At 34.9% G+C, this 57671-nt stretch carries 56 protein-coding genes and 1 tRNA gene (1 of these 57 running past the window's edge); 46 read left to right on the forward strand and 11 right to left on the reverse strand.

Annotated elements, in window-relative coordinates:
• Window positions 1-210: 210 nt before the first annotated feature.
• From AAEO59_RS11950 to AAEO59_RS11965, 4 genes are all read right to left on the reverse strand, one after another.
• Window positions 211-284 (reverse strand) — tRNA-His (locus AAEO59_RS11950).
• 77 nt (window positions 285-361) lie between these two features.
• Entirely contained in the window at window positions 362-1078 is a 717-nt protein-coding gene (gene bshB1 / locus AAEO59_RS11955) for a bacillithiol biosynthesis deacetylase BshB1 (protein ID WP_341700978.1), read from the reverse strand.
• A gap of 33 nt (window positions 1079-1111) precedes the next feature.
• Entirely contained in the window at window positions 1112-2176 is a 1065-nt protein-coding gene (locus AAEO59_RS11960) for a chorismate-binding protein (RefSeq protein WP_341700979.1), read from the reverse strand.
• A 39-nt stretch (window positions 2177-2215) separates the two neighbouring features.
• Complete coding sequence (locus tag AAEO59_RS11965) at window positions 2216-2650, reverse strand: PaaI family thioesterase (protein ID WP_341700980.1); 435 nt, start codon at window positions 2648-2650, stop codon at window positions 2216-2218.
• 139 nt (window positions 2651-2789) lie between these two features.
• Here AAEO59_RS11965 and AAEO59_RS11970 point away from each other — a divergent pair, with 139 nt between their 5' ends.
• Window positions 2790-4301, forward strand: coding sequence for a hypothetical protein (locus tag AAEO59_RS11970; RefSeq protein ID WP_341700981.1), 1512 nt, complete (start codon window positions 2790-2792; stop codon window positions 4299-4301).
• Between the two features lie 38 nt (window positions 4302-4339).
• Here the strand turns inward: AAEO59_RS11970 and AAEO59_RS11975 are convergent, their stop codons facing one another.
• Window positions 4340-5029, reverse strand: coding sequence for a DUF1826 domain-containing protein (locus AAEO59_RS11975; protein WP_341700982.1), 690 nt, complete (start codon window positions 5027-5029; stop codon window positions 4340-4342).
• A gap of 206 nt (window positions 5030-5235) precedes the next feature.
• Between AAEO59_RS11975 and purL the strand changes: the two genes are divergently transcribed.
• From purL to AAEO59_RS12005, 6 genes are all read left to right on the forward strand, one after another.
• Complete coding sequence (gene purL / locus AAEO59_RS11980; protein WP_341700983.1) at window positions 5236-8889, forward strand: phosphoribosylformylglycinamidine synthase; 3654 nt, start codon at window positions 5236-5238, stop codon at window positions 8887-8889.
• 107 nt (window positions 8890-8996) lie between these two features.
• On the forward strand, window positions 8997-9407 hold the full coding sequence (locus AAEO59_RS11985) for a DUF2059 domain-containing protein (RefSeq protein ID WP_341700984.1): 411 nt from the start codon (window positions 8997-8999) through the stop codon (window positions 9405-9407).
• 79 nt (window positions 9408-9486) lie between these two features.
• Window positions 9487-9912 carry an HIT family protein gene (locus AAEO59_RS11990; RefSeq protein WP_341700985.1) on the forward strand — a complete coding sequence of 142 codons (426 nt, stop codon included), beginning with the start codon at window positions 9487-9489 and terminating at the stop codon, window positions 9910-9912.
• 284 nt (window positions 9913-10196) lie between these two features.
• Window positions 10197-10583 carry a GNAT family N-acetyltransferase gene (locus AAEO59_RS11995; protein ID WP_341700986.1) on the forward strand — a complete coding sequence of 129 codons (387 nt, stop codon included), beginning with the start codon at window positions 10197-10199 and terminating at the stop codon, window positions 10581-10583.
• Window positions 10584-10642: 59 nt separating this feature from the next.
• Window positions 10643-12058: an aminotransferase-like domain-containing protein gene (locus AAEO59_RS12000; protein WP_341700987.1), complete on the forward strand. Its 1416-nt coding sequence runs from the start codon at window positions 10643-10645 to the stop codon at window positions 12056-12058.
• A gap of 2 nt (window positions 12059-12060) precedes the next feature.
• Window positions 12061-12858, forward strand: coding sequence for a PhzF family phenazine biosynthesis protein (locus AAEO59_RS12005; protein ID WP_341700988.1), 798 nt, complete (start codon window positions 12061-12063; stop codon window positions 12856-12858).
• Window positions 12859-12928: 70 nt separating this feature from the next.
• Here the strand turns inward: AAEO59_RS12005 and AAEO59_RS12010 are convergent, their stop codons facing one another.
• The 4 genes from AAEO59_RS12010 to AAEO59_RS12025 form a co-directional block, all read right to left on the reverse strand.
• Window positions 12929-13117: a hypothetical protein gene (locus tag AAEO59_RS12010; RefSeq protein WP_341700989.1), complete on the reverse strand. Its 189-nt coding sequence runs from the start codon at window positions 13115-13117 to the stop codon at window positions 12929-12931.
• Between the two features lie 135 nt (window positions 13118-13252).
• Entirely contained in the window at window positions 13253-13798 is a 546-nt protein-coding gene (locus tag AAEO59_RS12015; RefSeq protein WP_341700990.1) for a hypothetical protein, read from the reverse strand.
• Window positions 13799-13801: 3 nt separating this feature from the next.
• Window positions 13802-14281, reverse strand: coding sequence for an RNA polymerase sigma factor (locus AAEO59_RS12020; protein WP_341700991.1), 480 nt, complete (start codon window positions 14279-14281; stop codon window positions 13802-13804).
• 38 nt (window positions 14282-14319) lie between these two features.
• Entirely contained in the window at window positions 14320-14508 is a 189-nt protein-coding gene (locus AAEO59_RS12025) for a hypothetical protein (RefSeq protein ID WP_341700992.1), read from the reverse strand.
• 138 nt (window positions 14509-14646) lie between these two features.
• On the opposite strand from AAEO59_RS12025, the gene AAEO59_RS12030 reads away from it, so the two are divergent.
• Genes AAEO59_RS12030 through AAEO59_RS12040 form a run of 3 tightly spaced genes read left to right on the forward strand, consistent with a single transcriptional unit; the run spans window position 14647 to window position 16425 of the window.
• On the forward strand, window positions 14647-14985 hold the full coding sequence (locus tag AAEO59_RS12030) for an ArsR/SmtB family transcription factor (RefSeq protein WP_341700993.1): 339 nt from the start codon (window positions 14647-14649) through the stop codon (window positions 14983-14985).
• Window positions 14963-15466 (forward strand): SRPBCC family protein, encoded by a 504-nt coding sequence (locus AAEO59_RS12035; RefSeq protein WP_341700994.1) that lies wholly within the window; start codon window positions 14963-14965, stop codon window positions 15464-15466. Before AAEO59_RS12030 ends, AAEO59_RS12035 begins: the two co-directional genes overlap by 23 nt.
• Entirely contained in the window at window positions 15463-16425 is a 963-nt protein-coding gene (locus tag AAEO59_RS12040) for a DUF6807 family protein (RefSeq protein WP_341700995.1), read from the forward strand. The genes AAEO59_RS12035 and AAEO59_RS12040 overlap by 4 nt, the downstream gene beginning before the upstream one ends.
• A gap of 125 nt (window positions 16426-16550) precedes the next feature.
• Here the strand turns inward: AAEO59_RS12040 and AAEO59_RS12045 are convergent, their stop codons facing one another.
• On the reverse strand, window positions 16551-18083 hold the full coding sequence (locus AAEO59_RS12045; RefSeq protein WP_341700996.1) for a SulP family inorganic anion transporter: 1533 nt from the start codon (window positions 18081-18083) through the stop codon (window positions 16551-16553).
• A 184-nt stretch (window positions 18084-18267) separates the two neighbouring features.
• On the opposite strand from AAEO59_RS12045, the gene AAEO59_RS12050 reads away from it, so the two are divergent.
• The 20 genes from AAEO59_RS12050 to AAEO59_RS12145 all read left to right on the forward strand — a co-directional run bounded on the left by AAEO59_RS12050 (window position 18268) and on the right by AAEO59_RS12145 (window position 41379).
• Complete coding sequence (locus tag AAEO59_RS12050; protein ID WP_341700997.1) at window positions 18268-18720, forward strand: DinB family protein; 453 nt, start codon at window positions 18268-18270, stop codon at window positions 18718-18720.
• 393 nt (window positions 18721-19113) lie between these two features.
• On the forward strand, window positions 19114-19860 hold the full coding sequence (locus AAEO59_RS12055) for an SDR family NAD(P)-dependent oxidoreductase (protein ID WP_066328829.1): 747 nt from the start codon (window positions 19114-19116) through the stop codon (window positions 19858-19860).
• 85 nt (window positions 19861-19945) lie between these two features.
• On the forward strand, window positions 19946-20437 hold the full coding sequence (locus AAEO59_RS12060; RefSeq protein WP_066328828.1) for a hypothetical protein: 492 nt from the start codon (window positions 19946-19948) through the stop codon (window positions 20435-20437).
• The gene (locus AAEO59_RS12065; protein ID WP_066328827.1) at window positions 20438-21247 is read left to right on the forward strand and encodes a helix-turn-helix domain-containing protein; all 810 of its coding nucleotides are present in this window, start codon (window positions 20438-20440) and stop codon (window positions 21245-21247) included. It begins immediately after the preceding gene.
• A 517-nt stretch (window positions 21248-21764) separates the two neighbouring features.
• Window positions 21765-23006 (forward strand): ribulose-bisphosphate carboxylase large subunit family protein, encoded by a 1242-nt coding sequence (locus AAEO59_RS12070; protein ID WP_341700998.1) that lies wholly within the window; start codon window positions 21765-21767, stop codon window positions 23004-23006.
• Window positions 23006-24394, forward strand: coding sequence for a four-carbon acid sugar kinase family protein (locus AAEO59_RS12075; RefSeq protein ID WP_341700999.1), 1389 nt, complete (start codon window positions 23006-23008; stop codon window positions 24392-24394). Before AAEO59_RS12070 ends, AAEO59_RS12075 begins: the two co-directional genes overlap by 1 nt.
• Window positions 24395-24457: 63 nt before the next feature.
• A complete protein-coding gene (locus AAEO59_RS12080; protein WP_341701000.1) occupies window positions 24458-25123 on the forward strand; it encodes an aspartate/glutamate racemase family protein in 666 nt (221 codons plus the stop codon).
• Window positions 25124-25131: 8 nt separating this feature from the next.
• The gene (locus AAEO59_RS12085; protein WP_341701001.1) at window positions 25132-26421 is read left to right on the forward strand and encodes a bile acid:sodium symporter family protein; all 1290 of its coding nucleotides are present in this window, start codon (window positions 25132-25134) and stop codon (window positions 26419-26421) included.
• Between the two features lie 187 nt (window positions 26422-26608).
• Window positions 26609-28006: a Gfo/Idh/MocA family protein gene (locus tag AAEO59_RS12090; RefSeq protein ID WP_341701002.1), complete on the forward strand. Its 1398-nt coding sequence runs from the start codon at window positions 26609-26611 to the stop codon at window positions 28004-28006.
• A gap of 192 nt (window positions 28007-28198) precedes the next feature.
• Window positions 28199-28534 (forward strand): cupin domain-containing protein, encoded by a 336-nt coding sequence (locus AAEO59_RS12095; RefSeq protein WP_341701003.1) that lies wholly within the window; start codon window positions 28199-28201, stop codon window positions 28532-28534.
• Window positions 28535-28569: 35 nt separating this feature from the next.
• Window positions 28570-29241 carry a 3-keto-disaccharide hydrolase gene (locus tag AAEO59_RS12100; protein WP_341701004.1) on the forward strand — a complete coding sequence of 224 codons (672 nt, stop codon included), beginning with the start codon at window positions 28570-28572 and terminating at the stop codon, window positions 29239-29241.
• Window positions 29242-29379: 138 nt separating this feature from the next.
• On the forward strand, window positions 29380-30183 hold the full coding sequence (locus tag AAEO59_RS12105; protein WP_341701005.1) for an O-methyltransferase: 804 nt from the start codon (window positions 29380-29382) through the stop codon (window positions 30181-30183).
• Window positions 30184-30305: 122 nt separating this feature from the next.
• On the forward strand, window positions 30306-30992 hold the full coding sequence (locus tag AAEO59_RS12110; RefSeq protein ID WP_341701006.1) for an ABC transporter ATP-binding protein: 687 nt from the start codon (window positions 30306-30308) through the stop codon (window positions 30990-30992).
• 103 nt (window positions 30993-31095) lie between these two features.
• Window positions 31096-31665 carry a cob(I)yrinic acid a,c-diamide adenosyltransferase gene (locus AAEO59_RS12115; protein ID WP_341701007.1) on the forward strand — a complete coding sequence of 190 codons (570 nt, stop codon included), beginning with the start codon at window positions 31096-31098 and terminating at the stop codon, window positions 31663-31665.
• Window positions 31666-31824: 159 nt separating this feature from the next.
• Window positions 31825-32046, forward strand: a complete 222-nt coding sequence (locus AAEO59_RS12120; RefSeq protein WP_007138072.1) for a DUF2795 domain-containing protein — start codon at window positions 31825-31827, stop codon at window positions 32044-32046.
• Between the two features lie 80 nt (window positions 32047-32126).
• The gene (gene secA / locus AAEO59_RS12125) at window positions 32127-35474 is read left to right on the forward strand and encodes a preprotein translocase subunit SecA (protein WP_341701008.1); all 3348 of its coding nucleotides are present in this window, start codon (window positions 32127-32129) and stop codon (window positions 35472-35474) included.
• A 363-nt stretch (window positions 35475-35837) separates the two neighbouring features.
• Window positions 35838-36593, forward strand: a complete 756-nt coding sequence (locus tag AAEO59_RS12130; RefSeq protein WP_341701009.1) for a hypothetical protein — start codon at window positions 35838-35840, stop codon at window positions 36591-36593.
• A gap of 458 nt (window positions 36594-37051) precedes the next feature.
• Complete coding sequence (locus tag AAEO59_RS12135; RefSeq protein ID WP_341701010.1) at window positions 37052-37432, forward strand: hypothetical protein; 381 nt, start codon at window positions 37052-37054, stop codon at window positions 37430-37432.
• Window positions 37433-37523: 91 nt separating this feature from the next.
• Window positions 37524-39692, forward strand: a complete 2169-nt coding sequence (locus tag AAEO59_RS12140) for a TonB-dependent receptor (RefSeq protein ID WP_341701011.1) — start codon at window positions 37524-37526, stop codon at window positions 39690-39692.
• A gap of 85 nt (window positions 39693-39777) precedes the next feature.
• Complete coding sequence (locus AAEO59_RS12145) at window positions 39778-41379, forward strand: PepSY-associated TM helix domain-containing protein (RefSeq protein ID WP_341701012.1); 1602 nt, start codon at window positions 39778-39780, stop codon at window positions 41377-41379.
• Window positions 41380-41591: 212 nt separating this feature from the next.
• Here AAEO59_RS12145 and AAEO59_RS12150 read toward each other — a convergent pair whose 3' ends face one another.
• Window positions 41592-42257, reverse strand: a complete 666-nt coding sequence (locus AAEO59_RS12150; protein WP_341701013.1) for a TrmH family RNA methyltransferase — start codon at window positions 42255-42257, stop codon at window positions 41592-41594.
• A 192-nt stretch (window positions 42258-42449) separates the two neighbouring features.
• On the opposite strand from AAEO59_RS12150, the gene AAEO59_RS12155 reads away from it, so the two are divergent.
• The 16 genes from AAEO59_RS12155 to AAEO59_RS12230 form a co-directional block, all read left to right on the forward strand.
• Window positions 42450-43145 (forward strand): SIR2 family NAD-dependent protein deacylase, encoded by a 696-nt coding sequence (locus tag AAEO59_RS12155; protein WP_341701014.1) that lies wholly within the window; start codon window positions 42450-42452, stop codon window positions 43143-43145.
• 157 nt (window positions 43146-43302) lie between these two features.
• Complete coding sequence (gene purB / locus AAEO59_RS12160) at window positions 43303-44649, forward strand: adenylosuccinate lyase (protein WP_341701015.1); 1347 nt, start codon at window positions 43303-43305, stop codon at window positions 44647-44649.
• 148 nt (window positions 44650-44797) lie between these two features.
• Window positions 44798-47038, forward strand: a complete 2241-nt coding sequence (locus tag AAEO59_RS12165; RefSeq protein WP_341701016.1) for a cation:proton antiporter — start codon at window positions 44798-44800, stop codon at window positions 47036-47038.
• A 270-nt stretch (window positions 47039-47308) separates the two neighbouring features.
• Window positions 47309-48208 (forward strand): J domain-containing protein, encoded by a 900-nt coding sequence (locus AAEO59_RS12170; protein ID WP_341701017.1) that lies wholly within the window; start codon window positions 47309-47311, stop codon window positions 48206-48208.
• Window positions 48205-48498, forward strand: a complete 294-nt coding sequence (locus AAEO59_RS12175; RefSeq protein ID WP_341701018.1) for a chaperone modulator CbpM — start codon at window positions 48205-48207, stop codon at window positions 48496-48498. The genes AAEO59_RS12170 and AAEO59_RS12175 overlap by 4 nt, the downstream gene beginning before the upstream one ends.
• Window positions 48499-48679: 181 nt before the next feature.
• Entirely contained in the window at window positions 48680-49135 is a 456-nt protein-coding gene (locus tag AAEO59_RS12180) for a MarR family winged helix-turn-helix transcriptional regulator (protein WP_341701019.1), read from the forward strand.
• Window positions 49136-49145: 10 nt separating this feature from the next.
• Window positions 49146-49778, forward strand: a complete 633-nt coding sequence (locus AAEO59_RS12185) for an NAD(P)H-dependent oxidoreductase (protein WP_341701020.1) — start codon at window positions 49146-49148, stop codon at window positions 49776-49778.
• Between the two features lie 26 nt (window positions 49779-49804).
• Window positions 49805-50371, forward strand: a complete 567-nt coding sequence (locus AAEO59_RS12190; protein WP_341701021.1) for a YceI family protein — start codon at window positions 49805-49807, stop codon at window positions 50369-50371.
• A gap of 179 nt (window positions 50372-50550) precedes the next feature.
• Window positions 50551-51117, forward strand: a complete 567-nt coding sequence (locus AAEO59_RS12195) for a YceI family protein (protein ID WP_341701022.1) — start codon at window positions 50551-50553, stop codon at window positions 51115-51117.
• A 262-nt stretch (window positions 51118-51379) separates the two neighbouring features.
• Window positions 51380-52780, forward strand: a complete 1401-nt coding sequence (locus AAEO59_RS12200; RefSeq protein WP_341701023.1) for an anthranilate synthase component I family protein — start codon at window positions 51380-51382, stop codon at window positions 52778-52780.
• A gap of 72 nt (window positions 52781-52852) precedes the next feature.
• Window positions 52853-53419, forward strand: a complete 567-nt coding sequence (locus tag AAEO59_RS12205) for an anthranilate synthase component II (RefSeq protein ID WP_341701024.1) — start codon at window positions 52853-52855, stop codon at window positions 53417-53419.
• 90 nt (window positions 53420-53509) lie between these two features.
• Window positions 53510-54502: an anthranilate phosphoribosyltransferase gene (gene trpD / locus AAEO59_RS12210; protein WP_341701025.1), complete on the forward strand. Its 993-nt coding sequence runs from the start codon at window positions 53510-53512 to the stop codon at window positions 54500-54502.
• Between the two features lie 67 nt (window positions 54503-54569).
• The gene (gene trpC / locus AAEO59_RS12215; RefSeq protein ID WP_341701026.1) at window positions 54570-55361 is read left to right on the forward strand and encodes an indole-3-glycerol phosphate synthase TrpC; all 792 of its coding nucleotides are present in this window, start codon (window positions 54570-54572) and stop codon (window positions 55359-55361) included.
• An 81-nt stretch (window positions 55362-55442) separates the two neighbouring features.
• Window positions 55443-56063 (forward strand): phosphoribosylanthranilate isomerase, encoded by a 621-nt coding sequence (locus AAEO59_RS12220; protein ID WP_341701027.1) that lies wholly within the window; start codon window positions 55443-55445, stop codon window positions 56061-56063.
• A gap of 2 nt (window positions 56064-56065) precedes the next feature.
• Window positions 56066-57247: a tryptophan synthase subunit beta gene (trpB, locus tag AAEO59_RS12225; protein ID WP_341701028.1), complete on the forward strand. Its 1182-nt coding sequence runs from the start codon at window positions 56066-56068 to the stop codon at window positions 57245-57247.
• A gap of 138 nt (window positions 57248-57385) precedes the next feature.
• Window positions 57386-57671, forward strand: the 5' portion of a protein-coding gene (locus AAEO59_RS12230; RefSeq protein ID WP_341701029.1) for a gamma-glutamylcyclotransferase family protein. Its footprint extends 35 nt past the window's final position; the window shows 286 of its 321 coding nt (coding positions 1-286); the start codon lies at window positions 57386-57388; its stop codon lies off the right edge, out of view.

Genomic DNA, 57671 nt, shown 5'->3' on the forward strand with positions numbered 1-57671 from the left:
ATTCTACTAAAAAATCAGGCAGCATAAATTTTAAAAGTTCTATAGAAGTCATCAATAATTCTTATAAAGACAAAGTTCTTCTTTTTTTTTAAATATTTGCCCCCAGGTTTTGAGATTGATCCTTGATCCATAATCCCTAATCCAAACCAATCTTTACCAAAATTCAAAATACAAAAAAAGCCTCTTCTTTCGAAGAGGCTTTTACTTTTGGGTGGCTGATGGGGCTCGAACCCACGACCCTCGGCACCACAAACCGATGCTCTGACCAACTGAGCTACAACCACCATTTGTTGTTTGCGGTTGCAAAGATACAACAGAAATCGAGTTCTCCAAACATTTTTTTGATAAAAATATAAATATTTTACACCAAACCAGCTAAGCTATTGACTGCCAAACATCTTTCTACTGTAAATCCTTCAGCATAATCTAAACCAACCAACCTACCTAGGTCTCTAGAACGATAATTTAGGCTCTCAAAAAAGTTTTTAGAAGTAATTGGCGATTCCGGTTCGTTAGAATTTGGATCATAAAATTGCGAACGATAGGCTAAAATAGCCTCAATTTTCTTTTCAGTAAAACCTGTGATATCAACCACAAAATCCGGTTCTATGTTCTTCCATTGGATATAATGATACACCAACTTTGGACGCCAGGCTTTTTGAAGCTGTCCGTCTAGCTCTGTTTCAATTTTCATCAAACCAGACAAAAAACAAGCATCGGAAACTAATTTACTTCCTTTACCATGATCAATATGACGATCATCAATTGCATTACATAAAACAATATCCGGCTGGTATTTACGAATCATTTTTATCACTTCCAGTTGGTGCTTCTCATCATTGACAAAAAAACCATCTCGCATGTTTAAATTTTCTCTAACTGAAATTCCTAAAATCTCTGCAGCAGCATTGGCTTCCTGATCTCTGATTTCCGCCGAACCACGAGTTCCTAATTCACCTCTTGTCAAATCAACAATTCCTACTTTATTTCCTAAGGAAATTTCTTTCAAGATAGTACCTGCACAACCTAATTCCACATCATCAGGATGCGCTCCAAACGCCAATATATCTAGTTTCATTTATTCTTTTTTCTATTCTCTTCTTACATTTCTTCAAAGTACACTTTTAATCGTCATGGATTTATTTACACTTTCATTCCATTCTTTTTCAGGAATACTTTCTTTGGTAATACCACATCCCATATACAAATGCGCTTTTTTATCCTTTATTTGCATGCAGCGTAAATTAACATACAAATCTGATTTTTGTTTTTTCTCAGCAAAATCTTTTTTATTCAATTCTCCTAAAAAGCCTGTGTAATATTCTCTTTCATAATCTTCATTTTGTAAAATAAAATCTTTAGCATCTTGCTTAGGTAAACCACAAACTGCCGGGGTTGGATGTAACACAGAAACTACTTGATTTAATTTTGATTCTTTATTGATCACCCCTTCTATATCGGTTTTAATATGCAGTACGTTACCCGCTTGAACGGTATACGGACTTGAAATAGCAAGTTCAGTAGTTAAACCTTTTAAATTTTCTAAAATAAAATCGGTAACCAATTGCTGTTCTTCTACTTCTTTAGATTCCCAAATTACATCCGTCTTTCCTTCAAAATTTTGTGTTCCGGCCAAGGCCATTGTACAAAACTTTTTCTTGCTGGCTTTCAACAAACGCTCTGGTGTAGCTCCCATCCATAAACCAATTTTTGGGTGGTACCAGCAATAACAAAAAACAGTTGGGAAATGATGAATTAATCTTGTGAAAACTGTAACCAAATCAAAATCAAGAATTTCTACAATTTCTTTACGAGATAAAACCACCTTTAAAAAATCCCCCCTCTTAATAGCCTGGATAGCTTTTTCAATCATATTTTCAAATGCAACTTTCTGTTCCAGATTCTCTTCTTTCTTAGAAAAAGCAGCTACATTATTCATTCCTGAAGCAGTAATTTCTGCTTCCCAAATTACCGATTGATTTTTGGGAATCAAAATCATCTGATTACCATCAAATGGAGCAAAAACAAAACCAGTTTCGTCCAAGGTTTCGGCAAAATACAAATGATCGTTTTTTTGAAAAAAACCTCTTAGTTCCGTTTTATAAGGCTTACTATAAATAACAAAAGGCAAATTCTGAGCTTCCTGTTGTTTTACTTTTATAAAAAAATCAATCATACACAATTGTATTATAAAGTTTTATTATCCAAATAAAGTTTAGCTTTTTCTTTTTCTTTTAGGCAAAACCATATTTGTCAATTTACAAAGTGAAATCAAATTATCTCTTTCATCAACAACTCGAATTTCCCATAGATGAATACTCGCTCCCTGATGAATTATTTTGGCAGTAGCAGTAACCACTCCTTCTCTTTTAGATTTTAAATGATTAGCCGAAATCTCAATTCCTCTTACCTCACTTACTTCCGGATTTACATATATAAACGAAGCGGCACTCCCTACACTTTCGGCTAATGCCACCGTAGCACCACCATGTAAAAGCCCCATTGGTTGATGAACACTTGGATTTACAGGCATTTTAGCAACTAGAAAACCTTCACCTGCATCAATATATTCAATATTTAAGGTTTCCATTAAAGTATTTTTCGAAATACGATTACAGTATTCCAATATCTTTTCTTTATCAAAAGTCATAATTCTATTTTAATCGTTTGTAAAAATAAAGAAAAGAATAGATACTTTGAGCTAAATCTAGCGCCATATTCTACTAAACTTTTAAAAATTCAACCTCAACAAATAAGATTTTTTCTATTTTTACAAAAAAACAGAATCAATGCGTCCTTTTTCGCTACTATATATCATTACAATTTTAACAACAATCTGTTCCTGTCGTTCCGATTTTTCGACCGTTCCCAGTTCAGGAAAATTAGGTTTTTCAAGTGATACTATTTTTTTAGATACCGTTTTTTCTACGATTAGTTCTAGCACTTATATATTAAAGGTATACAATCACAGCAAAGAAGACATTAGCATCCCTACTATAAAATTAAGCCAAGGATTAAATTCTAAATACCGCATGACAGTTGACGGCATGCAGGGCGAAAACAATAAAATTTTCAATAATGTGGTTTTGTTAGCCAAAGACAGCCTTTATGTTTTTATAGAAACCACTCCCAACATTAGCGATGCTAATCCCGATAATTTTTTATACGAAGACAACATTGAATTTGACAGCGGAAATAATTTACAAAAAGTAACGCTTCTCACACTGGTAAAAGATGCTGTTTTTCTTTATCCTAAACGCTTAGAGAATGGCGAAACCGAAACTGTAACTTTTGACGATACTGAATTCAAAGGGTTTTATCTGGACGAAAATGACGCAGTAAATGGAAATGAACTTCATTTTACCAACCAAAAACCTTATGTAATCTATGGCTATGCTACTGTTCCCGAAGGAAAAAAAGTAATTTTTGATGCTGGAGCCAGAGTTTATTTCCACAACAATTCCGGATTAATTGTTCCTCAATCTTCTACATTAGAATGCAACGGAACTGCTTCAACAACTTCTAAACAGGAAAATGAAATCATTTTTGAAGGTGATCGTCAGGAAGCTCCTTATGCCAATATCCCCGGACAATGGGCAACAATCTGGCTACGTGATGGAAGTACAAACAACAACATTAACCATCTAACGATAAAAAACGCTACTATCGGACTTAAAATTGACGGTCACAGTCAAAGCACTTGTACTATAAAAAACAGTCAGATTTACAACAGCTCTAATTATGGGATTCTGGCTCAAAATGCAAAAATAGCAGGCGAAAATATCGTTATAAATTCAGCCGGAAAAGCGGCTTTAGCCTGTACATACGGAGGAAATTATCTATTCACTCACTGTACTTTTAATAACTATTGGAACGGAGTCTCACAAACGACTTTAAGTATCAGCAATTACAAAACAGCTGCCAATCCTGAAATCATGGCTTTAACTCAGGCTACTTTTAACAACTGTATTATTTACGGTGCTTATTCGAATGAACTTAATTTAGACAAGAATGCATCAGCACTTTTTGAATACCAATTCAATAATTGTTTATTAAAACACGAAACAAACAGCAGCAATCCTTTGTATAATTTTGATGATAACACCCATTATAAAAACATCATCACCAACCAAAACCCTCATTTTTTGGACATTGCAAAAAACAAACTCAATATTAACAATACTTCTGCCGCTTTCGCAAAAGGAAATCCGGCTTATTTAATTCCGCTGGACATTAATGGAAAAACCAGAACACTTCCACCAGATTTAGGTGCTTACCAAAGTATGCCTTTTCCTGAATAAAATTTAATGTCCGGTTCTGAAATTACGATACAAGAATCCTAACAAATTAATAAAAGTCTATACTCCCCTTCATTTTCCCTTGGAGCTCTATGAATACAAGGCAATACTTTTTGCTGAGGATGATCAACCGCTAGTCGCCATAAATTTCCTAAACCTAAGTTAATGGGTTTAGATTCTGCTTTTGCCTGATAATGCAAATCAAAATAATTTTCTTTTAAAAAATCTTCGAATTCTAGCTCTGGACCGTCGTGTAATTCTTTTAGTCTTTCCCTGACTTCAAGAATCAGAATTTTTTGTTCCGCCTGATCATTCGAAATAATATCACTTGCGGCACCAAAATAAGTGCACAAAAAAGTATCTGTCGCAACCGGAGAACGATCGACGTGATAAGAATACACATCGGTTGAAATAAAATCAAATTCATCATCACGTTCATAACATTTCAATAAATTTAAGGATGGAGAAGCACCAAAATCAGTCAATAATTGCAAATCATTCAGAATAATTTCTCTGGCCAAGTTCCCTTTTTCAGACAATTGCAGATTCAATAAATCATCTGAAAAAACCTCTGTTATATTCTCTCCCAATTGCAATTGATTTACAATTTCTTTAAAATCACCCTCTAAATTTCGAAACCAGCACAAAGCATTAGTCACACCTTTAAATTCAGTATTCATAAGTTCTGAAAAAGAAGACACCACTCCTATTTGATTGCTGGTTGAAAACATAACAACGTAATTTTAAAATCTTTGAAAATCATTTTTAATGACTACAAAATTACTGATTTGTATAAGTTTTAAGAATTTTTCAAAAACAAAAAAAACGTAAAAAACAGCCTCCTTATTACCGCTTTAAAAAGTCATTTTTACACTTGTTCGTACTGTTTTTTTAACCTAAATTTGCAGCGTTAATTTAACAAACTTATACTTTTACGATGATTCATTTCTTTGAAAACCAAAGCAACGCAATTTTTGCTGTACAAACTCAAGGCGAAATTTCGGCTCAAGATATTTCTAAACTAAACTGGCTTTTTGCCAATGCAACTAAAATAGAGAAATCCGTATTGACGGATTTTTTTGTTGGTCCGCGTGCAACAATGATTACGCCTTGGAGTACCAATGCTGTGGAAATCACTCAAAATATGGGAATTTCAGGAATCATTCGTATCGAAGAATTCTACAAAGCATCTGAAGATTTCACTGATTTCGACCCAATGCTTTCTCAAAAATACACCGAATTAAATCAGGATATTTTTACCATCAATATTCAACCGGAACCAATTTTGGAAATTGACGATATTGACGGATACAACAAACAGGAAGGTTTAGCTTTAAGCTCGGAAGAAGTAGAATACTTAGATAATTTGGCTACCAAATTAGGAAGAAAACTAACGGATTCTGAAATATTTGCTTTCTCTCAGGCCAATTCAGAACACTGTCGTCACAAGATTTTCAACGGAACTTTCGTAATTGACGGTGAAGAAAAAGAAACTTCTCTTTTCAAATTAATCAAAAAAACATCTCAGGAAAACCCTAACGATATCGTTTCGGCTTACAAAGATAACGTAGCTTTTTTAAAAGGACCTAAAGTAACGCAGTTTGCACCAAAAAGTGCTGACAAAGCCGATTTCTACGAAACCAAAGAATTTGATTCGGTTATTTCATTAAAAGCAGAAACACACAACTTCCCTACAACTGTGGAGCCTTTCAACGGTGCTGCAACAGGTTCAGGTGGAGAAATTCGTGACCGTTTGGCCGGTGGTCAAGGTTCACTTCCATTAGCTGGAACTGCAGTTTATATGACTTCTTACTCTAGATTAGAACAAAATCGTCAATGGGAAAATGCTGTTGAAGAAAGAAAATGGTTGTACCAAACGCCAATGGATATCTTAATCAAGGCTTCGAATGGAGCGTCTGATTTTGGAAATAAATTTGGACAACCGCTAATTACTGGTTCAGTTTTGACATTCGAACACGAAGAAAACAACCGTAAAATTGGTTACGATAAAGTAATCATGCAGGCTGGTGGAATTGGTTACGGAAAATTAGATCAGGCTATCAAACACAAACCACAGGAAGGAGATAAAATCGTTATTCTAGGTGGAGAAAACTACCGTATTGGTATGGGTGGTGCTGCTGTTTCATCAGCAGATACGGGAGCTTTTGGTTCAGGAATTGAATTGAATGCTATCCAACGTTCGAATCCAGAAATGCAAAAACGTGCTGCTAATGCCATCCGTGGATTGGTAGAAAGCGACAACAACCCAATTGTTTCTATTCACGATCACGGTGCGGGTGGACACCTGAACTGTCTTTCGGAATTAGTAGAAGAAACAGGAGGTTTGATCGACTTAGACAAATTACCTGTAGGTGACCCTACCCTTTCGGCTAAGGAAATTATTGGTAACGAATCTCAAGAAAGAATGGGATTGGTTATTGGTCAAAAAGACATTGACACTTTACAAAGAATTGCCGAAAGAGAGCGTGCTCCTATGTATCAGGTAGGTGATGTTACTAACGATCATCGTTTTACTTTCGAATCAAAAACTACTGGGGCTAAACCAATGGATTACGCTTTGGAAGATTTCTTCGGAAGTTCTCCAAAAACAGTTATGACTGATAACAGTGTAGCTTATAACTATAATGAATTAGCTTACGATAAAAACAACATCGCTACTTATTTAGAAGGAGTTCTACAATTAGAAGCAGTTGCTTGTAAAGATTGGTTAACGAATAAAGTAGACCGTTGTGTAAGCGGAAGAGTAGCCAAACAACAATGTGCCGGACCATTACAATTGCCATTAAACAACGTTGGGGTGATGGCTTTGGATTACAATGGAAAAGAAGGTATTGCTACTTCTATCGGACACTCTCCTGTTGCTGCTTTAGTAGATGCAGCTGCGGGTAGCCGTACTGCCATTGCAGAGTCATTATCAAACATCATTTGGGCTCCAATTAAAGACGGAATCAAAGGGGTTTCTCTATCGGCTAACTGGATGTGGGCTTGTAAAAACGAAGGTGAAGATGCCCGTTTATACGAAGCGGTTCAGGCTTGTTCTGACTTTGCTATCGAATTAGGAATCAATATCCCAACAGGAAAAGATTCACTTTCGATGAAACAAAAATACCCTAATGACGAAGTAATTGCTCCTGGTACCGTTATTATTTCAGCTGCAGGAAACTGTACAAATATCACTAAAGTGGTGGAACCGGTTTTACAAAAGAATGCAGGTTCTATTTATTATATCAACCTTTCTCAGGATGACTTTAAATTAGGAGGTTCTTCTTTTGCTCAAATATTAAATAAGATTGGTACCGAAGTTCCAACGATTAAAGATGCTGAATTCTTCAAAAAAGCATTCAACACTGTTCAGGAATTGATTAATGACCGTCAAATTGTAGCCGGTCACGATATTGGAAGTGGTGGTTTAATTACTACTTTGTTAGAAATGTGTTTTGCTGATGTAAACTTAGGAGCTAAAATTGATTTCTCTGTTTTTGAAGAAAAAGACATTATTAAATATTTATTTGCAGAAAATATTGGTCTGGTTTTCCAAGCTAAGGAAGATACTGTTTTAGAAAGCAAATTAAACGCTAACGGAGTTTCATTCTACAAACTAGGAACTGTTACTAATGAAGCTACTTTAGACTTTGGTCCTTGCCAATTAGACATTGCTAAATACAGAGATGTTTGGTTTAAAACTTCTTATTTATTAGACCAAAAACAATCTAAAAACGGAACTGCGAAAGAGCGTTTTGACAACTATAAAAATCAGCCGTTACAGTTTACTTTCCCTGCTCATTTCACAGGTAAAAAAGCAGAAATCCCTGCAGGTGCAAGACCAAAAGCAGCTATTATACGTGAAAAAGGATCTAACTCTGAGCGTGAAGTAGCTAACGCGATGTACATGGCCGGATTTGATGTAAAAGACGTTCACATGACCGACTTAATCTCAGGGCGTGAAACTTTGGAAGATATTCAATTTATCGGAGCTGTTGGAGGTTTCTCTAACTCTGACGTTTTAGGTTCTGCTAAAGGTTGGGCTGGAGCATTCTTATACAACGAAAAAGCAAAAACGGCTTTAGAAAACTTCTTCAAACGTGAAGATACTTTATCAGTAGGTATTTGTAATGGTTGCCAATTGTTCATGGAATTAGAATTGATCAATCCAGAACATGAAGTACACGGAAAAATGCAACACAACAACTCTCACAAACACGAGAGTAACTTTACTTCTGTAACTATCCAGGAAAATAACTCGGTAATGTTGTCTTCATTAGCAGGATCGACTTTAGGAGTTTGGATTTCACATGGAGAAGGAAAATTTAACTTACCTTATGCTGAAGACCAATACCAAATCGTTGGTAAATACGGTTATGACAGCTACCCGGCTAATCCAAATGGTTCTTCTTACAACACAGCCATGATGTGTGATAAAACAGGTCGTCACCTAGTAATGATGCCTCACATTGAGCGTTCTTACTTCCCTTGGAACTGGGCTAATTATCCAAACAACGGAAGAAAAGATGAAGTATCACCTTGGCAGGAAGCTTTTGTTAATGCCAGAAAATGGCTAGAAAACAAATAATCATTTTAAATTATATATCAAAAAGCGTTCTCGAAAGAGAGCGCTTTTTTTGTAAAACTAATCTTTATTTTATTTATCTTTCGATTCTAATTATAACCAAATTTTTTATGAAAAAATCAATACTAATCTTAAGTCTAGTATTATTCTCTTTTACTGTAAATGCTCAAGATTCAGCTAAAACAGAAAAAATCAAACAATTACTTGAATTAAGCGGTTCCGGAAAAATGGGGATTCAGGTAATGGACCAAATGATGAACAGTTTTAAAAGTTCTTATAGCACCGTCAAACAGGAATTTTGGGAAGAATTCAGAAAAGAAATTAACCCAAGTGATATTGAAAACATAATTTTGCCTATTTATGAAACATATTATACAGAAGATGACATTGATCAAATGATAGCTTTTTATAAATCTCCAATTGGTAAAAAAAATGATTCAGACAATGCCGTTGGTTATGAAAGAATCTATGACTGCGGGACAGAACTGGGGAAAAGAAATAGCCACAAAAGTTTTAGCTAGGTTAAAAGAAAAAGGCTATTTGGATAAATAAAATACAATCGATAGCTTTGCTTCAAACAACAAACCAAACTATTAATCTATGCCAACACCAGTTTCAGAATGCTCATATTGTCAAAAAAACGAAGCATTAGACAATTTAATGATCAAAATCACTGATCTAAAAGTATCCGAATTATTTCTTTTTAAAGAACAGTCCTATACAGGGCGATTAAATGTAGTCTACAAAGATCACGGAGTTGAATTTCATGAGCTTACTGATGAACAACGCAATGCTTTCATGGAGGATGTGGCTATCACAGCCAAAGCGATTGCTAAAGTTTTTAATCCGGACAAAATTAACTATGGTGCTTTTTCAGATAAATTATCGCATCTACATTTTCATATTGTTCCTAAATATGCTGATGGTTATGGATTTGGAAGCGTCTTTGAAATGTTTCCTAACAGAGTAAAGCTCACAGATGCTGAATACGAAGCCTTAATTGAAAAAGTAAAAGCTGCTTTATAAAATCCTGCAACTGATACTCAAAACAGAATCCTCTTTTTTAGATTAATTTAAGAAGAGGATTTTTTGTTGATCAACTTAGTTAAAAAAGAACACAGATTATATTAATTTCAGCAGATCAACACTGATCAATACTAAAAAACCCGTTTTTATCTGTTCAATCAGTGTCATCTGTGTACCGTATTTCAGTCCGCTTAAACGGGAATCTGTAACCACAAACAAACTTATTTCTGTATCTGTAATTGATTTTTAACAATTGATAGCTTTACATTCAAAATATGTAGAGTATGGAATTAAATTTAAAACAACAGCAGCTTCTAAACTTTAGAGCGGTAACTATTTCTGATCTTAATGCGGTTACAAGCCTTTACCAACAGCATAATACTGCTATTTCAAATACTAATTTTAAATTCAATCATCACTTTGGTCTGCCCCTGTATGTAGCCGAATGGAATAATGAAATTGTTGGTTATTCGTATGTAGTTTTAGTAAATCCAAATGACTATTGCTTGAAAACAAATATTGCCACTGCCTATTCAAATGAACCTATAAATAAAAATTTGATGCTGAAAACAGAATATTTCTTTAAAAAAGAATGGCAACATGTTTCCAGTAAAAACCTAACTATCGCAATTGATCAATTGGTAAAATGGTTAAACAATTCTATTTCCTAATTCCAAAATGGTCACAGATGAAATATTTACTACTTTTATAGGACACAAATAATTACGTAATGCAAAAAGAAATTTTATACCTGAAAATTGCAAAAATCCTAGAAGAGCAAATCGCTGCCGGAACATTAAAAACGGGAGAAAAACTTCCTTCAATTCGTACGGTACAAAAAATTTACAATGTAAGTATCAATACAGTCAAACAAGCTTTCTTAGAACTGGAAAGTAAATCTTTGATAACTTCCAAACCTAAATCCGGCTATTATGTCAATCAATCATTCAACACTAAATTAGGCCTTCCAACAATAAATAAACTTCATCTATCTGATAAAGAAAAAACTCCTGAAGACTTAATTAGTAAAGTTTTTAATACTCTTACAAACAAAGATTTTACTCAACTTTCGCTAGGTGTTGTTGACAAAAGTATGCTGCCTATTACAAAACTAAACAAGGGGGTTGTAAAAGTATTACGCAATCTGGAAGACAGCGGAACCAGTTACGAAACCGCTCAGGGAAACATTAATTTAAGAAGAAATGTTGCCAAATGGTCTTTTACATGGGACGGACATTTAACAGAAGACGCTATTGTAACCACCTCGGGAGCTTTAAATGCGCTTTTTTATGCCTTAATAACTGTAACCAAACCCGGTGATACTGTAGCTATTGAAAGCCCAGTTTATTTTGGGATTTTGCAAATGATTAAATCATTAGGTTTAAATATTATCGAACTCCCAACCCATCCAGTAACAGGAGTGGCTATTGAAGATTTGAAAAAAGTGCTCCCAAAAATAAAGGCCTGTTGTTTTGTGACTAATTTCAATAACCCAATAGGAAGCTGTATACCGGAAGAAAATAAAAAAGAAATAGTTCGTTTACTTACAGCACATAACATTCCTTTGGTAGAAGATGATTTATATGGTGATATTTTCTTTGGCACCAAGCGACCAAAACCCTGCAAAGCATTCGACGAGGAGGGTATTGTAATGTGGTGCGGTTCATTTTCAAAAACATTAGCTCCGGGATATCGTGTGGGCTGGGTTGCTCCAGGTATATTCAAAGATAAATTAATTAGACACAAATTATTTCATACTATGTCTAGTCCTCCATTACATCAGGAAGTAATTGCTGATTTTATGGAGCATGGCCGATATGACCATCATTTAAGGACTTTACGAAACACCTTATATTCCAACTATTTAAACTTTCAGCGTACAATAGAAAACTATTTCCCTGAAAACACTAAAATTTCAAAACCCCAAGGAGGCTTTGTGCTTTGGCTGGAACTCGACCCTAAAATTGATACTGCAATTCTTTACGATATTGCAATCCAACAAAATATAAGCTTTGCACCGGGAAGAATGTTTACACAACACGATCAGTATAACAACTGTATGCGATTAAATTTTGCCGTAAAATGGGACGAAAAAGTTGAAAACAGTTTGAAAAAATTAGGAACCTTAATCAAACAACAATTATAAAAATGAAAATCTATCAAATTGACGCATTTACTAAAGAAGTTTTCTCAGGAAATCCAGCAGCCGTTTGTCCGCTAGAAGAATGGATAAGTAGTTCGATTATGCAAAAAATTGCCGCCGAAAATAATCTGGCAGAAACGGCCTTTTATGTCAAAAACGGTGATATGTACGAGATACGATGGTTTACCCCAACCGTTGAAGTCGATCTTTGCGGTCACGCTACACTAGCAGCTGCTTACGTATTATTTAATTTTGAAAATCATACCGATAATTTGATTCAATTTTATTCTGAAAGAAGTGGTAATTTAACCGTTACCAAAGAAGGAGATTTATTATCCTTGAATTTTCCAGCAGATGAATTTGAAGCAATACCATTAACGCCTCAAATAACAGAAGGATTGAATATAAAACCTATTCAGGCTTTTAAAGGGAAAACCGACTATATGTTTCTTTTTGAAAAAGAAGAAGAAATACTAAACCTGACTCCAAATTTTGAACAACTTTCAAAACTAGCCGCAAGAGGAATTATAGTTACCGCCAAAGGCGAAACCTCTGATTTTGTTTCCCGATTTTTTGGACCACGATCTGGCATTAACGAGGATCCGGTAACAGGATCAGCCCATACTACTTTGATTCCTTTTTGGGCAAACGAATTGAATAAAACAAAATTGTCGGCAATTCAACTTTCAGAACGAAAAGGGTACTTGGATTGTGAGCTTCTGAGAGACAGAGTTCGTATTAGCGGATATGCCATATGCTATATGATGGGAACAATTTTTACTGCAAAAGAAAAGCCACTTTAAATAATTAAAATGGCTTTCTAACAAAAATTCATCAAACCCTAAAATGACAAATCCTATATTTTTAATTTTATTAATCTAAATCTACTAGTGCATAATCCATAAAAATAGCTGGCTCTCTTTCGTTTTGCCAATAATCAGCAAGAATACTTAACACTACATCTTTTAAACCTGTAAATGAACTATCTGTTTGATTCTCTTCATCTTTAATTACTTCAATAAGTAATTGATTTACTTTTTTGATTTTTTCTGAATTTGTCATCTTGATGTGGTTTTAAACAATTAATTATTCAGTTTTTTAATATTGGTAAAAGTATATCAATTATATATTCACGACAATACCCACTTTTAGTGATTTTTTTTTAGCCTTTTAACAAAATCCTAAGAATTGTCTTATTCACACTTTAAAATTATCTATTAATTCCTTAATTTGCTTCAATCTTTTTGTCCAAACTATAAACAAAAAATAAAGTTGCCCCATACAAAATATAACAGTTAAAGATAAGTAAAAATATTTTATTATCGTAAAATGAATATTGTATGTAAAAAAAAACAACAAGCCTCCAACAAAAACTAATCTTGCTATAATACTAAAAAAAGCATAGCTTTTCATTTTCCTATAAAGTTTGCTTAGACTAGTTACAATATCAGTTCCATCTGTCAAATATTTATTATAAAAATAACCGTAAAAACTATGTAAAATGGGAACTAACAGTGAGAGTACCACAACAAGATTAACCCAAATAGGTTTTGATTCTCCATCAAACATAGAAAAATACACTACTAAAAAAAATCCCCAAGCCGTAACCTCAAATATAATTTGTCGTCTAATGGATTTCAAAACAGGATGTCTATTTTCCTGTAACAGCAACAATAGAGATTCATCGGTTTTTAAAATGGGCCGTACAGTATTCCAATCGGATTTTAAATCGTCTATTTCCATGATTTATTTCATTAAGGTTTTAATTTTGGCTTTAATTCGATTGAGTTTTACTCCAACATAATTCTCATTAATACCGGTAATTTCAGCAATTTGCTGATAAGATAGCTCTTCAAAATACAAACTAATCAGCGCTTTTTCGCTATCGTCAAGCAGTTTCAAAACAGCAAACAATCGTTCCTGCCTTAACAGAAGTTCATCATTTGGATGTTCTTCGGCAAAATCAGGCAATTGATTCGAATAATTTATTGGCACCGTTTTTTTTCTAAATGAAGCCAATGCCGTATTTAAAGCGACCCTATAAACCCAAGTACTTAAACTTGAATCACCTTTAAATTGAGGATAAGATTTCCAAAGTTGAAATACAATTTCCTGAAATAAATCTTCCCGATCTTCAAGGCTATCCCGGTACAATCGACACAATTTATGTATCATGGGATTGTACTGGGAAAGTGTTAGCAAAAAATCTTTTTCAATAGATTTCATCTAGATTTATTTCGTTTTCAAATACATACTAATGTAATTTAATTATTTTCAATTTTCAATTCTTTCTTTATCAAAAGAATTTCTTTTACAATTTGCTCATTTTGCAGTTTCAAGCTATCAATTGTCTGCTGTAATTTTTCATCCCTGATTTTTGATCTTCCTTCTGGCGAAGACTCTTTTCCACAGCTCACAACAACAAAAAGTAGACTAATAAGTATTGTTTTCATAACTAATATATTTTAAAACATTAGTTGTTTGAATTAAAAAAAACTTACACCCAATGAAAAAATATTTTAAAAAGAGATTGCGCAACCAACCAATTGCATTATATTTGCAACTGATTGATTTCGTTTTTTTTATTCAAAATGAGAAGAGATATTTTTCAGGCTATTGCCGACCCTACCCGACGCGCCATTATAGGTCTTATTGCTGTTCAGGCAATGACGCCTAATGCCATTGCAGAACATTTTAACACGAGCAGACAGGCCATTTCTAAACATTTACGCATACTTTCGGAATGTGAACTGCTACAACAAGAACAAAAAGGCAGAGAAATCTATTATCAATTAGAATTAAACAAAATGAAAGAAATTGACCAATGGCTGGCACAATTCAAAGCCATTTGGGAAAACCGTTTCAACGAATTAGATAGTATATTAGCAACCCTCAAAAACAAAACAAATGAAAACGAATCTACAGTTTGACTTTATTGTCAATAAAGGAAATAATACCGTAAACGTAACAAGAGAATTTGCCGCTAAGCTTCCTTTAGTTTGGGATGCCTGGACTAAACCTGAAATATTAGATTTATGGTGGGCGCCAAAACCTTATAAAACCCAAACCAAGTCGATGGATTTTAGAGAAGGAGGTTCCTGGTTTTACGGCATGGTCGCTCCTGACGGATTGATACACTGGTGTAGAAATGATTATCAAAAAATAGACGTTTTAAAAAGTTTCTCTGGATTAGACTCTTTTTGTGACGAAAATGGTGCAATCAATACTGATTTTCCGCGTACGGTTTGGAACAACACTTTTACCGAAAACGGAGAAACCACAACCGTAACTATCGATGCGCAATATGAAAAATTAGCCGATTTAGAACAAATTATCGCAATGGGATTCCAGGAAGGATTCACTATGGCATTAGGTAATTTGGATGAGTATTTAAATGAAGTAACTAAATGAGTTTTTCGAAAAAGAATAATCTAATTGCAGCTATTTTTCTTGTCAGCCAAATTAGTATAAGCCAGATAAAATTAAAAATAGAAAAAAATCAAACTTATTTTACCGAAGGAAAAGATAGCATATTGACCTATCAGGCTGCTGAAAAATCCTTAAATGGAAAATATAATCGTTCTAATTATATCCATCCATTATACAATTTGGACGGCAGTATTTTAAGCGAAGATTTCCCTGCTGACCATTTGCATCATCGGGGAATATTCTGGGCTTGGCATCAATTGTATATTGGCAATAAAAGAATTGGTGATGGCTGGGAAATAGAAAATTTTAAATGCGAAGTTAGTTCTGTAAAAGAGAAAAGACAAAAAGACTTTAGCAAAGCAATACAATCAACTGTTCTTTGGAAGTCGCCTTTATGGAAGGATAAAAAAGGTGTCGAAAAAGCCTTTGTTAAAGAAACTACGGTAATCAGAGTCTATCCAAAACAACACAATTACCGTCTGATAGATATTGAAATTAGTATATTAGCTTTAGAACCCAATATGAAAATTGGCGGCTCAGAAGACGAGAAAGGTTATGGCGGTTTTTCACCAAGAATCAAATTGAGTGAAGATATTATTTTCACCAATCCTAAAGGCAAAATCAGCCCTACTAATCTGGCAATTCCTGCCAGTGAATGGATGGATGTTTCAGGTTCAATAGGAAAAAACAACACATCTGCAGGACTAACTGTTTTGTGTAATCCGCAAAATCCCGGTTTTCCAAACCCTTGGATTTTAAGGGCTAAAAAAAGTATGCAAAATGCAGTCTACCCTTTTCCCGGTTCAAAAGCAATTCCGTTATCCAACAAAAAACCAACTGTTTTGCGTTATCGATTAGTTGTTCATGATGGCAATGCGAATGCTGTTCCTATTGCTGAAATTTATAAGAACTACACTAAAAAAAAAATAGCCACAGATTAAAAGATTTTCAAAGATTACTTTACTAAAATCTGTGTGAATCTGCGAAATCAGTGGCAAAAAAATAAAAAAAGCCATCACAAATATCTTTATCGTGATGGCTCTTCTATATAATTCAAACCTAAATATTAGTTCGAAACCACTTTATAAGTAGGATCTTCAATAATATTAACTACAATAATTCCTTTGGCATTTTGTAATAACTGACGACAATCTTCACTCAAATGACGTAAATATACTTTCTTACCTAGCTTAGCATAACGCTCCGTTATTTTATTGACCGCATCAATGGCACTCATATCGGCAATTTTACTTTCTGCGAAATCAATAATCACCTCTTCCGGATCATTCAAAACATCAAATTTTTCTGCAAAAGCAGTGGTTGAAGCAAAAAACAATGGACCATATATTTCGTAATGCTTCACTCCTTTTTCATCCACATATTTTTTGGCACGAATGCGTTTAGCACTTTCCCAAGCAAAAACCAAAGCTGAAATAATCACCCCAATCAAAACCGCTAAAGCCAAATTATGCAAGAAAATCGTAATCAAAGCCACCACAATACCCACAAAAATATCCTGTTTAGGCATCTTGTTGATGATTCGAAAACTACTCCATTCAAAAGTTCCTATAGACACCATAAACATCACACCTATTAAAGCCGCCATAGGCAATTTTTCAATAACCGGAGCACCAAACAGCACAATACAAAGAATTGTCAACGCAGCTACAATTCCTGACAAACGGGCTCTGGAACCGGCAGATAAATTCACTAAAGTTTGTGCAATCATAGGACAACCTCCCATCCCAAAGAAAAAACCATTCAAAATATTAGCACTTCCCTGAGCCAGGCATTCCCTGTTGCTATTTCCCTTAGTTGCTGTAATCTCGTCAACTAAATTTAGCGTCAGCAAACCTTCAGTTAATCCCACACAAGCCATAATCAATCCATAAGGAAGAATCAATTGCAAAGTTTCCAAGTTCAAAGGAATATTCGGAATATGAAAAGGCGGAAATCCACCACTTACCGAAGCAATATCAGCCACCGTTTTGGTTTCGATTCCAAACCCAAAAACCAAAGCAAAAACAACCATAATAGCTACTAACGAGGCCGGAACCGCTTTAGAAATTTTAGGAAATACCAAAACAATTGCGATAGTTAATAGTACCAATCCAATCATAATATACAACGGAGTTCCTGTTAGCCATACACTTTCGCCATTAACTATGGTTTTAAACTGTTCTAGTTGCGACATAAAAATCACTATCGCCAATCCGTTCACGAAACCATACATTACCGGTTGTGGCACTAAACAGATGAACTTCCCTAGTTTAAAAACGCCTATTAAAATCTGGATAACTCCCGCCAAAGCCACAGCTGCAAAAACATAATCCAATCCGTGTGATTTCATCAACGCAATCAACACAATTACTGTAGCTCCTGCCCCACCCGAAATCAAACCTGGTCTACCGCCAAAAACAGCCGTTACTAATCCCATAATAAAAGCGGCATACAAACCTACCAACGGCGGAAATCCGGCCAAAATAGCAAAAGAAAGCGACTCCGGAATCATCGTCATCGCCACAGTTAATCCGGCTAAAATTTCGGTTTTGTAATTTACTTTTTGTGAAAAATCAAACAGATTAAAATATTGCTTCATGTTTTATTTTTGAATTTGTACTAGGATTTTGCTTTTTTTGAAAGAAACGCAAAGGTACTTTTTTAAAACCATAAGGAAAACTCTAATTTTCAAAGACTAATTAACTTTAGCACTTTCTCAATTTTTGCAATAATTTAAAAAATAGATTATTTTTAAAACCTATTTCCAAAAAACAATTTACACAATGGAGACTACCAATTTCTTTGAAGATGCATTCGAATACACCTACCATTTCAATCAAAAACTCATTGAGCTGATCGAAAATAAAAAACAAAGCATACCTGAAAAATCCATTCAGCTACTCAACCATTTGATTAATGCACAGCAAATTTGGAATGAACGAATTCTGGAAGAAGGCATCGCTGTAGAGGTTTGGGAAATAAGACCTTTGGAAAATTTGAAAAATATAAACCTCAGCAACTACAACAGAAGCATCAGTATTTTAAAAACGATTGATTTAAACAAAAAAATAACCTATAAAAATTCCACCGGAAGCTCATTTTCTAATTCGGTTCAGGAAATCCTTTTTCATATCATCAATCATGCTACTTATCACAGAGCGCAAATTGCAACGGATTTAAAAGCAAACAACATCGAACCTCTCAATTCAGATTATATTTTTTATAAAAGAAAATAAGCCCCCTTGACGAACAACATCTTTTTTTGGGGCGTGCGTTCGTCCCAATCAAAAAATCGGGAGAGCTCCACTGCCATTCCTCACGCAATCCCTGCTCTACTACTCTTTTTCTCTTGTATTTGAGATTGCTATTGTTATTCCCATAAAAATCAATACCAGCGCAAAACACTCCATAAACAAAAAAGCCCTTTTGCTAATTTGTAATGATTTTTCTATATATTTGAAAAGCCACTGAAAGAAGGCACTTCTTTTAGCGGGCATAACGTTAGCTGTGATTTTACCGAACGACGACACCAAACGAACTTTACAGACAAAAATATTGAACCTCACAGACAAATTTATTATTTAACACCGACTTACCTTTGCTGTATAAATCATTAAAAATAAAAGAAAATGAAAAAAACAGTAATTATCACAGGCGGAACAACAGGTATTGGAAAAGCAACAGCTTTACATTTTGCAAAAAATGGTTACAATGTAGTAATAACTAGTAGAAATGCTGACAAAGAAGCATCTGTAATTGCAGACTTTAAACAAAATGGTGCAGACATTACATTTCTACCTTTAGACGTAACAAACGAAGAACAAGTAAAATCAGTTATTGAAACGACAGTTAAAAAATTTGGTAAATTAGATTCTATTGTAAACAACTCGGGAATTTCATTAGGAAATGCAGTATTAGCAGAAACAGAATCTAACGACTTAAAACAAATGCTTGAAACAAATGTAATGGGCGTTTATTATGGAATGAAATATGCAATCATAGAAATGCTGAAAACAGGTGGCGGAACAATTGTAAATTTAGCTTCCATAGCAGGATTAAATGGTTTGTATGCAACCGCACAATACAATGCATCAAAACACGCAGTTGTAGGTTTAACAAAAGGCGCATCTATTGATTATGCACAACAAGGAATTCGAGTTAATGCAGTTGCACCAGGAGCAATTAAAACAGATATTTTGAAAAACGCTATTGCTTCAGGAACATATGATGTTTCAAGCATTGAAGCAATTCATCCAATGAATAGATTAGGTGAAGTTGAAGATATTGCAAAAGCAATTTACTTTTTAGCATCTGACGAAAATACATTTATGACAGGAACTATTTTAAACATAGATGGCGGTTATAATGCAAAATAATCATATTAAAAATAAATAGAATATTTTTACAAAGATTTATCAGTAAACTGATAAATCTTTGTTTATTAATTAAAAAAATGAAATTATGATAAAAAATACTTTTGATTGGTACAACGGAGAAATTTTTGAAGGCAAATTTATATTAGGTTTTGGGCTATTTCTAATTGCAATTGCATTTCTGTTTTATTTATACGGAAATTTACCATCTGCCAAAGTGTTGCTTTTTCCTTTATTGGTTATTGGAATCTTTTTTACAGCAATTGGTGTAGGTAGCATTTATTCTAACAGCAAAAAAGTGGCACAAGTCGAACTAAAATTCAATGAAAATCAAGAACAATTCATACAAACAGAAATTAAACGAGTTGAAGATTTTCAATATCTTTATCCAATGTCAATTGGAATTAGTTTGTTTTGTTTTGCTGTTGCACTTGGATTGTTATATTTTGTAAAAAATATTCATTGGCAAGCAATTGCCATTGCTTTGATTTTATTTGGTTCTGCTTTTGCTATAATTGACTACTTTTCAAAAGAAAGAGCGACAATTTATTATGAAAAATTAACACATTTCAAATCCTAAATGTTACAAGATAGAACACAAATAAATATACTTTTCTCTTGCACAGGAGAACCAAAAAAAGATTTTGAGCCGTTTGTTCAAGACTTTGCTTTGTCATTTATCTTAACAGGAAAAATGATAATAAATAACGGAACAGAAACTACCGAATACAATGCTGGCGAGATTGGTTTTATATCAAAAAATCAATTAGTAAAAACGCAAAAACTGCCCCAAGACAATAAACCATTTATGGGAATTAGTATTTTTTTACCTAAAGAAACACTTTATAATTTCTCTAAAGAACATAACATTTTACCAAAAGGACAGTATACAGGCAAACCAAATTTTATATTTCCTCACGACCCATTTCTAAAAGGTTTTTTTGACTCTATTGTTCCTTATTTTGAAAATCCAGATGCGTTAACCGAAAATTTGGCAACTATAAAAACCAACGAAATCATAGAGCTTTTGATTAAAAAAACACAAATGCAAAATCTTCTATTCAATTTTCAAGATGATTTTAAAATTGATTTAGAAGCTTATATGAATAGAAATTTTACGCACAATATTCCGTTAGAACAATTTGCAAAACTAACAGGAAGAAGTATTTCAACATTCAAAAGAGATTTTCAGGAAATATTTAAAGAAACACCAAGTAAGTGGCTAATTAAAAAGCGACTTGACTTGGCACATTTTTTAATTACTAAACAAAACAAAAAACCAGTAGAAGTTTATTATGACGTTGGCTTTGTAAGTTTTGCTCATTTTTCTCGGACATTTAAAACAGAATTTAAAATAAACCCATCCGAAATAGAAAAAAACCACAGCTAATCGAGTAGACGGCTCTGCCAGTAACTGACAGAGTGCGCCTCTCAAATATTTATATTCACAAAAACCAACGAAAACAATAAAAACTTGAGTACCCCTCTGTGCGTACCCCACTGGCTCTCGTTCAATGTCGTTAAGTTAAGAAAGACACTCCCTGTTTTGTCATTCCGAAGAATGAGGAATCACACAAGCTGTTCACTTTATGTGATTGCTTCGCCTGTTCGCTTACGCTCGGGTTCTCCCTCTGGTCGAAATGACACAAAATAGGCTTAACTTAATGACATTGGGCTCTCGTTTGTAATGACTGACTGTTTACAACAATAGACAAATCGTAGCCTTTGTAACGCGGTTCACTCAAACAACTCCTCCACGAGTTGTTTTTTTATTTTCTTTACTTTCTATTATTTTCGAAAATTATTTATTATTTTCGAAAAACAACTAATTCATTTGTAATTGTAATTTTAAGTCTTAATTTTACAAGAATACTTAAACGATAACACAAAGTAGCTCAATAAAAGAAATGGAAAGAATTTTTGCAGAATATTACATTGAAACCCCTTATGAAGTAGAACAGGCTGCGGCTGTATTAGCAGGCGAACAATCATCAGGAACATTTGTTTCGGTTCCGGGAGAAACTGCCGAACTCAAACAGCGTTTTGCAGCCCGTGTAGAACATATTGAAAAACTGGATTTGGTTGACGAACCTTCGATTCCGGGAAACACAATTCCGGGTAAAAAATACCAAAGAGCCAAAGTTCAGGTAAGCTGGTCTATTGAAAATTTCGGCTACAATCTTCCGGTTTTAATCAGTACTTTACAAGGAAATCTATACGAAATCAGTCAGTTCACTGGTTTAAAACTAATGGATTTTGAAGTGCCGGATTCGTTTAAAAATCATTTCAAAGGACCTCGTTTTGGTATTCAGGGCTCTAAAGCTTCTTGTGGTGTGGATGATCGACCTATGATCGGGACTATTATTAAGCCAAGTGTAGGGATGAGTCCCGAAGAAACAGCGGCTTTAGTCAAAACTTTAATCGAAGCAGGTATCGATTTTATCAAGGATGATGAATTGATGGGATCGACCGCAAACTCTCTTTTTGAAGACCGTGTAAACGTTATCATGAAAGTAATTAATGAGCACGCACACAAAACAGGAAAGAAAGTCATGTATGCTTTTAACATCACTGACGAAATTGATGCGATGCAACGCAAATACGAACACATTCAAAAAAACGAAGGGACTTGCGCTATGATTAGTATCAACAGCACAGGATTAAGTGGTACAAAAAAAATATGTGATCAAGGGGATTTGGTTATTCACGGACACCGCAACGGTTGGGGAATGTTAAACCGTCATCCGTTATTAGGAATTGAATTTCCGGCTTATCAAAAAATATGGCGTTTGGCAGGTGTTGACCAAATGCACGTAAACGGCATCCAGAATAAATTTTGGGAATCAGACGATTCAGTTGTAAAATCGATACAATCCTGTTTAAAACCTTTTGTTTGCGGTAACAATCCTTTACCGGTAGTTTCTTCAGGACAATGGGGGGGTCAGGCACCGGAAACGTATCGAAGAACCCAAACCACCGATTTATTATATATGGCAGGCGGCGGAATTTTAGCTCATCCTATGGGAGCAACTGCGGGTGTTAACGCCTTACAACAGGCTTGGAAAGCATCCGTTGACGGATTATCGGTTGAAGAAGCCGCATTGCAATATCCTGAATTTGCAGCATCAGTTAAGAAATTTTCAAAATAATGAAGAAAGAGCACGAAATATTATTAGCCTATTACGGTGATGATTTCACAGGTTCTACTGATGCCCTAGAGTTTCTGACTTTAGCAGGTGTAAAAACCGTTCTTTTTCTACGTCCGCCCCTACACAAGGATTTAGCGCTATTTCCGGGTGTTCAGGCTATTGGTCTGGCCGGAAAAAGCCGTTCGATGTCGCCAACGGAAATGGAAGAAGAATTATATCCTGCTTTCGAAACCTTAAGAGATTTTAATGCAGAGCAAGTGCATTATAAAGTTTGTTCCACTTTCGATTCAGCTCCACATGTTGGAAATATTGGTAAAGCCATCGAAATAGGCAGCGAAGTTTTCAATCAAAAAAGCACCTACATCTCCCCTGCTGCTCCGCATTTAGGAAGATTTTGTGCATTTGGAAATTTATTTGCCAAAATGGGAACGGTAGGCACAGGAGACATTTTCCGCATCGACCGTCATCCATCTATGAGTACGCATCCGGTTACTCCTGCTCATGAAGCCGATTTAAGATTACATCTAGCCCAACAGACCCAAAAATCAATTGATTTAGTAAATATTACTACTATCGAAAAAGGTGCCGAAGCTGTTTTAGAAGAACTACAAAATAAAAAAGATGCCGAAATTGTTTTTTTTGACGGTCTCAATACCGGGCATCTAAAAACTATTGGAACCGTTTTTCAGCAAAAAGGAAAAGAAAAAACACTCTTTACTGTAGGTTCTTCCGGAATTGAAATGGCTTTAGGTTTAGCCTGGAAAGAAGATCAATTAATCCAAAAAGAATTTCAATTTGAGCATCCGGGAGAAGCCAGCCCACTTTTAGTTATTTCCGGAAGTTGCTCACCGGTAACAGCCGGACAGATTGAGTATACCTTAAAAAATGGTTACGAAGGTATCGCTTTAGAAAGTAAAGTCATGCATCATGACCATCAGGAACAAAGTATTACTGAAGTTGCCCAACAAATTATTACCCATTTGGAAAACGGAAACAACACCATTTTACATACCAGCATTGGAACAAATGATAAAAGAATTGCTGCAACTGAAGCTTATTTAAAACAAAGTGGGCTGACTCCTAAAGAAATTCAAAAACAAAGCAGTAAAATCTACGGACGTGTTTTAGGACAAATCATCAAAACGGTTTTAAAATCTGCAAAGATTAAAAGAATCCTTTTTGCCGGAGGTGATACTTCGAGTTATGCTGCTTCTGAACTGGGGATTTTTGCACTGGAAATGATTGCGCCATTGGCACCCGGAGCACCACTTTGCAAAGCCATTTCAGAAGACAATACCGTAAACGGAATAGAACTCAATTTCAAAGGTGGCCAGGTAGGCACCCCGGATTATTTTATCAAAGTTCAAAAGGGTGAAAAACTCACCTAATAACACCTTTTTTATTACCACAAAACCAACCTATTAAATTAAAAAAATTAAATTTAGACATAAATGAAACCAAAAACATTAGGATTCGTCCACACCTCAGCAACTTTAGTACCTCTTTTCCAACAATTGACATCAGAACATTTAAATGGTGTGGAAACTTTCAATATAGTTGACGACAGCCTTATCAAAGATGTAATTAAAAAAGGAAAATTAATGCCCAATACGGCTGCAAGAGTTGTTAATCACGTAAAAGCAGCCGAAGAAGCCGGAGCCGATGTCATTTTAGTAACCTGTTCCTCAATAGGAGTTGCAATTGAAACAGCAGCTACTTTGAGCTCTGTTCCTGTAATACGAGTAGACCAGGCAATGGCGGACGAAGCCGTACAAATTAGCAATAAAATTGGCGTAATTGCTACCCTACCTACAACATTAGAACCTACAAGTGATTTGGTTAGACGAAGAGCGTTAGCAGCAGGAAAAGAAGTAAACATTACATCTAAATTATGCGAAGGTGCCTTTGAAGCTTTGATGAGCGGTGATGCTGCCAAACATGATGAAATGGTTGCCAAAGCTTTAAAAGAATTAATGCAGGAAGTAGGTGTAATCGTTTTGGCACAGGCTTCAATGGCACGTGTTGTTGACGGTTTATCAGATACTGAAAAAGTTGTACCAATCCTTGCCAGTCCGGCAATTGCCATGAAAAAATTAGCTGAAGTTTACTTCCAATAAAGAATACTATGCGTAAATTTTTTCTATTGGCTGCTCCTGTTTTATTAGTTATTTCAGGAATAGCCTGGCTTTCTCAAATTGATGTAATTTGGAAAGTAGGACTTATTATTTCCTCAGCCAGCCTTTCCATTGGTATTGGTCATAACAAACAATTAAGTGGTTACCAATATACCTTATGGATTGTTACTGCCGTTTGTGCCGCATTAATTTACCCACAAAGTTTTTTACATATTGGCAACATCGATTTACGAAATAAATGGCTCATTTTGATTATAATCCAATTGGTCATGTTTGGTATGGGAACCCAAATGAGCATTGAAGATTTTACAGGAATTCGAAAATCAGGGAAAGGCGTTTTAATTGGATTACTAGGCCATTTTACTATTATGCCAATTACTGGTTTTATTTTGGCAAAAACATTTGATTTTGAACCTGAAATAGCTGCAGGAATCATTTTAATAGGTTCTTGTAGTAGTGGTTTAGCATCCAATGTGATGGCTTACATTGCCAAAGGAAATCTGGTTTTGTCAGTAACGGTAACCGCTATTTCTACATTAGCAGCACCAGTTATGACTCCTTTCCTGATGAAAATTTTCGCTGGCACCATGGTCGAAGTACATTTTTTCAATATGATGATGGAAATTATAAAGATTGTTTTGGTTCCATTGGCAGCAGCCATGATACATGATATCCTTAAAAACTATGGTCCTACAGCTCGGAAAAGAATCGATATTTTGACTATTCTATCTATCATTTGGTTAGCCACATTGCACTTTTTCAATGACAGTTTTAATTATGAAACCGATAGCACTGTGGCTCATGTGATTGAAATTAGTTGTTTTATAGCCGGAGCTTTTATAGTTGGAAAACTTTACCACTTAGCTTATAAAGCTTATCCTAAAATTGACAGTTTGATGCCGTATTTTTCAATGTCGGGAATTATCTACTTTACATTGGTAACTACCGCAGCTGGTAGAGACAATTTATTGCAAATAGGATTTTTACTTTTCATAGTAGCTATTCTTCACAATGGAGCGGGTTATTTCTTTGGTTATTACCTAAGTCGCATCTGTGGTTTGGACAAAAATAGCAGTCGTACCATTGCCTTCGAAGTAGGCTTACAAAACGGAGGAATGGCATCAGGATTAGCAGGAGCTATGGGAAAACTGGCTACTGTTGGTTTAGCTTCAGCGGTATTTAGCCCGTGGATGAATGTTTCCGGTTCTTTATTAGCCAATTATTGGCGAAAAAAAGCAGAGGTCGAGGAAAAAACAGAAACAAGTTTGCAAAACATCTAAAATTTTTCATTTCTACCGTATAAAAAATCATCTGGTATCATTCAATGCTATCAGATGATTTTTTTTATTCCTAAAAGAAAATTAAATCTGCTTAAAACCATAATAATAAATTGTTTATATTTAAAATCCTTTACAAAAAACCACCTATTAAACCTATTGATCAACCTTAATTTAAAAACCAAAATTTATGGAAGTTACACGAAGAAAATTTTTAACATCTATAAGCATGCTTGCAGCTTATACAGCATTTCCACTTAGTTCTTTTGATTTTGACACCACCAAAAAACTCCGAATTGTTCTTGTAGGTACAGGAATAAGAGGGATTGGTTTTTGGGGCAAGAGATTAGTTCAGGAATATTCGGATATTCTTGAATTTGTAGGCCTTTGTGATATCAATCCGGGAAGATTGGCTTATGCAAAAAAACATATAGGAACTAACTGCCCAACATTTTTGAATTATGATGAAATGTTAACCAAAACTAAGCCTGATTTAATCATTGTCACTACCAAAGACGCGACTCATCATGAATTTATCATTAAAGGATTGAATGCGGGTTATGACGTACTAACCGAGAAACCGCTTACTACTGACGAAAATAAATGCAAAGACATTCTTGATGCAGAAAAAAAATCTGGTAAAAAACTAATTGTTGGTTTTAATTACAGATGGAGTCCTTATAGTACTAAAATCAAAGAACTTTTGGCCAATAACACTATTGGTAAAATTACTTCGGTTGATTTCCATTGGTACCTAAACACCTATCATGGTGCAGATTATTTTAGAAGATGGCACGGTCAAAAAGAAAATGGAGGTTCATTATGGGTTCACAAATCCACACACCATTTTGATCTTATAAACTGGTGGTTAGATTCTGATCCCGTAGAAGTATTTGCCTTAGGTGATTTAGAACATTATGGTAAAAACGGTCCTTTTAGAGGTCCTAATTGCAGAGACTGCGAATTTAAATCTAAATGCAAGTATTACTTTGACATCACCAAAAACCAACACATGATGGATTTGTATGTAGCTAACGAAAAGTACGACGGTTACTTAAGAGACAATTGTCTTTTTAGAGAAGAAATAGATATCTATGATAAAATGTCGGCTCAAATAAAGTATGCCAATAATACTATCGTAAACTACTCGCTTACAACCTATTCTCCTTTTGAAGGCTGGAGATTAGCTTTCAACGGAACAGAGGGTCGAATTGAAGCCTCCTTAGATATTCCCTATGATAAAATCAAAAAAGTAAATCAGGCTGCAATGCACGATAAAGAAATGGACCAATCGGCTATTGAAGAAGCCGACTATGAAACCATCATTGTGCATAAACTTTGGAAGGATTTTGACAAAGTAACTATCCCTACAGAAAAAGGCGGTCATGGTGGTGGCGACCAACGTTTGCATGATAAAATTTTCAAAACAGCCGGTACCCCTGACCCATACGACCGCTCAGCAGGAAGTAGAGATGGCGCTATGTCTGTACTAATTGGTATTGCTGCTCGAAATAGTATCGAAACCGGCAAAGTTGTTAAAATTACCGACTTAACCGATTTAAAACCAATGCCAAACAGAGAAAGCTAAATACTCCACTATTAAAAAAATACGCAACTATCAGTCTTTTAGTAATTGTTTTTTCAATACTACAAAGACTGATTTTTTTTTACCCTCTGGAAAATTAAATATTCCCAAACTTTAATTCCTTATTTTTTTAAATGGTGGACTGGGATTTAAAAAATTAATTTAAGTACTTTGAGACAGCAAAATTAATTTATTATGGAAGTAACAAAAAGCAGCGAAGGATTTGAAGCTTTAAAATCAGATTCTTCATTAATGCGAAAAGTAGTTCATCTGGACCACTTAATGATGACTATTTTTGAATTTCGAAATGGTCCAATGGAAACTCCAGATCCGCCACACAAACATGTTCATGAACAAATCACCTATGTAGCTTCGGGTTCGTTGAAATTATTTGTGGAGGATCGAGAATATCTTTTAAACGAAGGTGATATTTATAAAATTGAATCTAATTTGAATCACAGTATTCAAACCCTTACCGAATATGTAAAACTGGTAGATAGTTTCACTCCTTTGCGTGAGGAATTTATTTAGAACCAAAGTTTTTTTACCAATCAAGAATTAACCTTATGAATACTATTTATCGTCTATTACTTGTTGTTCTATTTCTGTTTACTCAAAATAATCACGCCCAAAAACGCATTGCTCTTTTTAACCAAAAAGATCTTAAAGGTTGGTATGCTTTTGGCCAAGAAGCCGGAAAACACAACAATGCCGCCGATCTTTTTTCGGTAGCAAACAAAATGATTCGTATGTACGGACCAAAAGCGGGCTACTTAATGTCAGAACAGTCTTTTCGCAATTTTGAACTTACAGTAGAATACCGATGGAATACCGACGCTAATTTTGTTAAAAAAAACAACAGCAAAAATAGTGGTGTAATGTACCTTGTTCCGTCTGAAACTCCCGATGTTTTATGGCCAAAGGGCATTCAGTTTCAAATAAAAGAAGGTGCTACCGGGGATTTCGTATTGCTTCAGGAAGTAACTTTAAACATCAACGGTACTAAAACAACAGCTGGAAAAAGTGTGGTTAGCAAACGTTTTGCAGATGCCGAAAAAACTATTGGAGAATGGAATAAACTAATCATTACTTCTAAGGATGGTGTAATCACTCAAAAACTAAATGGCGTATTAGTAAATCAAGGCTCCGAATCTTCGGTTACCGAAGGCAGAGTTTTATTGCAATATGAAGGTTTTCCAATTGATTTTAGAAAAGTGTGCATTAAAAAAAATAAATAATTCACTTTAGACCAAAAGTCTCTAATTTAAATTCTTTTATTTTTGCCACAGATTTAAAAGATTAGCACGGATTAATCTATGTGAATCTTTTAAATCTATGGCTTTTTTTTATGCCAAAAGTAAAACGCTCTAAAACCTATGTTTTTCCAAATTAAAGCTTACTTAAAATTCCTTTGGTATTCCAAAAACGAACATGCGGTTCACTCCCCTTTTGTATTCAATTTGATTACCAAATGTTTTTATGATAAAAAACCAAAACCCGAATACGCTATTTTACAGCAATACCGCAAGGCACTTTTAGAAAATAAAAACACGATTGAAGTCAGTGATTTTGGTGCCGGTTCCAGAGTTTTTAAATCAAATAAAAGAGTCGTTGCCCAAATTGCCGAAACCGCAGGTATTTCAAGAAAAAGAGCCCAATTATTATTTCGAATTGCTAATTATTTCCAACCGTCAACCATTTTAGAATTGGGAACTTCACTAGGATTAGCCACTTCTGCCCTAGCCTTAGGAAATCCTGATGCTCGAATTACCACTTTAGAAGGTTGCCCAAATACTATGGCAATTGCAAAAAATCAACTGGCAAAACTGTCATCCCGAGCGGAGTCGAGGGACAATTTCAATAATGTAGAATGGGTCACAACTGTATTTAATGAGTACTTTCAAAGCTGCAATCTAAAATCTGAAATCTACAACCTAATTTATTTTGACGGCAATCATTCCAAACAAGCTACTTTAGACTATTTCGAACTTTTATTACCCACAATAACTAATGATTCCGTTTGGATTTTTGACGATATCCATTGGTCAGCCGGAATGGAATCAGCTTGGGAAACAATCAAAAAACACCCAAAAGTAAGCGTCACAATCGATACTTTTCAATGGGGATTAGTTTTCTTTCGTCGAGAACAACCTAAAGAACATTTTATAATTAGAGTCTAAATTTATTCATTAGTTTTTTCCAGCTTTAAATCATAAGATTTTCACAATAATACCTACAAATTTGTCAAGGATTGTTTAGCTTTGGTTTTGGAAAATAAATTCTAAATCGAAACTTTAGCACTATGAGCAAACCATTAATTAAAATAACGAATATCAAACGGGATTTTGAACTGGGAAATGAAATTGTTTATGTTTTAAAAGGCATCAATTTAGAAATCAACAAAGGGGAATATGTTGCTTTAATGGGACCCTCCGGTTCGGGAAAATCGACTCTGATGAATCTTTTGGGTTGTTTAGACACCCCAACTTCAGGCACCTATATCTTAAACGGTAAAGATGTAAGTCAAATGGAAGATGACGAACTGGCTGAAATTCGCAACAAAGAAATTGGTTTTGTATTCCAAACTTTCAATTTGTTACCACGAACTACAGCGCTTGACAATGTGGCTTTGCCAATGATTTATGCCGGATATTCCAAACCGGAACGCAATAAACGAGCTATTGAAGTACTAAAACAAGTAAATTTAGCCGACCGAATGGATCACCAGCCCAACCAACTTTCAGGAGGACAACGCCAGCGTGTGGCTGTTGCCAGAGCCTTGGTTAACAAACCTTCGATTATTCTTGCCGACGAACCTACGGGGAACTTAGACAGTAAAACCTCTATTGAAATCATGAATCTTTTTAATGAAATTCATGCGAACGGAAATACGGTTATTTTAGTTACTCACGAAGAAGAAATTGCCGCTTATGCACACAGAGTCATTCGTTTAAGAGATGGAATGATTGAAAGTGACACTACAAAATAATTTTAGATTTCTGAATTTAGATTTTAGATTATTTTCTAAATCTTAATTTTTAGATTACAACATTTAATCTAAAATCAGAACTCTAAAATCTAAAATTTTTAAAATGAAAATATATACTAAAACCGGAGATAAAGGAACCACAGCTCTTTTTGGCGGAACCAGAGTCCCAAAAGATCACATCCGCATTGAGAGCTACGGAACGGTGGACGAATTGAATTCTTATATCGGACTCATTCGGGATCAGGAAATCGATTCGCATTATAAAGAAATCCTAATCGAAATTCAGGATCGTCTTTTTACTGTTGGTGCTATTTTAGCAACTCCGGAAGACAAGACCGTTTTAAAAAACGGCAAATCCCGATTGCAAAATTTAGGAATTATAACCAGCGACATCGAATTATTAGAAAATGAAATCGATGCTATGGAAACACAACTTCCTCAAATGACACATTTTGTTTTGCCAGGCGGACATACTACTGTGTCACATTGTCATATTGCCCGTTGTATTTGCCGTCGTGCCGAACGATTAACAGTACATTTGAGTCATAATGAAGCTGTAGCCGAAATAGTTATTAGCTATTTAAACCGACTTTCTGACTATCTTTTTGTGTTGGCACGAAAGTTGTCCCTCGATTTAAACGCCGAGGAAGTAAAATGGATTCCAAGGAAATAGTATGCAGTTTGCAGTGATCAGTTTACAGGAAAACTGAATACTGAACACCGAATTCTGATTACTGAAAAACACGTTCTTAAATTTATTTAAAATAAATGGTTTTTTACTTGTCTTTTTCAGTAAAAAATTTATTTTTGCACAAAACTAAATCGACAAAAGATGTATTGGACATTAGAATTAGCATCCTATCTTAGTGATGCACCGTGGCCTGCTAACAAAGACGAACTTATTGATTACGCTATACGTGCAGGAGCTCCATTAGAGGTAGTAGAAAACCTACAGTCTATTGAAGATGAAGGCGAAATATACGAGTCAATGGAAGAAATTTGGCCAGATTATCCAACAGACGAAGATTACCTTTGGAACGAGGATGAATACTAAAAAAACTAAGAAAAAGTCTCAAAAGAGACTTTTTTTTTGTTCAACATAGAGATAGAATTAATTAGAAATACAAAACTATTATGAGTTTTATAAACAGCATTATTAAAGCCTTTGTAGGAGATAAATCCGAAAAAGATGTTAAAGCTTTACAACCTTATATCAATAAAATAAAGACTTTCGAAACTAGTCTTACTGCTTTGTCTAATGACGAACTTAGAGGAAGAACAATCTACTTTAAAGACGCCATTAAACAAGCCCGCGCTGCTGCCGATGCTAAAATTGCCAATTTACAGGCTGAAGTAGAAGGTATCGAAGACATTGACAAAAAAGAAGATCTTTATACCGAAATTGACAATCTTGAAAAAGAAGCTTATACAATTTCTGAAAAGACTTTAATGGATATTCTTCCGGAAGCCTTTGCTGTGGTAAAAGAAACAGCAAGACGTTTCAAAGAGAACGCTGAAATAACAGTTACTGCTACTCCAAAAGACCGTGAATTTTCGGCTACTAAAAGCTATGTAAAAATTGATGGCGACAATGCCATTTGGTTGAACAAATGGAATGCTGCCGGTAAAGACATTACCTGGGACATGATTCACTATGACGTACAGTTAATTGGTGGTATGGTGTTGCATCAAGGTAAAATTGCCGAAATGCAAACTGGAGAAGGAAAAACATTAGTAGCTACTCTTCCATTGTATTTGAATGCCTTAACCGGAAACGGAGTTCACTTAGTAACCGTGAATGACTATTTGGCAAAACGTGATAGTACTTGGAAAGCACCTTTATTTGAATTCCACGGCTTAACAGTTGACTGTATCGACAATCACCAACCGAATTCAGAAGGTAGAAAAAAAGCATACGATGCTGATATTACTTATGGTACTAATAACGAATTTGGTTTTGACTACCTAAGAGACAATATGGCGCATTCGCCATCGGATTTGGTTCAAAGAAAACACAATTATGCCATTGTCGATGAGGTGGATTCGGTATTAATTGATGATGCCCGTACTCCTTTGATTATCTCTGGTCCGGTACCACAAGGAGACCGTCATGAGTTTATGGAATTGAAACCAAAAATCGAAACATTGGTTGGTTTACAACGTCAATTAGCTACAGGATTCTTAACCGAAGCCAAACGATTAATCAAAGAAGGAAATACCAAAGACGGTGGTTTCATGTTGTTGAGAGCTTACAGAAGTTTGCCTAAAAACAAAGCATTGATTAAGTTTTTAAGTGAAGAAGGAATCAAACAATTACTTCAAAAAACAGAAAACCAATACATGCAGGACAACAACCGCGAAATGCCTAAGGTTGACGAAGCTTTGTATTTTGTTATCGAAGAAAAAAACAATCAGGTAGAATTGACTGATAACGGAATCAAATTCCTTTCAGGAGACACTGATGCTGATTTCTTCGTTTTACCGGATATTGGAACTGAAATTGCCAATATCGAAAAACAAAAATTAGAAAAAGATGCTGAGGCTGAAGCCAAAGAAAGATTATTTCAGGATTTCAGCGTAAAAAGCGAGCGTATTCATACCTTAACGCAACTCTTAAAAGCTTATACCCTATTTGAAAAAGACGTTGAATATGTAATCATGGATAACAAAATCCTGATTGTAGACGAGCAAACAGGTCGTATCATGGATGGTCGTCGTTATTCTGACGGATTACACCAGGCGATTGAGGCTAAAGAAAACGTAAAAATCGAAGCGGCTACTCAAACATTTGCAACAGTAACTTTGCAAAACTACTTCAGAATGTACAACAAACTGGGCGGAATGACCGGTACTGCTGTTACTGAAGCGGGTGAGCTATGGGAAATCTACAAATTAGACGTTGTTGAAATCCCAACAAACCGTCCGATTGCCAGAAAAGACAAAGAAGATTTTATCTACAAAACAACACGTGAAAAATTCAACGCTGTTATCGAAGACGTAACCGAATTATCTAAAGCAGGTCGTCCGGTATTGATTGGTACAACTTCAGTTGAAATCTCTGAATTATTAAGCCGTATGTTGAAAATGCGTGGTGTAACTCACAACGTATTGAATGCTAAAATGCACAAACAAGAGGCCCAAATTGTAGAAGAAGCAGGAAAACCAGGAGTAGTGACTATCGCTACTAACATGGCTGGTCGTGGTACCGATATTAAATTATCAGCCGAGGTTAAAGCCGCAGGAGGTTTAGCTATCATTGGTACTGAACGTCACGATTCGCGTCGTGTTGACCGTCAGTTGCGTGGTCGTGCCGGTCGTCAGGGAGATCCGGGAAGTTCTCAATTCTATGTTTCTTTGGAAGACAACTTAATGCGTTTGTTTGGTTCTGAAAGAGTAGCTAAAGTAATGGACCGTATGGGACTTGAAGAAGGTGAAGTGATCCAACATTCGATGATGACAAAATCGATCGAGCGTGCCCAGAAAAAAGTAGAAGAAAACAACTTTGGTGTTCGTAAACGTTTGTTAGAATATGATGACGTAATGAACGCACAACGTGAGGTGGTTTACAAACGTCGTCGTCACGCTTTGTTTGGCGAGCGTTTGAAACTGGATATCGCTAATATGTTGTATGACAGCTGTGAATTATTTGTACAAAACACTAAAGCGGCTAACGATTTCAAAACATTCGAATTTGATTTAATCCGTTATTTCTCGATCACTTCTCCTGTAACAGAAGCTGAATTTGCAAGAGCAAACGAATTAGAATTAACTGGAAAAGTATACAAAGAAGCCTTAAAATACTACAACGAAAAATGCGAGCGTAGCGCCAGAGAAGCCTTCCCAATCGTAAAAAACATTTTCGAAGATCCAAGCAATCAGTTTGAGCGCATTGTAGTTCCTTTTACCGATGGTGTAAAAACCCTAAGCGTTGTAACCGATTTAAAGAAAGCTTACGAAACCGAAGGAAGACAATTAGTTGCTGACTTCGAAAAAAACATCACTTTAGCCATTGTGGATGAAGCATGGAAAAAACACTTACGTAAAATGGACGAATTGAAACAATCAGTTCAGTTAGCCGTTCACGAGCAAAAAGACCCATTGCTTATCTATAAATTTGAAGCTTTCAACTTATTCAACAATATGTTGAACGGAATCAACAAAGAAGTAATCTCCTTCTTGTTCAAAGGTGATTTACCGCAACAATCGGCTCCGGAAATTGAAGAAGCCAGAGAAGTGGTTCGTCCAAAAGAAAAATTACAATTGACTAAAGACGAAATCCCTAACAGTGAAAGCATGAACCGCGAAGCCGGAGAAACGCAACAACGTCAGGTAACGGAAACTATCGTAAGAGAGATGCCAAAAATCAACCGCAACGACACGGTTTCCTTACTGCAAATAGCTACCGGAAAAACCGAGTCTATGAAATACAAAAAAGCAGAAGCCTTATTAGCAACTGGTGAATGGGTTATTGTTAACGAATAGTATTCAGTCCCGATAGCTATCGGGAGCAGTAGCAGAAAGCAGACCGCATAAATAAAGAGAATCCCCGATTACGAAAGTAGTTGGGGATTTTTTTTTATTCTGAATTCATTTCAGAATCTCTGAACTCATTTCAGAATCTTTTTTTTAGGAGCAGTACATTTTGGGTTTTCAATAAACATCCCTCCCGCTTTCGCCTTTATCTCTTCGCTACGCTACGAGGATATCGGCTCTATCGGGGCTAGGGTACAAACTCCCTTTTTTAAAATAAAATTTTTAAGACTATTTAAATATATTTGTTTTTATCAAAAAGTATTTTTTTCAAATTGACAAACACATATAACATTATAAATACTTAATTTAAAAATGAAAATAAAGGATTTAATTTCAATAGCAATTGTTTGTATTATACACACAAAATCTACAGCCCAAGAAGACCTTACAATTGATGCCGCCAAGAATCTTTGCTTTTGTCTAGACGAAGTAACAATGAAAAAAAATAAACTTGAAAAAATAATTGCAACAGCAAAAGATAAAAAGGTTGCAGAAATTGAACATCATTCAGAACAAATAGAAATATTGGAAAACATATTTGACTGCATGAGTAAAATAACAAAAGATGAATTGTGGAAGAAAGAAAATAATAGATTAATTATATATGAATACATAAAGAATAATTGCAATAATTATAAGGGACTAATAATATTCGATAAAATATCAGCTAAGAGCAAAGCAACAGTAGAAAAAAATGAGATTGAAAATAAAAGAACAGCTATAGATTATCGCAATTTAGCCTTCGAAGCTTTTGATAAAGGTGATATGTTTAATATCAGAAAACATTGCCGTAAAGCAATCGAATTAGACCCAACCAATACTGAAAAAGATATTATTTCAGAACATTTTTTTAGAATAGCTAAAAATTGGTTACAAACTGCAGATGACTATGAAAAAAAAGGCAATTTAGCTATAGCTCGAAGTTATAGGTCTGATGCTCATTTACCTCTGACTATTGCTTTAGATTTTGGAAACAAAAACCTAAATGAGATTGGCAAAGTTATTTACAATAATCTAATGAAATTGGGAGATAAAGTTGGTGCAAATTTATATCAAAAATACAACTAACCTAATAGCGTTTTTTTGCAACCCAACCGCGCGGATATAAACCTTAAGCCTCCTCCCTCTGGTGCTTGTCCAATGTCATTAAGTTAAGAAAGATAATCCCTGTTTTGTCATTCCGAAGAATGAGGAATCACACAAGCTGTTCACTTAATGTGATTTCTCCCTCTGGTCGAAATGACAAAAAATACGCTTAACTTAATGACATTGGGTGCTCGTTTGTGACGAGTGCCTGCTTAAATTAATTGAAAAATTGTAGCGTTTGTAACTCGGTTTTTTAACACGATCATCTTTATTAAGTTACTTTGATGCGATGCTTCAATAGTCAGCATGACAAGTTTGCGGATAATATCACTAAATTCCTTGCTCAAAATTGTTTAAATAAGCTGATTTTTCTGTTAAAAAAACACCCTAAAAAAATATTTATCCCTACTTTTGCACTCGAAAACAAAAAAGCACTTTTTTTGAAGTCATTATTCAGCATAGTACTTTCAATTCTTTTACTACTACCTTCTTTGGGTAGCTTTTTTGTGTATACCTCATTCAAATTACAACAGGACGAAATTGCTAAAACCATTTGCGTGCAACGTAAATTAGTTGACAACACTTGTAACGGTCGTTGCGAACTGCAAAAAAGCCTTAAAAAATACGAGGACAACGAAAAAAGAATGCAAAACAATCTGGACAGTAAAGTCGATTTAGTTTACATTCAAAATACATTTATTGCTAAAGATTGGGAGGTTACAGAACGTAACTTTTCACCAAGACCTAATTTCTATTCTTTAGAAAAGAAAACCATTTCGGTTTCGCTTTCCTCTTTCAGACCACCTTCCTTTTTGGTATAAATTTCAAAAACTGTTTTCCGTTTAAGAAAACCACTTTTCCTGAACCTTATTCAGGAAAAGAATCTATTTTTTTAAATTTATAACTTTCAAAATGAAGAAATTATTTCTGGCTTTGATCGTAACAAGCCAATTTGCCGTTGCCCAAAACCAAACGAAAACAACGCCAAATCAAACTAAAACCGATTCTACTGATACCCACCAACTAGCCGAAGTTTTTATTACCGCTAACCGTACTGCCACAAAACGCAGAGAAACTCCTGTAGCGATAAGCAAATTAACCGCGCAAAGTATTAATGAAACCAAAGCAGTCGCTGCTTATGAAATTATCAACAAGACTCCCGGAGTTTTGATGGTAAACCTAGGCAATGAACAACATTCCATGGCCATTCGCCAGCCTATGACTACCAATGCTTATTATTTGTATCTAGAAGACGGATTACCTATTCGTCCAATGGGGATTTTCAACCACAACGCCTTATTAGAAATTAATCAATTCAATTTACAAAGTATCGAAGTGGTAAAAGGTCCGGTTTCGTCACTTTATGGTCCTGAAGCAGTGGGTGGAACTATTAATTTCATTTCGCTTAAACCTTCTATCAATCCCGAATTTAAATTTGGAATTCAGGCCGATCAGTGGGGATACAAAAGACTACAGGCTGCCGGTGGAGCTACCATTGGAAAAATTGGTTTTCACATTGCAGGAATTTCCAGTTTACAGGAAAACAGCTGGATGACATTTTCGGATTATAACAAAGACAATCTGAATATTCGAATTGATTACAATATCAGTCCTACTACCCGATTAATCAGCAATACGATGTGGGGAAAATACTATTCGGATATGAGTGGCGGAGTTAATGAGAATGATTTTTACAATCGCGATTACAAAAGTACTTCTGATTTTACCTATAGAAAATCAGACGCTTTGCGTACCCGATTAACATTAGAACACGACTGGAACGAAAATGCAAGTTCGTATTTAACCACTTATCACAGAGATAATAAATTGGGACAAAATCCTTCTTATGGAATTCGCTGGAGCGCCATCAATAATCCTACAACAGCTACAGGCGAAATTAATTCGAATAATTTCAAAAGCTACGGAATCATTGGACAACACACTCAAAAATTTGCTTTCTTAAATACAAAATTGGTTGCGGGAGCCCTTTATGATTTTTCACCGGTAACCTATTGGGCATACCGAACAGATTTAAAAGCCAACTTAAATCCGGATGGGTTGACCGTAAACAGTTACGAAGTAATTGCCGAACGACCTGATGTAAAAATAGCCGATTATGCCGCTGACATTTATAATACAGCCGGATATGCTCAATTGAGCTTTAACCCTATTGAAAAAGTAATCATTACATTAGGTGGCCGTTATGACAACATGAAAATTGATTACAATAATACTTTAGACCAATCAACCGGAGAAAAACTTTACGATCGCTTTACTTTTAAAGCCGGAGCCAATTACAATCCGTTTGACAACGCTGGATTTTATGGCAATTATTCACAGGGATTTGCACCTCCGGGGATTACTTCGATTTTTCGAGCCAAACCCCGAACTGGTGGAACGACAGGAGTTCCGGCTGAGTTTTATTACAACCTAAAACCGGCAACTTTTGAAAATTATGAAATTGGAGGATGGATTACATTGTTCAAAAATAAATTGAATTTTGACTATGCCTTATATTATATGGATGGTAAAAATGAATTATTAAGTGTAAAACTAGAAAACAATGATACTGACTACCGTTCGGCAGGAGAAACGCGTCACAAAGGAATTGAGTTTGGGCTAAACTACAAACCCTCACAGCAAATCAATTTCAGATTAGGGGGAACTTATGCGCAACACAGCTACATTGCTTTTGAAGTTTCGGACAAATCGACGGATGCTTTGCAAAACCTAAACGGAAAAGAAATGCCTAATGCTCCCAGATGGTCAGCTAATTCCGAAGTGTACTACTACCCAAATTGGTTACCAAATTTCAGAACTTCTATAGAATGGCAACATGTAGGCGGTTATTACCAAAACCAGATTAATACTGTAAAATATGCTGGTTATGATATTTTTAATGCGCGCATAGGATACAAAATCCATAACATCGAAATTTACGGAAATGTAATGAACCTCACCGATAAATTATATGCTTACAATGTATCAAGAGCCAATTTGAGCACCTCACAGCCTGCTTATTTAGCTGCTGCCCCAAGAACATTTTTAATGGGAATACAATATAATTTTTCATTACGATAACAAAATAAGCCACAGATTAAAAGGATTAACACTGATTACAAAATCCTTAAAATCTTCTAAATCTGTGGCTAAAAAAAAGAAAACAATGACTTCTAAAACAAAATCTTCTAAAAAGAAGGATTCGAAATTCGTCAAGAAAATCAAACAACACATGTACCAATGGCACAGAACTATTGGTATCATCACTATAATACCTGTTATTTTTTGGACACTTTCAGGATTAATGCATCCTTTTATGGCGCATTTTTTTAAACCCGAAATTGCCTATGAAAAGTTGGAAATTCAAACTGTACAACCACAACAATTACCGCTATCTATACAGGAGGTTTTAAACAAAAACGACATTCGACAGTTCAAAAACTTCCGAATTGTATCTTTTAACAATACCACTTTTTATCAGGTTAAAAATATAATTGGTGATTTACATTATTTTGATACTTCCAATGGAAAAGAACTTCAAAACGGAGATGCCATTTATGCCGAATGGCTTTCCCGCTATTTCCTCGATGACCAAAAAAGTCCGGTAGAAAAAAGTGAACTCATCACTGAATTTGACCATCAGTACAAATATGTCAATCGTTATTTACCGGTTCATAAACTAAGTTTTGACCGTCCTGACGGCATGGAAGTTTATGTGGAAACGGCTTCAAGTAAATTAGCAACATTTAATCCGGGCTCCAGACAATTTTTCATTTGGTTTTTTGACACGTTTCACAACTGGTCGTTTATGGATGCTATCAGCAACAACAGCATTCGAATTATTAATATGATTTTGTTGTTATCAATCATAGGTTTTTCGGCCATTAGCGGCATTGTCATTTATGGCTTTTTGTGGAAACAATTTAAAAAAGCAGATAGTTTAGCTCCTAAAAAAGGAATCAGAAAATACCATCGCCAAATTGGAATTTGGGTTTCTTTATTCACCTTAACTTTTGCCTTTAGTGGCGCTTATCACGCTACGACCAAATGGGATCCATATACTTTGGACCAAATGGTTTACGAACCTACTCTAAAAACCAGCGATATTACATTGGCCAACAACCAATTAAATCTGGATTGGAAACATTTTCAAAACCAACAATTAATAAGCTTCAATGACAGTATTTATTACCGTTGCGAACTCGAGGATACTGCCAAGGGAAAATTCAAAAAACCAAAATCGGTTTCCAATTCGAAATGGAATAAAAAAGACAGTCCTAAAACAGAAGTAATTTATATTAATGCCACGACAAATAAAATAGTTCCTAATTTGGATTTCCAATACGCCGAATTTCTCGCTTATTATTTTACTGATGGAGCTCCAAAAGCGCCTTGTTGTGAAATGATGAATCCTGAAATCACGGATGAAACTGAAACTTTCTTAGAAAACGCAAAATTATTAGAATCAAAACTGATTACTAATTTTGAAAGTAGAGAATATGGCTTCGTTAATAAACGTTTACCGGTTGTGAAACTGGCTTATGATACACCTGAAAAAACTACTTATTTTATCGAAACTGCTACTTCAAGACTAGCAGCCAAAGTAAAAAGTTCAGATATCACCGAAGGATATTCCTTTGCAATTTTTCACAAATTTTTGTTTATGGACTGGGCAGGAAAAAACATTCGCGACCTAACCATGGTGCTGGCTGCACTCTGTATCTTAATCGTAAGTGTATTGGGATTGATTCTTTTTATAAGGAAGTAATCTATTTAACCGCAAAGTTCGCTAAGTTAATTTGTCTAATGTTTATATACGCAGAGGACACAAAGCTTAGCGAACTTTACGTTTTTATTTAAAAACTGAAATCTTTTGCTCTCTTTTCGGTTAATTAATTTCACCACAGATTACACAAATTTTCACAAATTTTTCTTTGCGAACTTTGCGTAAAACTTTGCGCACTTTGCGGTTAAACAAACCTATTCTCTAGGATTCTCCTCGTAATATCGGGTTTCTACACTTTTAATATTTCGGATAGAATTACGAGCCCAATCCAATCGTTTTTGCAAAATTTCGTCTTCGTTTAATTTCCAATCCAAATCTGAGCGTCTTAATCGATTAGTCAAATCCTGAATGATAATCGCTGCCGAAACCGAAATATTCAAACTTTCGGTAAAACCTACCATCGGAATTTTAAGAAATCCATCAGCATTTTGCATTACTTCTTCTGAAAGTCCTTCTTTTTCTGTTCCAAAAAACAAAGCAGCTGGTTTCCTAATATCAAATTTTTCTAAGGTACAATCCTGTTCGTGTGGTGTGGTAGCTATAATTTGGTAGCCCTGCTCTTTCAACGAATTGACACAGCCCATAACCGAATCATGTCGAATAATATCGACCCATTTTTGAGCACCCATAGCGATTTGTTTATCGATTCGTTTACCAAATCGCTGTTCGATTACATTCAATTCCTGAATACCAAAAACCTCACAACTGCGCATTACGGCCGAAGTATTATGCAACTGATACACATCTTCGACAGCAACTGTAAAATGTTTGGTTCGGTTTTCTAATACTTCTAAAAAACGTTCTTTGCGGTTATCAGTCAAAATAGTTTCTAAATAAGCGAGGTAATCTAAATCAATCATGATGCTTTTTAATTTTGCTCACAAAAATAGTAAAAAGAAAAAAAATCCTCTTAAGCGCTATAATCTAGGCGAAAATTACCGCAGATTCGCAGATTAACTATTCCAGACTCATAGCTTATTTTTATGAATAGCCTACTACTACTTCAATTTAAAAAAGCTATATTTAGCATTAAATTTATTATCAAGAACCCAATGAAAAAAAAGTTAGTCGTTTTAACCGGAGCTGGAATCAGTGCTGAAAGCGGTTTAAAAACTTTCCGAGACAGTAACGGCCTCTGGGAAGGACATGATGTCATGGAAGTAGCATCGCCGGAAGGCTGGCAAAAAAATCCGGAATTGGTTTTGGAATTTTATAATCAAAGAAGACGCCAATTGAAAGAAGTCAAACCTAATATTGGACATAAGGAATTAGCCCAACTTCAAATTCATTTTGACGTACATATCATTACCCAAAATGTAGATGATTTACACGAACGTGCCGGGAGTAAAAAGGTTTTACACTTGCATGGTGAACTGCTAAAAGTAAGAAGCACAAAAAACCCAAAGTATGTACTAGAATGGGAAGGTGATTTAAATTTAGGCGATGTCGATACATTCAAACATCAATTGCGCCCGCATATTGTTTGGTTTGGAGAGTCTGTACCATTATTTGACGAAGCACTCAACATTACTGAAACTGCCGATTATTTTGCAGTTATTGGAACCTCATTACAGGTCTATCCTGCAGCGGGACTTTTAGCTTTTGTACCGCCTGCAACTCCTGTTTTTTATATTGATCCGAACCCAATTTCGATACCTGATTTAAGAAATCCTTTGGAAACATTTCCAATGTTAGCCTCTGAAGGAGTTCCTCTTTTAAAAAACCAATTATTAGCGCAATTCCAATAATAAAGAAGAAGAAAAAAAACAACAAAACAGTAAAAAACTTCTAACTTCTAACGGCTAACTTCTAACTTCTCATTATATTTGTGCCTTTCAAAAAAATAAGCCCGATTTCCTAAGTGCTTTCGGATTCAATATCAACTTTTATTAGCATAAAAAGACAATGACGACTTTAAACGAATTGAATGCAATTTCTCCAATTGACGGAAGATATAGAAATAAAACCCTTTCTTTAGCGCCTTTTTTCTCTGAAGAAGCTTTAATCAAATACCGCGTATTAGTAGAAATTGAATATTTTATTGCTTTGTGCGAAGTGCCTTTGCCACAATTAAAAGGCGTAAACCCAAATTTATTTGAAAGTTTACGTAACATCTATAAAAACTTTTCAACTGAAGATGCGCTTTGGATTAAAGAAACTGAAAAAGTTACTAATCACGACGTAAAAGCCGTTGAATATTTTATCAAAGATGCTTTTGAAAAATTAGGTTTGTCAGAATACAAAGAATTCATCCACTTTGGATTGACTTCTCAGGATATCAATAACACTGCCATCCCACTTTCTACCAAAGAAGCTTTTGAGCAAGTATATATGCCATCTTTAATTAATGTTATTTCAAAATTAAAAGAATTGGCTACAGAATGGAAGGACGTTCCAATGCTTGCCCGTACTCACGGACAACCGGCCTCTCCTACCCGTTTAGGCAAAGAAATTGCTGTTTTTGTAGAACGTATAGAAGAGCAAATGCGTTTGTTATTTAATGTGCCATTTGCTGCTAAATTTGGTGGAGCAACTGGAAACTACAATGCACACAACGTGGCTTACCCACAAATTGACTGGAAACAATTCGGGACTAAATTTGTTGAAGAAAATTTAGGATTGCACCATTCGTTCCCAACTACTCAAATTGAACACTACGATCACTTTGCTGCATTCTTTGATACTTTAAAAAGAATCAACAACATCATCATCGACTTGGACAGAGACATTTGGACGTATGTTTCAATGGAATATTTCAAACAAAAAATCAAAGCAGGTGAAATTGGTTCATCAGCAATGCCACATAAAGTAAATCCTATTGATTTTGAAAATTCAGAAGGAAACTTAGGGATTGCTAACGCTATTTTCGAACACCTTTCTGCTAAATTACCTATTTCAAGATTGCAACGTGACCTTACTGACAGTACCGTTTTAAGAAATATTGGAGTTCCAATGGGACACACCATCATTGCATTTGAAGCTACTTTAAAAGGATTAAATAAATTATTATTAAACGAAGCTAAATTCCACGAAGATTTAGAAAATAACTGGGCTGTGGTTGCTGAAGCTATTCAAACCATTTTGCGTCGTGAGGCTTACCCTAATCCTTACGAAGCTTTAAAAGGTTTAACAAGAACAAATGAAGCGATTACTAAAAAATCAATCCATGAATTCATTGGAACTTTAGAAGTTTCAGATGCTATCAAAGCGGAATTATTACAAATTACACCAGCTAATTTCATCGGAATATAATACGAAACAAGTTATTACTTTTTAAAAGTCCCGTCCCGATAACTATCAGGACGGGACTTTTTTTATAAATCTATGTTAATTACGTACTAAAATTGCACATCAAAAGAGCATTTAGTATTTTTAACAACATTGCATTAAAATTTAAAATATGAGTACAGTCGCTGCTGTTGCTGAAGCATCCCAACATTTAAAACCCTTAATTAGTGATTTAGGATTAATCCTTATGACTGCTGGTATAGCCGTACTTTTGTTTAAAAAAATCAAGCAACCACTTGTACTGGGTTATTTAATTGCTGGATTCTTAGCCGGAAATAACTTTGACTTTTTCCCTTCGGTAAAAGATGTTCACAGTGTAGAAATCTGGGCCGAAATAGGTATTATAATATTATTGTTTAGCCTGGGCCTAGAATTTAGTTTTAAAAAATTAATGAAAGTGGGCGGCACCGCCTCCATAACGGCGATCACTCAAATCATATCCATGGTACTCATTGGTTTCCTTGTTGGAAAATGGATGGGCTGGAAACAAATGGATTGTATTTTTCTGGGCGTCATGCTTTCTATCTCTTCTACCACCATTATCCTAAAGACCTTTGATGAGTTAAAAGTAAAAGCCCAACAATTTGCCGGAATTGTAATTGGTTCTCTTATTGTTCAGGACATTGTTGCCATTTTGATGATGGTATTATTATCTACAGTAGCGGTAAGTCAGCAATTTTCAGGAGGAGAATTATTATTATCCGTATTAAAACTAGGTTTTTTCCTGATTGCATGGTTTGTGGGCGGAATCTTTTTTATTCCTACTTTATTAAAAAAAACCAAACACTTACTAACGGATGAAATGATGTTGATTCTTTCATTAGCCTTGTGTTTAATGATGGTAATTTTGGCATCAAACGTAGGTTTTTCACCGGCACTGGGTGCTTTTATCATGGGTTCTATTATTGCCGAAACAACCCATGCTGAACACATTGAACATCTTATCAAACCCGTAAAAGATTTATTTGGAGCTGTATTCTTTGTATCGGTAGGGATGTTAATAAACCCGGATACCTTGACCGAATATGCGCTACCGGTCGCAATCTTAACGCTAGTTACCATCTTTGGACAGTCTATCAGTTCTACTTTAGGAGCAATTATTTCAGGACAACCTTTAAAACAATCAATACAAACGGGAATGAGTTTATCACAAATTGGGGAATTCTCCTTTATTATTGCCACTCTGGGAATGTCTATGAATGTAACCAGCGATTTCTTATATCCTGTTGTTGTAGCCGTTTCGGCAGTTACTACCTTTACCACTCCGTTTATGGTTAAAATGGCGGTACCTTTTTCGGTCTATCTTGAAAAAAAATTACCCCGAAAATGGACTAAAAGAATCGCCCGTTATAGTGCCAATGCGCAGGCTATTCGATCAGTAAGTACTTGGCAAGTGGTTATCAGAGCCCATTTGGTTCAAATTCTGTTGCACACTATTATTATTACATCAATCATTTTGATGTCTTCTAAATTTGTATTGCCTTTAGTAGTGGATTCTAAATTTGGAAATGCCATTGCCGCATTAATTACTATGGTAATTATTTCGCCTTTTTTATGGGCCTTATCACTTCGTCGTGTGGCCGTAAAAGAAGTAGACCAATTATTTGAAGAAAAAAGATACCGAGGACCTATTTTAATGCTTTTCTTCTTCCGTATGGCATTAGCCGTATTCTATATTGGATTTTTATTGAATATCTTTTTCTCGCCTGTCATTGCCTTTTTTGCATTGGTAACTGCGATTGTAATTTATTTATTATTTCCTAAAAAATTACACGAACAATACCATAAAATAGAACGTCATTTCCTAACCAATCTCAACGATAGAGAAGAAAAAAAGATAGACCGAAGTTATACTTATTTAACATCTTGGGATGGTCACATGACTACCTTTGAAATATCAAAAGAATCCAATTTGGCAGGAAAAACACTTCGAGAAATCAAAATGAGAGAACTTCTTGGGGTCAATATTGCTTATATTAAAAGAGGTGATATTGTTATCCAAATTCCAAATAAAATGGAACGATTGTTTCCCGGTGACGAAATTTGTGTCATCGGTTCTGACGCTCAGGTCAAAGAATTTGCAAACTTCCTAAAGCAAAACGAAGTAGAAGTTCCTGAAACAGTAGCCAAAGACGAAATTATTCTGCGTCAAATTGTTTTACATAATGACGAATTTATAGGCCAAACCGTTGGTCAATCAAAACTAAGGGAACGTACTAAAGGATTATTAGTAAGTATCGAACGAAAAGGAAACCGAATTTTAAATCCGGAATCCAATATTATTTTGGAAAAAAATGATTTGCTTTGGATTGTTGGAAGCAAAAAATTAATGGCTACCTTATTCCAAGAATAAGCCTATTTATAAAATTCACAAAAATTAAAATGCCTGAACCAAGCAAATGTTCAGGCATTTTTTTTGTTTTACGATTGAACCAAGAATTGAAAATGCAATACAAATTAATAAAGCTATTCTATAAAAATAAAGGTCACATCTATTCATTTTCAACTGAAATTTAACTAAATTTATAGTAGAAAAAGGGTGAAAAATGTGAAACAAAATTGACTTCACCACTGGAAAAACTATAAGAACGCTAACCGAATAGTAATTGTAAAACAATTCAATATGGCCTTTATAGATTATTACAAAGTTCTGGAAGTAGATAAAAAAGCTACTGACGCTGAAATTAAAAAGGCTTACCGAAAATTAGCCCGTAAATACCATCCTGACATCAACCCAAACGACAAAGAGGCCGAAAAAAAATTCAAAGAAATTAATGAAGCCAATGAAGTTTTAGGAAATGCTGAAAAAAGAAAAAAGTACGATGCTTACGGAGAGCATTGGGAACATGCTGCCGAATTTGAAAAAGCCAATCAACATCAACGGTATTATGGTTCCGGAGGTTCTCAGGAAGAATTTAATAATTATGGCAGAGATGCTAATGATGATTATTCGGATTTTTTTGAATCACTCTTTGGAAACAGTCGTCGCAGAAGTTCAAGCCAACAATTTAAAGGAAACGATTTTACCACCGAGTTACAGCTAAATCTGGAGGAAGCTTACACTACTCATAAAAAAACTGTAATGATCAATGGAAAAAACATTCGTTTCACCATTCCTGCAGGTATTGAAAATGGACAAACTATTAGAATTCCCGGCCACGGTGGCGAAGGCATGAACGGTGGTCCTAATGGTGATTTATACATTACTTTTACAATCCATAATCATCCTGATTTTAAAAGAGACAAGGACAATTTGTACACAACTGTCACACTGGATTTGTACAAAGCGGTTTTGGGGGGAGAAGTTACTGTTACTACTTTTGACGGAAAGGCTAAACTTAAAATAACTCCAGGCACTCAAAACGGTTCAAAGATAAAACTCAAAGGAAAAGGATTTCCAGTTTACAAGCAAGAAGGCCATTTTGGCGATTTATATATCACTTTCCAAATTAAAATCCCTACAAACCTAACACCAAAAGAACTAGAATTATTTACCGAACTTTCTAAATTAAGAACAACATGAATACTGATAACTTTATACCCATAAAAACTTTATGCCAACATTATAAAGTTGAAATTAGTTTTTTCAATACGCTTGATGAAAATGGCTTAATCGAAATTCAATTTGTCGATAACATTCAGTATGTCCATAAAGAATCCATCTATGAAATTGAAAAAATAGTACGCATGCACAAAGATTTAGACGTAAACATTGAAGGAATTGATGTTGTTCTTAATTTACTTCAAAAGATTGACGCCTTACAAACTGAATTATTACGAGTTAGAAACCGTTTATTACTATACGAAAACTAGATTCACAAAGAAATCCAAAAAAAACCTCATTCAACCAATAGCATAAAACCCAATAAATTCAGCCACTCACAAGTAGCCATTTTCATTTTAACAAAAAAATATGAAATTTTTCATCACAATAATTGTATATACAAATAAAAAATGTGTTACATTTGTATCAACAAATAAAAAAGGTATTGAAATGAAAATTGAAGATGAAATAAAAAGTACGGTTGCATTAGACATTTCAAAAAAAATTATTCTCAATATATTATATACTAATAATATCCTGAGTGAAAAATTTAATGAATTATTAAAACCCTACGACTTATCAAGTGAACAATACAATGTTTTACGCATTCTTAGAGGACAAAAAGGAAATCCTGCTAATATGTGTGTTATTCAGGAACGTATGCTTGCAAAAACAAGTAACACTACCCGCCTTGTTGACAAACTTTTATTAAAAGAATTAGTAACTAGAAATGTCTGTCCGGAGAACCGAAGAAAAATTGAAGTTCTAATTACGCAAAAAGGATTAGACGTTTTAGCCGATTTAGATCCAAAAGTTATAGCCCATGAAAATGCTTCAACTTCAAATCTAAGCCTTGAAGAATTAGAAAAACTAAACGAATTATTAGAAAAATATAGAAATCAATAAAAATAGAATTATGAGCACCTTTATAGAAAATCAAAACTGGAGATATGCAACAAAGAAATTTGATGCATCCAAAAAAATTTCAGAACAAGACTTGAATACTTTAAAAGAAGCTATTCGCCTGAGTTCATCCTCTTACGGATTACAACCTTACAAAGTAATCATCGTTGAAAATCCCGAATTAAGAGCTAAAATTCAACCAGCTGCATGGGGACAAACACAAATTGTAGATGCTTCTCACCTTATCATTTTTGCAAATGAAACTCAAGTTGAAGAACAAAGTATCGATAATTACATTGCAAACATTAGCGCTACAAGAAACATTCCTGCTGAAGCTTTATCAGGCTACGCCGATTTTATGAAATCAAAACTTTTAAGTCTTCCGGAAGACACTAAAAAAATCTGGACTTCAAAACAAACGTATTTAGCTCTTGGAAATTTATTAAATGCTGCAGCTGAGTTAAAAATTGACGTTACACCTATGGAAGGTTTTGTTCCTGAACAAGTAAACGAAATTTTAGGTCTTGACAAATTAGGACTTAACACTTCACTTATTGCTACTTTAGGTTACAGACACGAAGAAGACACTACTCAACATTACAAAAAAGTTAGAAAATCAAAAGAAGAATTATTTATTACACTATAATTAACAATCAATTTAAAACAAACAAAATGAAAAATTTAAAATCAATCGCAATCGCATTATTCGTAGCTGTAGCTGGAATTTCAGTAAACGCACAAACTAAAAAAATTGACGCAAAAGCTTCAACCATCAAGTGGGTAGGTAAAAAAGTAACTGGAGAACACTCTGGAACGGTAAACTTCAAAGACGGAGCTGTAGTTTTAAAAGGTAAAAAATTAGTAGGTGGTTCTTTTTCAGTTGATATGACTTCTTTAACAGCTACTGATTTAACTGGAGAATACCAAGGTAAATTAAACGGTCACTTAAAAGCAGACGATTTCTTTGGAACGGATAAATTCCCAACTTCTACTTTAGTTATCAAAAAAATTAACACAAAAGCAAAAGATCTTTATACTGTAACTGCTGATTTGACTATCAAAGGTATTACTAAACCAGTTAATTTTGAACTTGCTGTTAAAGGAAATACTGCTACAACTGCATTCAAAGTTGACAGAACTAAATATGACATTAAATATGGTTCAGGAAACTTTTTCCAAGGTTTAGGAGACAAAACGATCAATGACGAGTTTGAATTAGCTGTTGCTATAAAATTCTAATTTAGTCCTCATTTTACTTTAATAACCCCAACGAAATGTTGGGGTTATTTTTTTGTTCATTTTTTTCTATTTTCCAACATCGTTTTATAGTAATTTCAAACAAAATCTTAAGCTTTTATTGTAACTTTGAGAGATAAAACACTTATTTTCAACCAGTATTAACCAAAACCTCATACAAAATGAAAAAATTAAGACTTGTATTACTGACGCTCTTTTTCCTCTTTTCTTTATCCGGAGCAAAAGCACAAACTAAAAAAATAGATGTTTCTAAAAGTCTCATCACCTGGACAGGAAAAAAAATAACAGGGGAACATGAAGGAATAATAAAATTTAAGGAAGGAGAACTTGTTTTTAAAGCTAACAAAATCATCGGAGGAAGTTTTATTGCCGATATGACAACATTGAACAATACCGATCAAACGGGAAGTTCTAAAGCAAAACTGGAAGGACATTTAAAATCAGATGATTTTTTTGGGATAAATAATTTCAAAACGGCGATTTTAACTTTCAAAAATATTACGCCAAAAGGAAATAACATTTATACCGTCATAGCCACCTTAACAATAAAAGGAATCTCGAATCCTATAATTTTTGATTTAAACACCAAAGGAAATTCTGCAACTGCAATTCTAAATGTTGATCGAACAAAGTATGACATCAAATATGGTTCAGGAAGCTATTTTGATGATTTAGGTGATAAAACAATTTATGATCTGTTTGAATTAAAAGTCAACTTAGTTTTTTAAAATAATGCAACAGAAAAATACATTAATATTTTTATCATTTAAAATTTGAAAAATCAAATATCATTTATATATTTGTCTCAAGATTAAAAAAAATGAAAAGAAACAATAATAATACTTGGTGGTGGAACAATTTACGTCAATAGTCGTGAACTAAGCTCCTATAGTATTATTCTAAATAAATATCAAAGGCTTGTCATCACGACAGGCCTTTTTTTTGTGCCAAAGAAAAAAACAACAATTATAATTTTAAATTTTATTACAATTGAAACAATTTAAACTTAATACAAAATTTAAACAAATACTGGCTGACACCATTACTCCGGTTAGCGTGTATTTTAAAATAAGAGATAAATTCCCTAATAGTCTTTTATTAGAAAGTAGTGATTATCATGGTAATGACAATAGTTTCTCTTATATCTGTTGCAACCCGATAGCTTCGATTAAAATTGAAAACGAAACTATTTTCAAGCAATTTCCTGACGGGACTAACGAAACAATTGCTATAGATGCTAATACAAATATTCCGGAGGTTATCCAACAATTCTCAGGTCAGTTCCAATCAGAGAAAAACAACTTCAAGTTTATTAATAACGGACTTTTCGGATACATTTCTTATGATGCGGTACGTTACTTTGAAAAAGTTACTATTGCCAAAAAAGAAAACAGCAACACGATCCCTGATGTCTATTATGCTGTTTATCAAAACATCATTGCCATCAATCATTTTAAAAATGAAGCTTATATTTTCTGCCACAGTGTTGATGACAGAAACAACATTGCCGAAATTGAACAATTAATGCAATCCCGAAATATACCTTCTTATAAATTCACAAAAGAAGGAGAAGGTTTCTCTAACCTGACTGATGAAGAATTCAAGCACAATGTGGCTTTAGCCAAAAAACATTGTTTCCGTGGTGATGTATTCCAATTAGTAATTTCAAGACGTTTCACGCAAGGATTTAAAGGAGACGAATTCAATGTTTATCGTGCTTTAAGAAGTATCAACCCATCTCCTTACCTATTCTTCTTTGATTATGGAGATTTCAAAATCTTCGGTTCTTCTCCAGAGGCCCAAATTATCGTAAAAGATCGAAAAGCCGAAATTCACCCTATAGCCGGAACTTTTAGAAGAACAGGTGATGATGAAAAAGATGCTATTTTGGCTAAAAAATTATCCGAAGATAAAAAAGAAAACAGCGAACACGTTATGTTAGTTGATTTGGCACGAAATGATTTAAGTCGTCACGGACATAACGTAAACGTAGAACGATACAGAGAAGTACAATTCTTTTCTCACGTAATCCACTTGGTTTCTAAAGTTACCGGACATCTTCATGAAAATGCTACTGCAATGCAGGTTGTTGCCGATACTTTCCCGGCAGGAACTTTAAGTGGTGCTCCAAAACACAGAGCGATGCAATTAATCGAAGATTATGAAACTACGAACCGTAGTTTCTACGGTGGAGCTATTGGTTTTATGGATTTTGAAGGCAATTTTAACCACGCCATTATGATTCGTACTTTCTTAAGTAAAAACCACCAATTACATTCTCAGGCTGGAGCCGGAATAGTTGCCAGTTCTGATGAAGAAAGCGAAATGCAGGAAGTATATAATAAATTGAGAGCTTTGAATACCGCTTTGGATTTAGCTGAAACTATTTAAAAATTGAAAAATTCAATGATTGAAAAATTACCCATCTTTAAATTTTTCAATCTTTAAATCATTAAATATAAAATGAAAAAAGTATTAGTTATAGATAATTACGATAGCTTCACATATAATCTGGTTCATTATCTGGAAGATTTAAATTGTGAGGTTACTGTTTACCGAAATGATGAATTTGAGTTGGAAGAAGTAGAAAAATTTGACAAAATTTTACTATCTCCGGGGCCTGGAATTCCTGATGAAGCTGGTCTATTAAAACCCGTTATTGCCAAATACGGTCCTACCAAAAGCATTTTTGGGGTTTGTTTAGGACAGCAAGCTATCGGTGAAGTTTATGGAGGAACACTTTCTAACTTAGACAAAGTATATCATGGTGTAGCAACTCCTGTAAAAACAGTTGTTGATGATGAAGTTATATTTCAGGGCTTAGAAAAAGAATTTGAAGTAGGCCGTTACCATTCATGGGTTGTTGATGCTACTTTACCAGCGGATTTAGAAGCCACTTCTTTTGACGAAAACGGTCAGGTGATGTCTTTACGTCACAAAACATTTGATGTTCGCGGAGTGCAATTTCACCCGGAAAGTGTGTTGACACCAAACGGAAAAAAAATGCTGGAAAACTGGGTTAATTCATAGTATTCAGTCAACAGATTTCAGTATTCAGTTAAAAACTTAGAATCTAAGTAACTTAGTCCCGATAGCTATCGGGATAGCAACTTAAAAAAAATGAAAAACATATTAAATCGATTAATCAATAACGAATTACTTTCCAAAGAGGAAGCTAAAAACGTATTGGTTAATATTTCTAACGGAAGCTATAATCCAAGTCAAATTGCCGCTTTTTTAACGGTATACATGATGCGTAGCATTAGCATCGACGAGTTAGCCGGATTTAGAGAAGCCCTTCAGGAATTGTGTGTCCGCATTGATTTATCCGATTATAACACCATCGATTTAGTAGGAACCGGAGGTGATGGAAAAGACACTTTCAACATTTCTACTTTAGCTTCTTTTTTAACGGCCGGAGCAGGAGTAAAAGTGACTAAACACGGAAATTACGGTGTTTCTTCTATTACGGGTTCCAGCAATGTAATGGAAAGTTTAGGAATTAAATTCAGCAACGACGCTGATTTCCTAAGAAAATGTGTGGACCAGGCAGGAATTTGTATTCTGCACGCTCCCCTGTTCCATCCTGCTATGAAAAACGTAGGTCCTATCCGAAAAGAATTAGGCGTAAGAACTATTTTCAATATTTTGGGACCAATGATTAATCCATCATTTCCAAAGAATCAATTGTTAGGGGTTTTCAATTTAGAATTGGCCAGAATGTATGCTTATCTGTATCAAAATACCGATAGCAATTTCACCATTGTACACGCCTTAGACGGTTATGATGAAGTATCCTTAACAGGGGCTACAAAGGTAATTACCCATAAAACTGAAAGAATGATTAACCCTGAAGATTTTGGAGTAAGTTTAATCAAACAAAGCGAAATTGAAGGCGGAAAAACAGTAGAAGAATCGGCACAAATGTTTATCGATATCATTTCCGGAAAAGGAACCGAAGCCCAAAACAATGTGGTTTGTGCCAATGCCGGTTTAGCAATTGCTACCGTAACTGGATGCACACCATTACAAGGATTTGAACAGGCTAAGGAAAGTTTATTCTCAGGAAAAGGATTAGCAGCTTTGAAAAAATTACAGGAATTGAGCAGATAAAAACAAACACGAATTTCACGAATTAGCACGAATTATTTTTTGTGTCTTTTTGACAAAATAATACAAAATGAATATACTCGATAGAATCATAGTTGACAAAAAACAAGAAGTAGTTTTAAAAAAATCAATCATTCCGGTTTCCCAACTGGAAGCTTCGGTTTTCTTTGAAAAAAAGATCATTTCTTTGAGCAACAATTTAAGAAACAGCAACTCAGGAATCATTGCAGAACACAAACGTCGTTCACCTTCTAAAGCCGAAATCAACTATGGTTTTACGGTAGAAGAAGTCGTAAAAGGATATGAAAGTGCCGGTGCCTGCGGAATTTCAGTTTTAACGGACGGTAAATATTTCGGTGGTTCATTGGACGATTTACTATTAGCCAGAGCTTCGGTAAATATTCCGCTATTGCGAAAAGAATTCATTGTTGACGAATACCAAATCTTAGAAGCCAAGGCACATGGTGCCGATTTGATTTTGTTAATTGCAGCGGTTTTAACCCGCGAAGAAATCAAATCGTTATCTGAATTTGCTAAAAGCTTAGGATTAGAAGTTTTATTGGAAGTTCACAATCAGGAAGAACTTGAAAAATCAATTATGCCTACATTGGACATGATTGGGGTAAATAACAGAAACCTGAAAACTTTCGAAGTAAGTCTGGATTTCAGCAAGCAATTAGCCGATCTAATCCCGAATGAATTCGTAAAAGTTTCTGAAAGCGGAATCAGTTCTGTTGAAGCCATTAACGAACTAAAACCTTACGGATACAAAGGATTCCTAATTGGTGAAAACTTTATGAAAACAGCTAATGCCGGAAAAGCAGCTACGGAATTTATACAAAAGTTAGAAGTTAGAAGTTAGAAGGCAGAATTAAGTATTCAGCTTACAGCTTTGTTTACTTTGCGAAAACTTCTTTCTCTTTGCGGTTAAAAAAAACAAATTATGAAACTAAAAATCTGTGGTATGAAATATCCCGACAATATGCTCGAAGTAGGCGCGCTCCTACCCGATTATATGGGATTTATATTTTGGGAAAAATCAGCCCGATATTTTGATGGCATCATGCCTGATTTACCAGACTCTATTAAAAAAACCGGTGTTTTTGTCAATGAATCAGTCGAAAATATTGTTAAAAAGGTAGAAAATCATAATTTGCAAGCCGTACAGTTACACGGAGAGGAATCTGTAGAATTTTGTTTAAATTTGAAAACGCAATTAGCAGCAAATATTGAGATCATAAAAGTATTTTCGGTAGCCGATGATTTTGATTTCTCCGTTTTGGAACCGTTTGAAAAAGCCTGCGATTATTTTCTTTTTGATACCAAAGGAAAATTGCCTGGAGGAAACGGAACTACCTTTGACTGGAAAGTATTGGAAAACTATCCTTCAACAAAACCGTTCTTCCTTAGTGGCGGAATTGGTCTTGACGAAATGGATGCTGTCAATGAAATAATAAAAACCAATTTACCCGTTTATGCTATTGACGTAAACAGTAAATTTGAAATAGAACCAGGATTAAAAAATATAGAAGCACTACAGTGCATCGCCATAAAAAACAAATAATAATGTTATACAACGTTGATGAAAAAGGCTATTATGGCCAGTTTGGAGGAGCTTACATTCCTGAAATGTTATATCCAAATGTAGAGGAATTACGCCAACAATATTTAAAAATCATGGCTGAACCGGATTTTAAAGCCGAGTTTGACCAATTATTAAAAGATTATGTAGGACGTCCTAGTCCGTTGTATTTTGCAAAAAGGCTTTCTGAAAAATACAATACCAAAATCTACTTAAAAAGAGAAGATTTAAATCATACCGGAGCGCACAAAATCAACAATACTATTGGACAAATCTTAGTTGCTAAAAAATTAGGTAAAAAACGTATTATTGCCGAAACTGGTGCCGGACAACACGGTGTGGCAACCGCTACCGTTTGTGCTTTAATGGGATTAGAATGTATTGTGTACATGGGTGAAATTGACATTGCACGCCAGGCGCCAAACGTGGCTCGTATGAAAATGTTGGGAGCAACAGTACGCCCTGCCCTTTCAGGTTCAAGAACTTTAAAAGATGCTACTAACGAAGCCATTCGTGACTGGATTAACAATCCGGTTGATACCCATTATATTATTGGTTCAGCTATTGGACCGCATCCTTATCCGGATATGGTTACCCGTTTTCAAAGCGTTATTTCTGAGGAAATCAAATGGCAGTTAAAAGAAAAAGAAGGACGTGAAAATCCTGATTATGTGGTAGCCTGTATTGGTGGCGGAAGTAACGCTGCCGGAACTTTTTACCACTTTTTGCATGAGCCCGAAGTAGGAATCATAGCCGTAGAAGCGGCAGGAAAAGGAATCCATTCAGGGCATAGTGCTGCAACGAGCAAATTAGGAAAAGTAGGTATCATCCACGGTTGTAAAACACTGTTGATGCAAACTCCTGACGGACAAATCACCGAACCTTATTCAATCTCGGCAGGTTTGGATTATCCGGGTGTGGGACCTATGCACGCACATTTGGCCGAAACAGGACGTGCTGAGTTTTTCTCAGTAACCGATGACGAAGCGATGACAGCCGGATTGCAACTTTGTAAACTCGAAGGAATTATCCCTGCCATCGAATCCTCTCACGCTTTAGCCGTTCTTGATGACAAAAAATTCAAACCCGAAGATGTTGTTGTCATTTGTCTTTCAGGACGAGGAGACAAAGATTTAAACAACTATATCGAATATTTTAAATATTAACAGGGCGTTACCCCCGAAGAAAAATCGGGGGTCGGGCTGTTCGCTATAGCTATCATGCCGAACACCGGCATAATAGGCTGTCGCTTCCATCCCTAACGCACAAAAAAACTAGAACGTTCAATTTTCAAACCAGCACAAATGGAAAAATTATTTGCTTACGGAACTTTAAAAGACAAAAACATTCAGGAAAATATTTTTGGACGTACGCTAAAAGGTGTTCCCGACAGATTAATCGGTTTTGTGATTAATTATATCGAAATTGAAGAAGAATTTGGTATAGAAAAATATCCAGTTATTATTGCTACTAATAATCCGGATGACATCGTAACAGGAATTGTTTATGACATTTCTGAGAAAGACGTTTATCTTGCCGATACCTACGAAGGTTTGCATTACAAACGCATCGAAGTAACCTTAGAATCCC

This window comes from Flavobacterium flavipallidum, assembly GCF_038289905.1.
GTDB lineage: Bacteria > Bacteroidota > Bacteroidia > Flavobacteriales > Flavobacteriaceae > Flavobacterium > Flavobacterium flavipallidum.

Bases quoted from the DNA above. Each gene is read 5' to 3' on its own strand.
- bshB1 (WP_341700978.1), bottom strand. From the start codon at position 1,078: ATGAAACTAGATATATTGGCGTTTGGAGCGCATCCTGATGATGTGGAA.
- AAEO59_RS11960 (WP_341700979.1), bottom strand. From the start codon at position 2,176: ATGATTGATTTTTTTATAAAAGTAAAACAACAGGAAGCTCAGAATTTG.
- AAEO59_RS11965 (WP_341700980.1), bottom strand. From the start codon at position 2,650: ATGACTTTTGATAAAGAAAAGATATTGGAATACTGTAATCGTATTTCG.
- AAEO59_RS11970 (WP_341700981.1), top strand. From the start codon at position 2,790: ATGCGTCCTTTTTCGCTACTATATATCATTACAATTTTAACAACAATC.
- AAEO59_RS11975 (WP_341700982.1), bottom strand. From the start codon at position 5,029: ATGTTTTCAACCAGCAATCAAATAGGAGTGGTGTCTTCTTTTTCAGAA.
- purL (WP_341700983.1), top strand. From the start codon at position 5,236: ATGATTCATTTCTTTGAAAACCAAAGCAACGCAATTTTTGCTGTACAA.
- AAEO59_RS11985 (WP_341700984.1), top strand. From the start codon at position 8,997: ATGAAAAAATCAATACTAATCTTAAGTCTAGTATTATTCTCTTTTACT.
- AAEO59_RS11990 (WP_341700985.1), top strand. From the start codon at position 9,487: ATGCCAACACCAGTTTCAGAATGCTCATATTGTCAAAAAAACGAAGCA.
- AAEO59_RS11995 (WP_341700986.1), top strand. From the start codon at position 10,197: ATGGAATTAAATTTAAAACAACAGCAGCTTCTAAACTTTAGAGCGGTA.
- AAEO59_RS12000 (WP_341700987.1), top strand. From the start codon at position 10,643: ATGCAAAAAGAAATTTTATACCTGAAAATTGCAAAAATCCTAGAAGAG.
- AAEO59_RS12005 (WP_341700988.1), top strand. From the start codon at position 12,061: ATGAAAATCTATCAAATTGACGCATTTACTAAAGAAGTTTTCTCAGGA.
- AAEO59_RS12010 (WP_341700989.1), bottom strand. From the start codon at position 13,117: ATGACAAATTCAGAAAAAATCAAAAAAGTAAATCAATTACTTATTGAA.
- AAEO59_RS12015 (WP_341700990.1), bottom strand. From the start codon at position 13,798: ATGGAAATAGACGATTTAAAATCCGATTGGAATACTGTACGGCCCATT.
- AAEO59_RS12020 (WP_341700991.1), bottom strand. From the start codon at position 14,281: ATGAAATCTATTGAAAAAGATTTTTTGCTAACACTTTCCCAGTACAAT.
- AAEO59_RS12025 (WP_341700992.1), bottom strand. From the start codon at position 14,508: ATGAAAACAATACTTATTAGTCTACTTTTTGTTGTTGTGAGCTGTGGA.
- AAEO59_RS12030 (WP_341700993.1), top strand. From the start codon at position 14,647: ATGAGAAGAGATATTTTTCAGGCTATTGCCGACCCTACCCGACGCGCC.
- AAEO59_RS12035 (WP_341700994.1), top strand. From the start codon at position 14,963: ATGAAAACGAATCTACAGTTTGACTTTATTGTCAATAAAGGAAATAAT.
- AAEO59_RS12040 (WP_341700995.1), top strand. From the start codon at position 15,463: ATGAGTTTTTCGAAAAAGAATAATCTAATTGCAGCTATTTTTCTTGTC.
- AAEO59_RS12045 (WP_341700996.1), bottom strand. From the start codon at position 18,083: ATGAAGCAATATTTTAATCTGTTTGATTTTTCACAAAAAGTAAATTAC.
- AAEO59_RS12050 (WP_341700997.1), top strand. From the start codon at position 18,268: ATGGAGACTACCAATTTCTTTGAAGATGCATTCGAATACACCTACCAT.
- AAEO59_RS12055 (WP_066328829.1), top strand. From the start codon at position 19,114: ATGAAAAAAACAGTAATTATCACAGGCGGAACAACAGGTATTGGAAAA.
- AAEO59_RS12060 (WP_066328828.1), top strand. From the start codon at position 19,946: ATGATAAAAAATACTTTTGATTGGTACAACGGAGAAATTTTTGAAGGC.
- AAEO59_RS12065 (WP_066328827.1), top strand. From the start codon at position 20,438: ATGTTACAAGATAGAACACAAATAAATATACTTTTCTCTTGCACAGGA.
- AAEO59_RS12070 (WP_341700998.1), top strand. From the start codon at position 21,765: ATGGAAAGAATTTTTGCAGAATATTACATTGAAACCCCTTATGAAGTA.
- AAEO59_RS12075 (WP_341700999.1), top strand. From the start codon at position 23,006: ATGAAGAAAGAGCACGAAATATTATTAGCCTATTACGGTGATGATTTC.
- AAEO59_RS12080 (WP_341701000.1), top strand. From the start codon at position 24,458: ATGAAACCAAAAACATTAGGATTCGTCCACACCTCAGCAACTTTAGTA.
- AAEO59_RS12085 (WP_341701001.1), top strand. From the start codon at position 25,132: ATGCGTAAATTTTTTCTATTGGCTGCTCCTGTTTTATTAGTTATTTCA.
- AAEO59_RS12090 (WP_341701002.1), top strand. From the start codon at position 26,609: ATGGAAGTTACACGAAGAAAATTTTTAACATCTATAAGCATGCTTGCA.
- AAEO59_RS12095 (WP_341701003.1), top strand. From the start codon at position 28,199: ATGGAAGTAACAAAAAGCAGCGAAGGATTTGAAGCTTTAAAATCAGAT.
- AAEO59_RS12100 (WP_341701004.1), top strand. From the start codon at position 28,570: ATGAATACTATTTATCGTCTATTACTTGTTGTTCTATTTCTGTTTACT.
- AAEO59_RS12105 (WP_341701005.1), top strand. From the start codon at position 29,380: ATGTTTTTCCAAATTAAAGCTTACTTAAAATTCCTTTGGTATTCCAAA.
- AAEO59_RS12110 (WP_341701006.1), top strand. From the start codon at position 30,306: ATGAGCAAACCATTAATTAAAATAACGAATATCAAACGGGATTTTGAA.
- AAEO59_RS12115 (WP_341701007.1), top strand. From the start codon at position 31,096: ATGAAAATATATACTAAAACCGGAGATAAAGGAACCACAGCTCTTTTT.
- AAEO59_RS12120 (WP_007138072.1), top strand. From the start codon at position 31,825: ATGTATTGGACATTAGAATTAGCATCCTATCTTAGTGATGCACCGTGG.
- secA (WP_341701008.1), top strand. From the start codon at position 32,127: ATGAGTTTTATAAACAGCATTATTAAAGCCTTTGTAGGAGATAAATCC.
- AAEO59_RS12130 (WP_341701009.1), top strand. From the start codon at position 35,838: ATGAAAATAAAGGATTTAATTTCAATAGCAATTGTTTGTATTATACAC.
- AAEO59_RS12140 (WP_341701011.1), top strand. From the start codon at position 37,524: ATGAAGAAATTATTTCTGGCTTTGATCGTAACAAGCCAATTTGCCGTT.
- AAEO59_RS12145 (WP_341701012.1), top strand. From the start codon at position 39,778: ATGACTTCTAAAACAAAATCTTCTAAAAAGAAGGATTCGAAATTCGTC.
- AAEO59_RS12150 (WP_341701013.1), bottom strand. From the start codon at position 42,257: ATGATTGATTTAGATTACCTCGCTTATTTAGAAACTATTTTGACTGAT.
- AAEO59_RS12155 (WP_341701014.1), top strand. From the start codon at position 42,450: ATGAAAAAAAAGTTAGTCGTTTTAACCGGAGCTGGAATCAGTGCTGAA.
- purB (WP_341701015.1), top strand. From the start codon at position 43,303: ATGACGACTTTAAACGAATTGAATGCAATTTCTCCAATTGACGGAAGA.
- AAEO59_RS12165 (WP_341701016.1), top strand. From the start codon at position 44,798: ATGAGTACAGTCGCTGCTGTTGCTGAAGCATCCCAACATTTAAAACCC.
- AAEO59_RS12170 (WP_341701017.1), top strand. From the start codon at position 47,309: ATGGCCTTTATAGATTATTACAAAGTTCTGGAAGTAGATAAAAAAGCT.
- AAEO59_RS12175 (WP_341701018.1), top strand. From the start codon at position 48,205: ATGAATACTGATAACTTTATACCCATAAAAACTTTATGCCAACATTAT.
- AAEO59_RS12180 (WP_341701019.1), top strand. From the start codon at position 48,680: ATGAAAATTGAAGATGAAATAAAAAGTACGGTTGCATTAGACATTTCA.
- AAEO59_RS12185 (WP_341701020.1), top strand. From the start codon at position 49,146: ATGAGCACCTTTATAGAAAATCAAAACTGGAGATATGCAACAAAGAAA.
- AAEO59_RS12190 (WP_341701021.1), top strand. From the start codon at position 49,805: ATGAAAAATTTAAAATCAATCGCAATCGCATTATTCGTAGCTGTAGCT.
- AAEO59_RS12195 (WP_341701022.1), top strand. From the start codon at position 50,551: ATGAAAAAATTAAGACTTGTATTACTGACGCTCTTTTTCCTCTTTTCT.
- AAEO59_RS12205 (WP_341701024.1), top strand. From the start codon at position 52,853: ATGAAAAAAGTATTAGTTATAGATAATTACGATAGCTTCACATATAAT.
- trpD (WP_341701025.1), top strand. From the start codon at position 53,510: ATGAAAAACATATTAAATCGATTAATCAATAACGAATTACTTTCCAAA.
- trpC (WP_341701026.1), top strand. From the start codon at position 54,570: ATGAATATACTCGATAGAATCATAGTTGACAAAAAACAAGAAGTAGTT.
- AAEO59_RS12220 (WP_341701027.1), top strand. From the start codon at position 55,443: ATGAAACTAAAAATCTGTGGTATGAAATATCCCGACAATATGCTCGAA.
- trpB (WP_341701028.1), top strand. From the start codon at position 56,066: ATGTTATACAACGTTGATGAAAAAGGCTATTATGGCCAGTTTGGAGGA.